Source organism: Allofrancisella heilbronnii, from assembly GCF_000710735.2.
Taxonomy (GTDB): Bacteria; Pseudomonadota; Gammaproteobacteria; order Francisellales; family Francisellaceae; genus Francisella; species Francisella frigidaquae.
In genome coordinates this window covers 57672-115342 of the sequence record NZ_CP144673.1, presented here as the reverse complement: position 1 = coordinate 115342, position 57671 = coordinate 57672, and the positions used below count along the sequence as shown (strand labels likewise).

The window sequence follows — 57671 nt, the reverse complement described above, 5'->3', positions numbered from 1 at the left end:
AAGTCAGAACGATAGAAAAAGTGTTATATTAATAAATGGAGGTTTTTTTGACAGTCCCGCAATTAATAACGATGGCTTGCCCAATTACGGGGAAAACCAACCTATTGGATACACCAAATCAAATGCTCCACATATTAATTTCGTAAACCCAAGTCCCACCTACTGCCATAATGTAAATAAAAAATATACAAACTACTATGGTTTAATAACTGCTTCAAATAATGGATATGATATATTTGAATATAAATCCATACTAGATCCTGATAATTTTCTTAGTCAATTTGATAGTTATTTAACAAGCGCGCCCATTTTAATAAAAGATGATAACATTGTTTTTACACAGGCAACTATGAATTTACCTATTTTTAGATGGGATGACCCAAGTAGAAAAAATGCTCCTGGATTCTTACATCATGCTGACCAACCCAACCCTAGATCATGTTTTGGATTTAACGATCATTACTACTTCTTTGTCACCATTCTTGGAAGAGCCGGTCAAATTAAAGGTTTAAATCTGGCAGAATGTGCTATTTTAATGAAAGCCCTAGGATCTAGCCAAGCAATAAATTTAGATGGTGGAGGATCTTCACAATTATTATATGCTAACCGTGTAAGTAGTCTTGAAACCAACTTTGGAGGCAACAGAAAAGTTGCTGATGTGCTGTTTGTAAAAAGAAAACACAACGACCCTTGGCTCCAAAATTTAGCAAATACAGAGGGTCAAATAAGCCTCATTCAAAGAAGATTCCGCAATTATCGCAAAAACATGGAAGTAATGAGACAGGTATACTTTCTCATCAAGAATACCAAGGATGCTACTTCTAATGCCTATTCATTCATAGGCAGGTCAGACCGGAAGAATATAGCTTTTCAAAAGATTATAGATTTTTGCAACACCAAGCTAGAAAAAGGTGTAGATATAGGTATCCCGGGTTTAATTTATATACTAAAACTCACTATTGCTATTGCATTAATACCTAGAGGAGAGACAAACAATATAAGTATAATATCAAAGAAGACCTCCTTGAAACAAACTAAGAGTGCTAAATATATATTGGATTCTTTTAACAAAAACACTTTCCCAGAAATAAAAAAAATGATCGGTCCAAATACTATAAATGAGTATAATGATTTACTAGAGTTTTCTGATTTAAAAGCTATATTTAAAAACATAAAGGGTAATACTGCTATTAATAACGACTTTCACGACCTATATAAAGAACAGGTTAAAATTTATCTCTATAATAAAACAAATACCCTAGCTAACGCCTACCCTTAGAACATATGTATCGCTGCGTTATAATAATTATAATCAGTCTTGCTTTCATAATAAATTTCTAAATCGACTATGACTACAGTTAGTAGTACATTCAATTGAACTTTATTATCGAAGGCTCCTTTCATACATTTTAGTCATATATCTCACATAAGCGCGAGCAGCTGGCGAAGCATGTACATATTTCTTAAGACTCCAATTAATAGATTTAATTAAAGAAGTTTTATCTGACTTAAATGGTGTTTTTTTACTACTAAAATCAGATGAAGAGAAAAAAGGATAACTTGACAAGGAATAAACTTCTGATGCTGAAACTTCAAAGTTCGAAACTTCAAAGCTACCAATAGACTCTACACTAGAAATATCTAATGGCTTATTAAATTTATTTCCCCTATCACTTGACTTAAGAGAATTAGACGGTCTATTTATTTCTAGATTACCATCTTTTACAAATTTAAAAGCTTTATTCCATAAACATAACAGCTCTGGTGATACATAAGAAGAAGTTTTCTTAAATGAAAACCTTAATGTCATATAAATATCCAATTCAGGAATTAAATTTTGTAGTTTATCTATTAGGTCATATTTTTCTTTTATCTCACCTAATTCACCAACACCAACTTCATAGATAATACAAAAGTTTATGTTTGCTAAACACATGTTTTTAAATTTAAAAACAAATTTATGAATTGTATCCAAATCTAGATCAGATAAATCTAAAAAGAAAATATATTTCTCAGATTTTACAATTTCTAACTTACCTATCTCATTTACAGATAATGTATAACTGTAAAACACATCTTTAGAGCCAGGAAGTTCACCAATTAGGGTAAAATCATCCCCATTATTTTTAATGTAAATTAGTTCTGTTTGCATTAAATTTAGAAGCTTCATAAAATTCATCATTATAAAATTGTAACATAAATAATAAGCATAGAATTAGCTATATTTTAATAAAAAAGCTATTCTTTGATATGGACTTCTTGGAGTATAAGAACAACAAAAACTTTTAAAAACGTCCATCCCTTTTATTTATGCTTCTATTTAAATCAAAGAAATTTGTATACCCAATATAATTCTACTTACTCGTATCCAAGAAAAACTCTTTTCTTTGGAAGGTCTGGGTATTTTTATCCAAATATAGACGATCCCCTTTTAACCAAATAGCTATATCTCTACCGTCACCAAACCTAGCACCATCGGCCGACACTACTTGAGGTAAGGTATATTCTTTACCTTGGTAAATTAACTTAATAAAACTAAGACTCTTATCCGATAATGAGTAAAACGTTAAAATTATTTCTTCTTTTTTATTATCCACAAAGATACTTTGTGCATCTTTTTCTACATCTAAAGCATAACTATAACATTCTAAACACGCATAAATAAATAATAAGAAGTATATCGATAAACATTTAATTTTTCTCATAATATAGACCTTTTCTTATGGATGCAAGTTAGTAGTACTATTGTAATAACAGATGTAATAATCATGGTTATAGCAATAGGAAGAGAACTAGTTGCTGGAAATATCATCGCAACACTTCCTATCAATCCACTAATAGCAAACTCCATAGTACCAAACAACGCAGCTGCTACTCCTACAATTTCATAAAATGGCTCTAAACTACCACTAGCTCCCGTTCCTGAGGTAAAAGCTGAGCCAAAAGTAGCAAAGAAACAAGGAACAAAAAACCCCCATAAAGATAAACCATAAATAAGATATATTGCCAAAGATAAGACGCCAGCTGTAAATACACAACTGACTCCTAAAATAGCTGTTTTATAAACTCCTATTTTATTTACCACAACACCAGCAAATAATGAACCTACAAGATAAGCAACACCAGCTAAACCAAACATCACATATATCTTAGATAAAGGGTACCCTAAATAAGTAATGATATATGGTGTCATTGAAAATAATACAAAAAATGCTGACATACCTGAGACTGCTGTCAGAGAATAAGCCCAAAATTGTAATGATTTTGAAACCTGCAAATATCTTGCAAAAACATTTAAAGACATTTTTTTACGTCTTTCTATTGGCAAGCTCTCCTTAACAAAAAAAACTATTATTAAAAAAGTTAAAAATGCTAAAAACGTCAGTAAAACAAATGCTGCTTGCCACTCAAAATATATAGCTAACTCTACACCAATAAGAGGGCCTACAATAGGTGAAATGGATATTATCGCATTTATAAAACTATATATCATTGAGCTAGTTTTACCAGAAAAAGCATCTCTTACTATAGCGAAAGCGACTACAGATAAACCACAACACCCTAAAGCTTGAACGACCCTTGAAAAAATTAATAGGCCTATAGTATCTGATAGTGCACATAAAGCTGAACCTAACAGAAATAACAATGATGATAGTAGTATAATTCTAAATCTACCAAACTGATCCGATAACGGTCCAAGAAAAAGCTGACCCACTCCTGTTACTACTAAAAATAACGACAATGTTATTTGTACCATTGACTGAGTTGTTTGTAGAGACTCTTTCATAGCAGGTAGAACAGGCATGTAAACATCCATAGCTAATGCAAAAGCAAAGACCATAGGTCCTAAAATAAGAATAGTTTTAAGCGGAGAATAGTTCCACATAGTAGAGCCCCTTTTTTTTCATTTATCAAGTAACGGATTATACCAGAATAACTTTAGTTTAGAAGGTACTTAAACTAGCTAATCACTTTTTATTAATGTTATAATAGCTTCAAAACACAGTAAACATTAATTTAAAATGTTAAAAAAATTCAACCTAATAATAGCAATCCTTCTTCTGCCCTTACTTAGTTTTGCAAGTGATGGATCATCTTTAAAAGCCATTAGCGTAAATGCTATAAACCAACCACTAGCTATAGCCGCTATTGTGGTTTTTGTTTTAGCTTATCTATTCGTAATGACAGAAGACTATACAAAGCTTAATAAATCCAAACCAGTTATACTTGCAGCTGGTGTTATCTGGATACTTGTTGCTATTGTAGGCGAATCTTTTGGAGCTAACAATATCGTTCAAAGTAATTTTGACCATATAATGACTGAATATGGTGAACTGCTTTTGTTCTTGTTGGTTGCTATGGCTTATATAAACTTAATGGAAGATAGAAATATATTTGAGAAACTCAAAAGCACTCTTCTAAGGTCAGGTTTTGGATATTTAGCAATATTTTGGCTTACAGGAATAATTGCATTCTTTTTATCTGCAGTGGCTGATAACTTAACCACAGCTTTAGTAATGAGTACCGTAGTAATCTCTATAGGTAAGGACAATAAAAAATTTATAACTATGGCCTGTGTCAATATCGTAGTAGCAGCTAATGCCGGTGGTGCATTCTCACCTTTTGGAGATATCACTACACTTATGGTGTGGCAAACTGGTGCTGTTAGTTTCAATGGATTTTTTGCTATTTTTATTCCTTCATTAGTTAACTTTTTAATTCCTGCTGTTATTATGAGTTTCTTTTTACCAAAGATGCAGGTTAAATCTATTATAGAAGAGAAAGTACAACTAAAAAGAGGCGCTGTACCAGTTATCATATTATTCATTTTAACGATTATAACAGCTGTTTCTTTTGAGCATGTTTTACACTTACCTCCATCTCTTGGTATGATGACCGGACTTGGATACGTCATGATATATAACTATTTCTATGGGTTGAAAATAAATAGAGAAATTAGACAAGGTCACAAAATGCCTCCTCAAGCTTTTGATATTTTCGACAAAATAAAAGAAGCTGAATGGGATACTTTACTTTTTTTCTATGGAATACTAATTTCTGTACAAGGTTTAGCTGCACTTGGATACTTAGGTGTTGCCTCTCAGTATATATACAAAGACATGCAATCGATCGCTCCAAACTTATTCTCAGCACATACTCAAGCAAATACAATAATTGGGATACTTTCTGCTATTGTTGATAATATACCTGTTATGTTTGCGGTATTAAGCATGCACCCAACTATGGAGCATACCCAATGGTTACTAGTTACTCTTACAGCTGGAGTTGGAGGTAGTTTATTATCAATAGGCTCAGCTGCTGGTGTAGCTGTTATGGGCAAATCAAAAGGCAAATATACCTTTATTGGTCATCTTAAATGGACATGGGTCATTGCAGTAGGATATTTTGCTAGTATTATAGTGCATTTGCTCATTAATTAACCTCTTTTTTGAAATTAGTTGGAAGAGATTTCCAGATGTGTTTCTGATTTTATTACTGTTATCAAAAACCCATATGCCTTTCGCGTTTATATACTTTCTTATAGAACACAAGGCTTCTGGAGAAAGAAATTTATGCTCTATCACAGCAAATTCCAATTTATATTAAATTCTATTCGTTTGGAAAGCCCCAACAATGTAGACCAAGATAGATCTTTAGCTAATCTATTTTTAAAAACCATAAATCCACTATACGGATGGGCTAATAAGGCTTATGATGGTCATTGCTCCAATTGTGCTTTCAATGTATACATGTTTTTATCAGGATTTAAACTAAATAGGTCATTTATGGATAATGATAATGAATTTATGCCAATTAGCACATTTATATATAATGGTCTTTACAGTGGCGCTACATCAGAATTACAACTAGAAAAAGATGGGCCTATTAATAAATATAAAATGGACCAAGGAGAAGGTTATCGTAAAATTCTGGGGTATCATCGACTACAAGCAGACTATGCTGTATATTTACATTGTATAAAATATGAAACTAATTGTGTGATTGTTTCCATCGCGGAAGGAACTCACTGGTACGCAGCATTTTACGATGGATGCCGTACTTGGTTCATAGATGCTCAAACTGGAAAAGGTTTCAATCTTTATGACGAACACGATGATCTTCAACGCATGCCTACAATAGATACTAACAGATTCAAAAAAGGAAAAGATAACGAATATAGTAGATTCGGATCAACACTTACGTTTATTAGTTTCTCTAATGAGCAACTCGTCGAGTTTCTAAGTAAAAACCCTAGATTAGCTCAGCTATACTCACCACAAGTTCAACCAATTAAACCAGGTGTAAATAGTACTACTAGACCTCTATCATTTCCAGAATACGTTAATAGACAAAATAAACAAAACCCTAGAAATGCAGACTATAGCTATAGGTATCAATACGGGAAGCCAAAAGATGATTTTGCTATTTTTAATAAACCAATAAGTGCAACATTTAAAAGTGACTGTGCCCCTATCATGAGAAAAAGTAAAGATGATTACTTCGACTATTAATACCTATAACAAAATAATCATTAAAACAAGCTTACCAAGCTTTGCTGCATAGCGTAAATTTTGTAGAAAAATTTAGATATGTTTATCTTATTTAATACACTTAAAGTTATCAATTTGATACTTTAAGGCCTTATTCTTTTGCTTGGATTTTGATATCATTTTATTAGAACTTTCTTACTAAATTATATAAATGTCATATCAAGCACTAGCACGCAAATATAGGCCCAAATCTTTTTCAGAAGTAGCTGGACAACAGCATGCTCTTAATAGCTTAATACATGCTCTTAAAACTCAAAAAGTGCATCATGCCTACCTGTTTACAGGCACCAGGGGAGTTGGTAAGACTACTCTTGGTAGGCTACTTGCCAAATGCCTAAACTGCAAAACAGGTGTAACAGCTGAACCATGTAATGATTGTGAAAACTGCTTAGCGATAAATAATAATAGCTTTATCGATTTAATCGAAATTGACGCTGCCTCACGTACTGGGGTAGAGGAAACAAAAGAGATTTTAGATAATATTCAGTATATACCTTCACAAGGTAGATACAAAGTATATTTAATCGATGAGATCCATATGTTGTCTAAACAAAGTTTTAACGCTCTATTAAAAACTCTCGAAGAGCCTCCTGAATATGTAAAATTTATCTTAGCAACAACTGATTATCATAAAATACCAGTAACCATACTTTCTAGATGTATACAATTACATCTTAAACACATATCTCAGCTAGATATCAAATCCCAGCTTAAAGAGGTTTTATCTAAAGAAAATATCTGCTCAGATGAGCAATCTTTAGACTACATAGCATACCATGCTAAAGGCAGCCTTAGAGATGCTTTAAGTCTACTTGATCAAGCAATTAGCTTTTGTAACGGTAAGATAGAACAATTCAAAGTAAAGCAAATGCTTGGTATTGTCGATAATGAAGAAATATATAATATAATAAACGCTATCATAGACGACAGTCCAAATGCTATATTACCTGCTATTAAAAACCTTTCTCTTTCTGAGAATAATGCTGAAACTATACTAGATAAAATAGCTGAAATCTGGTTTAGCTGCTGTGTATATAGTCTAACGAAAAGCCTTGATGCAACCAATAATATTAGTACAGATATAATTAATAGAGTACTTAATAAAATATCTACTGAGCAAGCTCATTTTTTATATCAACTAACAATTTCTGCAAAAAAAGATATTTCTCTAGCGCCTAGCTTTGAAACTGGTGTAACCATGGCTATACTTAGATTAATAGCGTTTCAAAAAAAAAACTTAAATAATTCTAGCTTTGACTATTCAGAAACAACTACAAATACTACTAAAAAAAACTTCTCTGAATTAAAGCAACAACTTTCAAACCCTGTCTTTAAAAGTAGTGACCCAAAACCTATTAATAAAGAATATACTAAAGACTCTCTTGATAAGCTATGGTTTGAATTATTAAATAAAATGTACCTTAAAGGTTTTACAAAAACACTGGCTTTCAACAGCAACTTACTAAAAATTAATGGAGATTCTTATGATATCCAACTTAATGAAGATGCTAAAAAAATCTTAGAACTTGATCCTCAAAGTATAGCGAAACTACAAGCAAATATTAGTAAGCACTTGAACAACTCCAGCTTTGAACTAAATATTAAAAATATACCTAATAGTAATATTGTAACAAGTCAGAAATCACCAGCTGAGATAAAAAAAGATAATGCTATAGAAAAAATTCATAGTAACCAAAATGTAAAACTTATAAAAGAAAAGTTACAAATCAATATAAAAGATGAAAATATAATTTTGACCGATTAAGGGGCTGTTGCAAACTAAAATTATATGTTCCGAACTTTGTTAAAAATATTCCCATGCATCTTTATCAGCAAATATAGCATGTAAAAGTTTATTATTAAGAGTATGCCCAGACTTATAGCAATTAAAATGCCCTAGTATATAACCTCCAACATAAAAATCACCAATTGCATCCAGTAGCTTATGTCTTACAAATTCATCTGCGTATCGTAAACCACCTTCATTCAAAACACCTTCATTTGTAATACCAACCGCATTATCTAAAGAAGCACCTTTTGCAAGGTTGTTTTGGTGTAAATAAGCAAGCTGTTCATAAAAACCAAAAGTTCTAGCTCTTGAAATCATTTTAATATATTCATCAAGGTTATATTCAAAAACTACATGATCACTAGTTGCTGCAATTACAGGATGGTCCCATTTAATCTTAAACTCATACTTAAGACTATCGCTTGGTAATACCTCTGCGAATTTATCCTCATCCTCGACTCTTACTGGCTTTAAAATTTTGATACCTTTTCTAGCTGTATTTTGCTCAACTACACCGACTTGCTTTAATAAATTAACAAAATCATGAGAACTACCGTCCATAACTGGTAACTCTGGAGCATTGACCTCTATCAAAGCGTTATCTATTTCAAACATCGCAAAAGCAGACATCAAATGCTCAATTGTAGAGATAGATATACTTTGATCACCATCTTTAGTTAAAAGAGTACACATAATAGCTTCTTTGATATTAAATGGAGTAACCTTAATATCTACGACTGGCTGTAAGTCAGCTCTACGAAAAATTATACCAGTATCAACAGTCGCAGGTTTAACTATCATAGAAACGTTAACTCCAGAATGCAAGCCTATTCCTGATACAGAAAACTCACTTGCTAAGGTTTTTTGTTTCATAAGCAACTTCTCTTTATAGCTTTATTTAACTAATCTTGTGGCTACTTTCTTCTTAGAAAACTAGGTATATCTGACTTATTAGCATCATCAGATCCAGAACCAGGAGTGATACTAGTAGTAGCAACTTCTGCTTCCCTTCTTAGGAAAGAAGCAGCTGGTGCTGCTCTTTCAGAAGAAATTTCTCTTTGAGAGTGGTGAGCACCTTTTTCTAATCCAAAACCTTTCTTCATAGATACTTTTTCTATACCAGTAACAACAACTGTCACTTTCATAGAATCAGTTATATCAGGATCAATAACTGTACCTGCTATAACAATAGCATCATCAGAAATGAAAGATCTAATAACCTCTCCAACTTCCTCAAACTCCCCTATAGACATATCCATACCGGCTGTAATATTCACTATTACACCTTTAGCACCATCTAGATTAATATCTTCTAAAAGAGGGCTTGAAATCGCAGCTTCTGCTGCCTCTCTTGCTCTATTTTCACCAGATGCCTCACCCATACCCATCATAGCTAGACCCATATTAGTCATAACAGCCCTAACATCAGCAAAGTCAACGTTTATCAAACCTGGTCTAGTTATTAACTCAGAAACTCCTTTAACAGCATTTCCTAAAACATCATTAGCCGCATTAAAAGCATCTATCAAACTAGCTTCTTTTCCTAAAACACTAAGTAGCTTTTCATTTGGGACGGTGATTATTGAATCAACATGTTTAGTTAATTCTTCAATTCCTAACTCAGCTGCTTTCATTCTTCTAGGTCCTTCAAACGGGAAAGGCTTAGTAACTACAGCAACTGTAAGTACACCCATATCTTTTGCAACCTCTGCAACAACTGGGGCCCCACCTGTACCTGTACCACCACCCATACCAGCAGTGATAAAAACCATATCAGCACCTTCTAATAGTTGCTCTATCTTAGCTCTATCTTCTGTAGCTGCTCTCTTACCGATTTCTGGATTTGCACCAGCTCCCAGTCCCTTCGTCAAATTTGTACCTATTTGTAGTACATTTTGAACTTTTGACTTTGATAAAGCTTGACCATCAGTGTTTAAAGCAAAAAATTCAACATCTGTAACCTCATCACACATATGCTGAACAGCGTTACCGCCACCGCCACCAACGCCGATTACTTTAATTACAGCATTTGAAATCATTGAATCGTTAAAGTCAAACATATTTACACTCCTTTATTTATATATTTACCTATATCACTATCTTAAAAATTATTAGAAAACCACCCCTTTACTGAAGAAACAATTTTTTTCTTAGGCTTATTTTCTTTTGTTGTATCTTCTTCTACTTTTGACTCAACTAATTTATAGTGGTCATGCTCACTAGCGTATTTAAGCAAACCTACAACTGTAGCATATGACGGGTTATGGACAACTTCATTTGCTCCAGAAACCTCTATAGGCCCCCCAACTCTTGCAGCAGGTAACTTAAACATATCTAAAGCAAGCCTAGCCAACCCTTTTAGTTTAGCGCCACCACCTGTGAAAACTATCCCTGATGGCATAAGTTCAAGCAAACCATTAACCTCTAATTCATCATACAAAGATCTAAATATTTCTTCTACCCGGGCTTCTATAACTAATGATAAATCTTGTAAAGATATTCTTTTTTTAGCATTTCCCAAAGAGTTTGGAATATCTATCTTCTCATCTGGATTTTTTAAATACTTACTTGCTGCATATCCGTATTGTAGTTTTAAACTTTCTGCTGCTTCTATTGGAAGTTTAAAAACTTTTGATACATCGGATGAAATATTATTCCCACCAGCAGGAATAGTTGATGTGTAGCAAATACCGTTGTCTGAAAAAACTGAAAAACTTGTTGTATCAGCGCCCATGTTTACTAAACAAACACCCATTTCTTTTTCACTATCTGTAAGAATAGCCTCACTTGAAGCCAGCTGCTCTACAACTATATTGTTTATCTTATAACCACAGTTTGAAATACATTTTCTAACATTTTGTAATAAACGAGATGAGATAACTACTATATGTACATTTGATTCTAACCTTACAGCAAACATGCCGATTGGTTCTGTGACCCCTGACTGGCCGTCTACTACGTAATCCCTTTGCAAAACATGAAGCATTTCTGTATCTGCTGACATAGGCACAGCCTTAGCAGTCTTAATTGCCATGGCTAAATCTTCCATAGCAACCTCTCCATTTTCTACTGCTGCCAAACCATAAGAGTTAAAGCCCTTGATACTAGGCGCACTCAGACCCAAGGTGATATCTTTAGTATCAACACCAGCTATGCTTTTTGCTTCATCTAAAGCTTCGCTAAGAGTTTCCATAGCCATTTCAAGGTTTATTACTGAGCCTTGTTTTATACCCTTTGATTTTTTTTGGCTGACCCCTAGTATTTTAATAGTATCATTTTCAACCATCTGACCTATAGCTACTGTGATCTTGTGAGAACCTAAATCAACTGCACAAAAATTACTACTTCCGAAGCCCATTATACTTACCTTAGTTATTAAAATAGATTTGTATTTCTAGTTTTTTAATGCGTACCTAGACTACATTATAAGCTTATTTATTATAGAAAACCAACAAAATGGGAATTTTATTTTTATTTATACTTTATGGCAAAACCATTGGCATATCGCATATCAAAATATTCTACAGATTCATAATCTTTAACTCTTTTGTAGTTCCTAAAATACTCCTTTAGACGAAGATTAAGGTTCCTTGATCCAAGGATTACAACCTGATCATTTAAAAGTTGTAATTTAAACTGGTTACCTTGGTAAAAAATTTCAATAATCTCTGAAGAATTTGTTTTTGCAATATCATTTAACTTTTGATAAGTTTCATAAATATAGTGTCTATTATTTTCATCATTACTTTGTATATACGGAAGCTCTTGATCATAATTAAATATGGCAGGTTTGACGATATCCATATTATCAAGCAAAATCTTATTGTTACCCCAGTAGGCTATAGGTTTTCTATTATATAAATATATAACTAATGTTGAAGGCCACACTTTTTTGACCAAAATATAATCTACACCCTGTATTCTATACAAGTGTTTCTCTATATCTTCAATATTAAGGTCAAACCATTGCTTGTTATTCAAATTTGTTATCTTGTTTATTAATTCCTGCCTAGAAACGTATACTAAACCATCATTAGAAACGACATCTACCTTTGAAATACTTCTGTCTGTTTGTAGCATTAAATAAACTACTATCCCAAATAACGTAACAAGTATTGACAAAGGTATTATCAATCGTCTAAAAGCTTTCATCACCGTGCTTGTTCTATAATTATTTTTACAAAATTATCAAAATCAATACCTTCTGCTGCTGCAGATTTTGGAGATAAACTATGTTCTGTCATACCTGGAGAGGAGTTAATTTCCATTAGGTAAAACGTATCTTGGTCATATATAAGGTCAACCCTAGCATGCCCCTTACATTCCAAAATATCATAAGCTTTTTTTGCTAGCTGCCTTGCCTCAAGTTCTTTTTGTTTACACAGCCCACTAGGACTATGATAAATTGATTTACCGCTATATTTTGACTCATAATCATAAAAATCATTTAATGGCTCAATCCACACAGACGAATACACTTCATTATTAACAATAGCTACTGTTATCTCCTTGCCAGTTATCCACTGCTCAACCATTACATCACCATATTTAGAAGCTTCACTATAAGCTGCTTTTAACTCTGAAACTGAATTAACCTTAAATGTAGCGATACTTGAACCACCACTACATGGCTTAACAGCAACTGGAAAACTAATTTCATCTTCGTTAATCAGCCTAGCTGTAAGAATCTTAGCCATAGGAGTAGGCATTTTGTGATGCATCCATATTTCTTTAGAAAGCATCTTATCCATAGTTATTACACTAGACTTCATATCAGAAGAAGTATGTTTTATCTTCAACATTTCCAATAATGCTGATACTTTACCATTTTCTCCATCTTCACCATGTAACGCGACAAAGCACTTATCAGGATTTAACTTAAGTAATCCTTTTACAAGTTCTTTTGAGCTAGCATCCAATCCCACAGCATCATAGCCCTGTTTTTGCAAAGATTCTAGTACAGCTTTACCAGACTTTAATGAAACTTCCCTTTCAGGCGAATCTCCACCGTACAAAACCACTATTTTTTCTTTTTTCATCTTTTTCCCAAAAAAAATTCTTTTAGAAGGCTGCCGCACTTATCTGCCATCACGCCTTCTGTTACTTTTAGATTATGGTTTAAGTTCTTGTTAAGGTGGTACTTTTCTTGAGAAAAAGCTCCGACCCGTTTATCTTTACATGCATATATTACTTCTGTCACTCTAGCTTGGACTAAAGCGCCCAAACACATTATACATGGCTCAAGGGTTACATACAATTTTGTATTGACTAATCGATGATTTGTTAATAAGTTAGCTGCCATTTGAATAGTTAATATTTCTGCATGGGCAGTCGGGTTAATATCTACTATAGTTCTATTATAACTCTTAGCAAGAATTTGCCCCTCTTTGACTAAAATAGCTCCTATAGGGACCTCTCCCAAATTATATGCTATTAAAGCTTGCTCATAAGCTTGTTGCATAAAAAAAATATGCTCTTGTAACTGTTTTGACACCTGAAAATACTTTTTAACTTGAAGTATTAGATTCTCTTATATAATATTATACATTAACAAAATTGTTTGCTACGTGTTTTTTTGTACTTCCAGTGGGACACAAGCAAACTATGTTTAACTAACCACACTGGAATGGAAATAATAAAATGTCAGAAAATTTCAAAGAACTATTTGAACAATCTCTGAAACAAACAGAGATGAGAGTCGGTAAAATCATAGAAGCAACGGTTGTAAGCATTGATAAAGAATATGCTATGATTGATGCTGGTCTTAAGTCAGAGTCATTCATACCTGTTTCTTCACTAAAAAATAGCTGTGGTGAAATAGAAGTTGCTCCAGGAGACAAGATAAATGTTGTACTTGAAGCACTAGATAATAGCTGTGGTGAAACTAGATTATCACGTGACAAAGCTAAGAAAATCGAGCTTTGGGACAGAATTGAAAAAGCTTTTGAAAGCAATGAAACCGTTCTAGGTAGAATAACTAACCACGTACGTGGTGGTTATACGATGGATGTAGAAGGTTTAAGAGCTTTCTTACCAGGGTCATTAGTAGATACAAGACCCATCAAAGATGTCGCTCACTTAGAAGATAAAGATATCGAGCTTAAAGTAGTAAAGATTGATACAAAGAGAAACAATATTGTTGTTTCTAGAAAAGCTGTTATTGAAGAGAGCAACTCTGGTGATAGAGATGCAATGCTTGAAAAAATCTCTGAAGGTAGTGTTCTTAAAGGTATTGTTAAAAACATTACTGACTTTGGTGCATTTATCGATCTTGGTGGCGTTGATGGATTACTACACATCACAGATATCTCTTGGAGCAGAATTAGTCATCCAACAGATGTACTATCTATCGGCCAAGAAATAGATGTTAAGGTAATTAAATTTGACAAAGAAAAACAAAGAATCTCTCTAGGTATTAAACAGCTTGGTGAAGATCCTTGGTTGAATATCGCAAAAGAGCTACCTGTAGGTGCTAAACTGGCAGGAAGCGTTACTAATATTACAGATTACGGCTGTTTTGTTAAGCTTAAAGAAGGAATCGAAGGTTTAGTACATACTTCTGAAATGGATTGGACAAACAAAAATATTAACCCACATAAAGCTGTATCTATTGGTCAAGAAGTTGAGGTTATAGTACTAGAGCTAGATGCTGATAACCATAGAATCTCTCTAGGTATCAAACAGTGCAAACCAAATCCTTGGAGTGAATTTGAAAAAAATTACAAGCCTGGTGATAAGGTAACTGGCAAGATCAGATCTATAACAGAATTTGGTGTATTTATTGGTCTAGATGGTGGGATTGATGGACTTGTGCATATCTCTGATGTTGCATGGGATAATCCAGCAAAAGCTATTAAAGAACTTAAAAAAGGTGACGAAGTAGAAGCTGTATTAGTTTCTGTAAATACTGATCTTGAAAGAATAGCTCTTAGCATGAAGCAACTTTCCGAAGATCCTTTCAAAAACTTTGTTAACTTACATCCTAAAGGCTCTTTAGTTAAAGGTAAAGTTACTAAAGTACAAGAAAATGGTGCTGTAGTAATGCTTGATGAAGATAATAACATAGATGGTTTCATCAGAATTGCTGAAGTTTCTGTAGACCATACTAAAGATGTTCGTGATGAGTTAAGCGAAGGTCAAGAAGTTGAAGCTAGGATTATCAACATCGACACTAAGAAAAGAGGTATTGCTCTTTCTATTAAAGCTGTTGAGGAAGAAGCTTCTTCTACTAATAAGACTAACTACAAAGTTGAACAAATGACTCCAACAACTTTAGGTGATTTAATAAAAGAGCAATTAAATAAAAAATAATTGCCTTTTATATCATTTATCTATTTAATTTAAATACAGCCTACAAGCTAAATTTTAGTTTGTAGGTTTTTTTATTTACAATACAAGTATAAAATATCATCTAGTACAAATAATGTAATATGAAATATGCTAACTAAAGATATAGATAAGATTATAGCTTGCTTAATGGCTCAAGAAATAGTTAGTATCCCTACAGATACTGTATATGGTCTAAGCTGTATTATAGAGCCTAAAGTTGTTAACAAACTAATTAAGCTAAAACAACGTAGCTCTAGTAAGGGCTTTATTATAATTTCTCATAGTTTTGAACATCTCTTACAATATATAGATAAAGATTCACTATCAGAAGAACAATTTAAAAAAATATCTACTATCCAAGAAACTCCTACCACATGGCTTGTTCCAGCGAAACAAAGTATAAGCTGGCTTACTGGAGGAAAACCGACAATTGCTATTCGCTTAGTAAGGATAAAAACAATTAAAGACATCTGTAGTAAGCTTGAGCGAGCTATTATTTCAACTAGTGCAAACATATCCGGTGAGCATCCTATTGATGATGTCAATTTAATTGATAAAACCTTTGAAGATATAACCGTACTTATAACACCAAATAAAAGCTCTACAGCTCCATCTAAGATAATAGATATTATAAATAACGAACAAATTAGGTAGCCTAGAGTGATAAAAATTTGATAAATAATATAAAATATAATAGCATTAGATTTGCACCTTCGATTTATAAATATAAAGACATAGGAAAAAAATGGAAAAGATTAGCCAAAAAGATATACAAAATAAGCTATGGAGTAATGAGGATGAAAGTAATTTCTCCAATGAGCAATATAATGCGTTACTAATTGAACAATACCGCATCTATGTTGAATTAACTGATAGGACAAGTTATAGAAGAATTGTAATAAATCTTTTTTTCCTAGTTATAAACTTACTTTTAGTAGGTATCGTAGCACTAGCTATTAGTAATAACATAAATATAGATAATCCTCCTTCACCTGTTTTAGTTATTATTCCATATTTTGCTGGACTAGTTTTTTGCTACGCTTGGTGGAAAATTATTAGATTCTTCAGGCATCATATTCAAATTAAAAGTAGTATCGTACCATCCTTAGAAAGACGTCTGCCATCAAGAGTGTGGCTTACTGAAGAGCACATAGCAGAAGAAAAAGGTTCATTTAAACCTATTAGAGTGCTTGAAATATACATGCCTTTCATTTTTATGGGGATATATTCAGCTTTATTTTTATTTGTTGAGCTTTCTTGGATACCTAAAGTTCTATAAAAAATTATTCAAACCTCTAATAGATTATGGAACTGTTGGAACTTATCTACTAATCTCTTGTTGCTTAGCGATATATTTATCATTCTGAAACCATAAATTATTTAACCAATCTTGAAAAGCCTGCTTGTCCTCATTATTGTTAAAATAGTCTCCTATAGGAATATCTGATAACGGTATAAAATCTACTTTTACTGTAATTTTCTTGGTTTTACGGATCATAAAATCCCATAAAGTTTGGTTAGGGTCATCATATACAATTGTAGTATTTAGAATCCCCTTGACTCTATCAGACAAACTCCTAAGAATCACCGCTGCCCCACCTGCTTTAGGATTTAGAAGATGTTTATAATTACTACTTAACGCCTTTTCAACAGTAAACCTTGTACCCTCGACAAAATTTACTATTGTTGTTGGTCTGTGAGATATTTTTTTACAATACTCTTTTGTTTTAGCAATATCTTGACCCTTTTTCTCTGGATGCTTTTCAAGATACTGTTTTGAATATCTTCTCATAGCAGGAAACTCCAAAGCCCAGCATACCAGACCTATTACAGGGACAAAAAACATTTGAAATTTCATAAAAAATTTTGGAAAAGCTATTTTTTTATGAAAAGCTAACATTAAAACAAAAGTGTCTAACCAACTCCTATGGTTACTAATTATCAGATAAGAATCTTTGCTATTTAACCCCTTACTTTGTTCTAGCTCAATCTCCGTTGGAGAAAAAAGTTTTGTAACAATGATAGCAAAACTTACCCAAAAACTTGCTAAAGACTGTATTATAGTTGTACAGTAGTATTTTACCTTTTTGATTGGTGTTACCAGCTTTAGTAAAGAAAAGAAAATCAAAGGCAAAAAGACTATACCTGTATTGATTAATAAACAAAAAATTGAAAATAAGGCATAGTAACTATATTTTATAGCTTTAAACATCATGTAATATAAAAACTTATTTGACTATTACCATATTATCATTTATTTAGTTTTTTTTTAACCAAGCTGTGAAAATATACTTAGTACATGGTAAAAAATTACAAACTAAAACCCAATTTGTAGTGAAAACATCTATTAAATGACGAGAGTGCTTGAATTGTAATATTCAAATTGGTTGTAATTGACCATAGACCATAACCTACTATAAAAACTATCATAAGATGTTAATTATAGACTGTGGCTATCAAAATTTATTGCTTTAATATATATACAGATGTTATAAATTTATAAGTACATTAACAAACTGTAGAACAATAAAGATGTATAAAAAAATATTAATCGCACTATGCTTGTGTATATTAAACTGTAATTTATTTGCAGTAAACCTTCCCTTTTATGTAGGCACCTATAATGCTTCTTGGGGAGTACCGAATAATGATGGAATTTTTTATGGGGAATTCTCTACTGAGAGTAAAACTGTATCTGAACTGACACTAGCTGCTGAGGCAGCAAATCCATCTTATATACTAATTGATGGTAATATGGTATTTGCAGTAAATGAAATAGAGCCAGGAAAAGTTACCTCATTTGAAAAAGATGGTAAAACACTTAAAGAAGTTTCTAATATATCGTCTAATGGTAATAATGCTGTACATATTACAAAATCTGGTAATGAAATATTTATAGCAAACTATGGTGACTCCAATGGGGTAAGTAGTGGTATATCAATATTTAGTAATAACAACGGGATATTTACTTATGAAGACTCCAAGATATATGGACAAATGCAAGCAAGATCACATGCTCATTCAATTTATCCAATCACTATTAATGACAAAAAATACGTCTACTCTACTGATTTAGGTACTGATCTAATACATGTATATGAAAACAACAATGGCATTTTGAACGAAATACAGTCTTTGCAATTACAAAAAGGGGCTGGGCCTAGACACATGATTATATCAACAAAAAATAATAAAATATATGTTGCTAATGAATTAGATTCAACAATTTCCATATTAGAAATAAATCCATATAATGGTGAATTGAGCATTATTAAATCTATCCCAAGCTATGCAGGTAAATTAAATGTAGAAAGAAATTACCCTTCTGAGATTATGCTAACTAAGCAAGGTAAAAACTTATACGTAACCAATAGAGGTATGAATGATATAACGTTGTTTGATGTAAACCAGGATGGATTACTTAAATATAATAGCTCATATTCTACTCATGGTAATTGGCCAAGAGACATGGATATAAACGAAGATGAAGATTATATGGCAGTTGCAAACCAAAACAGTAATAACGTTACTTTCTTTAATATAAACGATAATGGTGAGCTAAGATACCTTACTAGTGTTAAGGTAAATAATCCTGTTAGCATTAAGTTTGATGGTAAGAAATTACCTTAATAGCATGTATTTATTTAGGTTAGACAAAGCTATCTTGGAAATAGCGTAAATTATTACCAATACCTAATTTTGATTCAAACAAATTAATTTATTCTAGACCATAGGAGTTAAGAATATGAGTGTTACAAAATGTCAAAGTTGTGGATTTATGTGGGATTCACTTTCTCAGTTTGGTAACTCTAAAAAAGACCAATGCTATAGATGTGGATCAACTCACTTATCTATCCAGGAAATGCCTTTCCAATACAACATTATGCAAAAACAGCAACAAAAAGAATATAATAATAGGAACATCATTTCTAATAAACCAATACAAAGAGCTATAGGAGCATACAAAGGTATAGAAATGTATGGCGATAAGCACTATATTGAGATGGATAAAACATATAAAACCCACTTAATTGTAGGACCAGGCTCTGAAAAAACATCGGGCTGCGCGGTCTTTATATCTAATATTGAATTTTCTCATATAACCACTATATCCACCCATGATTTGACTGGCTGCCAATGTATAGCTATTTATGGTAGATCTCAACATGGAACTTTTGATATTTTTTTCGCTCATTCCCGCCTTTATGATAAGTATGATGATGAAATCATTAAAAAGGCCAGAGAATTTATAAAGACACATAATCAAAACCAATTATATTGGGGTACTGAGTCTAGGTTGGATACTAATCCAAGAGATGCTCAAATAAAATTAAGTAAAAATCTGGGTTGCTGGGTTAGAGATTCTCATTATATAGGAACAAAAGAAATCACTTTTTTTCCAACATTAGGTTTCGCTACACAAGGAGATCGCGAAAAAGCGGTGAGATACCTAAGGAATGGGTGGTTAGACAGCGGTATTATAGAGTCGAAGCAGCACACTATTGAAGCATTTGAACCAGCCCCAGAAATAAGCGAGGAAATCCAAGAGTATTTAAAAGGATTAGAAAAGAAAAACGGTAAATTTTTCCGGCGGGTATGGCACGATAGCCGCAGGAAAGATAAAATTGATAAAATGAATAGACTCTTACCTTCATATCGCTGTGGAAACTTAAATGTGTTAATTGACATGCAAAAAAATACAGAAGACATTAGCGTTCAAGGTTGGAAAGGCATAGAAGCTAAACAATTAACAATTAAAGCTGCAAGAGATGCTGTTGCTCGTACACGGGCTTTTGATCCAAATTATAATTGCGGAATAAAAAAGGATGGCACCGAGATTTTTTGTGATCCTTTTAACTCACCTAAATTAGATACCAATCTCCAAAAAAAAGTGGATATGATATTGCAGAGCGATTAAAAATAAAAAATTATTTCCTAAGAATGACTCTGCATAAAAAAACGCCATATTTGACTTTAGGTAATTTGGCTAAAAAATGGTCTATGCCTGTAAGATATTGGAATGAAACTATGCCTTATTTCGCTATCGAGTTTGAGCATAGAATTCAGAGATTCATATAAGTGAATTTACATAATTAGATCGAAAAGTTCTAAAGTTTAAACATTTACGTATAAATGAAAGACCTCAAAAAATTTTATGCTTCCTCTTCAACCGCATCTGTCTCTTGAACTTCATCGCTAGCTGAATTATCATTATTATTTTTTAATTTCTCAGATTTTGGGATTATTTTTTTATCTAGAAATATTTCGAAATCTTTAATCAGAATCTCTCTAATTTCCTCTATATTGATTTCCCCTCCATCAACTTCGCCGGATTTAACAAAACCTACAAGCTCATCAAAAATTTCTAGTGTTGAATTAGATATTTTCTCTTCCATTTTTGGGAGAATGACTCCTAGCTGTATTTTAAAAGCAATATTATCCATATTTTTCCTCGCTCTATTGTTCCAATTATTTTATTTAAATCTCTCATAATTTAATGATATTGTAAACCCTTTTTTCTTTTTTAGAAACCTAAATATTTTAAGTTTTTCAAGAAAGGAATGTTTTTTAGTGCATGTCTTTTCTAATTAATCTACTTGCGTAAATATCATTTGGTCTAAATATGAAACAATATATTTATCATTTGTACTATGTGCAATGTTTTTGAATAAAAGAAAATTATTTTTTTGTTGCGAATTTAATATAGTCGTTAAATATTTAAAACAATCTAACACCAGCTCTTGGTAAAATCTACTTAAATTAAGTTGTTTAAAAATATAAATAAGTGAGTTAAAAAAATTATTTCCTTCGCTAACAGTAAGCTTTGATATTGTTTTCAAATGATTTATATCAATTTCGTCTACTTTTGACAAGACATCAATTATATTGAGCTTAAATTCCAGTAATGATTTAATTAAAATATCTCCTTCACGCGGAGGGAAGTTTTGATTTTTTAGATAGTGTTTTTTATATATTTCATAAGGCACCGATTCTATTAACCCTCCAAAATGCTCATTAAAATAAGCGGTTTTGTTATCAAACTCATTGTAAGAACCATCACATTCACCGTATTCGATATTAAACGTAAATTCTTTGTTTTGCGTGGCAGATATACTATTACTGTCTATTATTGTTTTTGACAAAAATCCAACTGTGTATATTTTTCTAAAACCAGCATTATCCAACTCATTTATTAATTCACTGGCAAATCTAACTGAATGACAGGCAACCACATATATACCCAACCCTGACCTAACCTGTGTCGATTTGGACAAAACTTCTGTAATATCTTTGGCTGAAATTTTATTGTTTTCATAATAAGGAATTTGTTTACTATTTATAGCCAATATTCTTTGTGTTAAAAAATCGTCTTCTAAAGACCCATGGGCCTCGATATAAATCCTAGATTTTTCATTAATTTCTGTTTTTCTGAGTTGATTAATTAGTAATTCTTTATTTTTTTCACTCATTCCACCAGTAGGATTAAATTTGATAAATGGACCAGTAAATGAAGCTGAAGAATGATTTTGTATTTTAAATTCACTTACAAATATATTATCTGTTACATTCATTTCCTTATTAATAAAAGGAAACGTGTGTGTAGAAGTATTAACAGTTATAGTAGGTTTAAAGTCGCCATTAAAACTTATAAATATATCGCTCATTTCGTTACACCTCGTTTATTAAGCAATATATAGGCAATATTTCTCTGTATAAGAACACGTAAAAGTACACTCCCTAAACTGCCCTATGAATCATAAGCCTAGGAGGATACCTCCTAAAACCATATTATAATAACCAAGTAGATTTTAACCTAATATACCCTAAACTACCAAATGAATTCTCTCATCTGAAACATATCTGCTAAACTTTTACTAATAGTTACCAGGATGAGTATGTAGCGCTATTATACTTGAAAAATATCTTTAAGTTCATTTGTGCTATATACAATATTTTTTATTAAGGTATATAATAAAAACATTCAAGTTAACTGTGACTTCACGTAAGTACGAGTATGACACTTACTGCAAAAAACAACTTTTTTGTTTTGATGCAAAGAAATGTATTGGTTACAGTTTTTATTGCTACATTCAACTGAAGTTGTTAAGTAATATTGAACTTTTTTAAAGTCTTCTACCTTTACACGCCAACTTTTAAAGTAATTTTTTAATATTTTGTATTTTTGATCTTCTAAATATTTATTAAGTGATGGTTGACTTTGAAAACCAAATTTATTAAAAGACTGTGGGCTAGTAATATAAGTCTCGTTATGTTTTTTCACAAGGTTTATATAATATTTAGTATCCATGTAATGTTCAACAATATGTAACCTAGGGTTACTGTTAACTAGTTTAGTTACTTTTTTATCATAATAGTCTTGTGGAGGGATAGTTTTACCTTTTGGGATAATAAAATTGTTAGTATCATTAACCCTTATAAGCCCGTAAGGAATAAACTGATCATAATAATTATGAGAGCCATCTATAAAGTGTATATCCTTATCTAGATATGAAGAATATAACGATATCGCAGTAAGCATACAACTCCCTATTAGATGAAATTTATTTCTTAAAAGATGCGACTCTTTTATATATTTAACGGAATTTGTAGTAGCCAAATTTTTTAACTTTACAGTACCTGCTTCATAAAGAATTTGTGCAAAACCAATAACAATAGTCGGATCTTGATTTAAAATAGCATAAATGCATACCGCTTCTTTATCTTTATCTTTATCTTTATCTTTAAAACTAGATTTTTCTTCATAACTTTCTAACAAGCCTGCATACAATTCTTTGGTAACGTCTATTTTATGACTAAAGCATGAAAAGGTTAGGAACATTAGTTTATCATTACTAGTAACGTTTTTAGAATTAGTAATGAAAATCTGTATATTCTTATTCATTAAAAAATTACTATACCATTCTGGAACAGTAATTTTTTTCATTTCTAGAAAGGAGATATACTCCATATTAAAAAACATAAAACTATTTTATAAAAAAATAAATTTATTGTATTATTTTATTAATTTAAAGTAAACAATAAGTAGAGTTATTTATGGTATTATTTTTATTGGAAATAGATATTCTGAGTATAAGTGGCTCACCTCATAAATGAAAAAGGCTCTTTATTCGGCAAAAGATGACTAGGTTCTGATTATTATTTACTAAAAATAAGATTATCAGCCTCTACACTAACTATTATCTTCTCACCTGCTTTAAACTCACTATTTAGTAATTTAAGAGCTAGAGGGTTTTCTAAATTATTTTGGATAGCTCTTTTAAGTGGCCTTGCTCCAAATACAGGATCAAACCCAGCTTCCGCAAGTTTATCCATAGCCTCAGGTGTAACTTCTAAACCAATCTCTAGATCTACCAAACGTTTTTCCAAACGCTTAATTTGTATCTTAGCTATTTCTTCTATCATTCCTTTATCTAAAGGCTCAAAGACGATAGCATCATCAACTCTATTCACAAATTCTGGTCTAAAGTAAGTTAAAACCATCTCCATAACAGCTGATTTTACAGTTTCATAGTCTTGCCCTTGCATTTCTTGGATTTTATGAGAACCAAGATTAGAAGTCATAACTATCACAGTGTTTTTAAAATCTACTGTTCTGCCCTGACCATCTGTTAAACGACCATCATCTAGAACCTGCAGCAGTATATTAAAAACGTCTGCATGAGCTTTTTCTACTTCATCCAACAGGACTACAGAATAAGGTCTTCTTCTAACGTGTTCTGTTAAGTAACCACCTTGCTCATATCCAACATATCCAGGAGGCGCACCTATTAGTCTTGCAACAGTATGTTTTTCCATAAATTCAGACATATCTACTCTAAGCATTGCATCCTGGTCATCAAACAAGAATTCAGCTAAAGCTTTCGTTAATTCTGTTTTACCTACCCCAGTTGGGCCTAAAAACATAAATGAACCTATAGGTTTATTTGGATCAGACAAGCCAGATCTGGATCTTCTAACAGCATTAGACACCGCTATTATTGCTTGATCTTGGCCTATAACCCTTTTATGTAAGAATTCTTCCATATTTAGAAGTTTCTCTTTTTCTCCTTCCATCATCTTAGATACAGGTATACCAGTAGCTTTAGAAATCACATCTGCTATCTCATTTTCTGTTACAGAAGTTCTAACAAGCTTATTCTCTGTAGATCCTGCTTCTGTTTGCTCTATTTGCTTAATCTGAGCTTCTAATTCAGGTATTTTTCCATATTGAAGCTCTGCCATTTTACTCAAATCACCGGCTCTTTGACATTTTTCTAGCTCAAACTTAGCTTTTTCAAGTTTTTCTTTAAGTTGACTAGCTCCTTGCATTTTAAGCTTTTCAGATTTCCAGATTTCCTCTAACCCTTTATACTCAAATTCCAAGCCCTTTATTTCTTCCTTAAGAGCCTCTAATCTTTTCTTAGTAGCTTCATCTTTTTCTTTTTTAAGTTGCTCACGTTGCATCTTTAATTGAATAATTCTTCTATAAAGTTGCTCCATCTTTTCTGGTTTAGAATCAATCTCCATACGGATTTGGCTTGCTGCCTCATCTACTAAATCTATAGCCTTATCAGGTAGTTGCCTGTCTGTTATGTATCTATGAGATAAAGTGGCTGCAGCAACTATAGCTGAATCTGTGATATTAACACGATGATGCAGCTCATATCTTTCTTTCAAGCCACGAAGTATAGCTATAGTATCCTCGACTGTAGGTTCATCTACTAAAACTTTTTGGAATCTTCTTTCTAGAGCTGGATCTTTTTCAACATACTCACGGTATTCATCTAAAGTCGTTGCACCAACACACTTTAACTCACCACGAGCTAAAGCAGGTTTAAGCATATTACCAGCATCCATAGAGCCTTCAGCTTTACCAGCTCCAACCATAGTATGTAACTCGTCTATAAATAAAATTATATTACCTTCTTGCTTGGATAAATCTTTTAAAACAGCTTTTAGACGCTCTTCAAAATCTCCCCTAAATTTTGCTCCAGCTAGCAAAGCACCCATATCTAAAGATAAAACTTTTTTACCCTTAACTCCTTCTGGAACTTCATTATTTACTATACGCTGAGCTAAACCTTCTACAATAGCCGTTTTACCCACCCCAGGCTCACCTATAAGTACTGGATTATTTTTTGTACGGCGTTGTAATACTTGTATAGCCCTACGAATTTCACTATCTCTACCAATGATAGGGTCTATCTTGCCTTTTTTTGCAAGTTCCGTTAAATCCACAGTATATTTGTCTAACGCGCTTTTCATGTCTTCTTGGTTTTGACTACTCACTTTTTCTCCTCCACGATATTCACTTATCGCCTTAGTAATTTTATTTTTTGTTATCCCAAATTTATTGTATAAACTTGTTAAACCTCTATCTTCTAGAGACGCTAACAAAAATAATTCACTTGAGATAAACTCGTCTTTATATTCATTTGCCAATGTTTGCATCTTGTGCAATGTAGTAATTAAATCTCTCGATGGTTTTACTTGTGGATTACCATCCCCTTTTAATATAGCTACCGCGTCTACCATTTCATTTACAGCTTTTTTAAAAGCTTGTATATCCAACTCACACACACTCAAAATAGCTGCTATTACACTATCATTTTGCTCTAAAAATGCTTTTAACAAATGTACTGACGCAAATTCAGTAGCTTTTTGTTGAGTGGCATAAGATTGAGCTTCCGCTATAGCTTCCTGAAGCTTTATGGTGAACTTATTTATATCCATAATCCTCCTTACAATATAATTTTTTGTTTATGCATCTTATTTATATAAGGTCATACGACCATTTTTCAATATATAAAGCGTATATGAAAAATTTATAAACGCTCTCTACATGTAGTTAAATATGAGTTCCTAAAGCTAAATAATTACATATAGTATAAAAGAAATACTATATATCCGGATCACGTTGGTCAACTCTTTTATGTTTTTTACATAAACAAAAAAACTTACGTAAAAAGCTCTTATAAAATGCTTAGGTAGACTATAGAGACTATTTCTATACGTTAAAAATAGAAATTCGAGGATCACAAGACTATTGGGAAAAACTTTTAGTAACTATACCTTGTTTAGCGCGTTTTATTGTATATATTATTTTGTCTTGATAAAATGTAACCATAATATAACATCTGATTGGAGGTCATATGTCTATCATAAAGGGTAAAGAAAAGAGAGTCGAAAAAGAAAATAAAGTAACTCTAAACTTCGAAATTGACGAATGTGTGGCTACTGAAATTTTAGAGTATTTAAAATGGGCAAATATAAAAGATAAAAATTATTTTATCGAACAAGCCTGCAAGCATCTATTTCAAGCTGATAAAGACTGGAATAGCTTTAAAAAGGAACATTTTGAAGCTACAGGAGCAGAGCTCATTGAGAAAAAAGAAACAGATGTCGATATAAAAAACCTAATGGTTGGCGAAGATGAAGGTATGCTTAATTTAGAAGAAGAGAAAAACTTAGGAAGAAAACTCCAGAAAAAGAAAACGTAGTTGGTAATTTGACCTACACCTTACCATAGTTTGATTTTACCTCTTGGATCCTCTTGCTTTAACGGCTCTTCTGCTGGCTTATGAACTGAAAAAAATAATTTATAAAATCCTAAATGTTTTTTCTGTTTGCAACACATACACGTCGAAAGCATACGGTCTTTAAGAATATTGTTAACAATTTTTATTACATTATCATTAACTTGCTCACCTTCAGATAAAATTAGAACTGGATGTCTTAAAATATTCCCTTTAACATCAAAATGGCCACAAACAATATCCCCGCTTTTAAAGTGTGTTAAAAATAAAGGGTCTCTTTCTTCAAAGAAGAGTAAACATTGGCTAAGACCTAAGTACAGAATCTTATACTGAATAGACTGGACATTTTGTGAAAGATTTAAAACACCATCTTTTCGTAAACTTAAGGTTTCTTCACCTATAACTTTGCAACCGATATCATCTTCACTAATCGAGTATCCATCATAATAACTTTTCTGAATTAGTTTTTGCTTACAAGATTTAAAATCATGATCAATGTATTTCGGTAATTTTACCTTACAGTAAGGGCATTTCATCTTAAAGGTGCTTTTGTTCAACTAATTAATTATATTTTACTTAAATTTTTTTAAAAAATAAACCTTCAACTTTACAATTTATTAAATTATTATGTTAATTTACCTATATTTTTATTTAAATATATATTTTTCATTAATATAAAAACTGAACCTCACGTTAATAGACTTTTTTTGTAGCTTCTTTCATTTGCTTTACAAAACTTCCTAATTTAGAAAGCATATCCTTTTTATTACCCAAATTTTCTTGAATTATTTTAACGGTAGCAGAGCCAGATATTGCACCAGCTGCACCAGCTTGTATAGCTTGAGAAACTTGTTCTGGCTTAGAAATACCAAAACCTAATATTGGCTTAGGGGCATTAAATTGCTTTAACTTAGCAAGGACTTTTTCTACAGGCATATTGGCTGCTGTTTCTGCGCCTGTTACACCCACTCTGGATAATAAATAGGTATAGCTACTACCTATTCCAGATATTTGCTGGAGTAAATCATCATCAGCATCGGGGGGTGCTATAAATATTTGAGAAATACCTACTTTTTTAGCAATATCTAAAAACTCTTTAGATTCATGAGCTGGTACATCGGCAACTAGTATAGAATCAACTCCAGAATCTAGACATTTTTTGTAAAAATTCTCTATACCCTTTGCATAAACGAGATTGGCATATAAAAGCAATCCGATAGGTATATCGGGATACTTTTGTCTAATTTCAGCTAAAATATCAAAACAATCAGCTGGTGTCATACCACTGTCTAAGGCTCTAATATTTGCCTCTTGGATAGTTGGACCATCTGCTAAAGGATCTGAAAATGGTATCCCTAACTCTAAAGCATCTGCTCCAGCGTTAACTAATGTATCTATAATTTCTAAAGATAACTCTTTATTAGGGTCTCCTATAGTTACAAAAGGGATAAAAGCACCTTGTTTTTTAGCTTCTAAAGCTTGGAATAACTGTGTGTATCTATCCATAACTATATTTCTCCTTTTTGCTTTAATACATCATGCACTGTAAAAATATCTTTATCTCCACGACCAGACAAATTCACTACTAGTACTTGCTCTTTTTCTGGATTCTCAGAAGCAAGCTTAAGTGCATAAGCCAAAGCATGAGATGACTCTAAAGCAGGAATAATACCTTCTTTTCTAGATAATAACTTAAAAGCTTCTAAAGCCTCATCATCTGTAATAGATACATATTCAGCCCTACCTATAGACTGTAAATATGCATGTTGTGGCCCAACAGAAGGAAAATCTAAACCTGCTGAAATAGAGTAAGATTCTTGTATCTGGCCATTTTCATCTTGCATGAGTGGTGCTTTCATTCCAAAGAAAATTCCCAGCTTACCATGCTTTAATGGTGCTCCATGCTCACCTGTATCAATACCTTTGCCCGCTGGCTCAACGCCTATGAGTTTGACTTCTTTTTCATCTATAAAATCAGCAAACATACCTATTGCATTTGAACCGCCTCCCACACAAGCAATTACAGCATCGGGAAGCTTATTCTCCTTTTCTAAGATTTGCTGTTTAGTTTCTTGACCAATCATTTTTTGAAACTCTCTTACAATAGTTGGGAAAGGGTGAGGACCTGCCGCAGTGCCTAATAAATAATGTGCTTTTTGATAATTAGCTGACCAATCTCTTAAAGCTTCATTACAAGCGTCTTTTAAAGTAGCCGAACCACTATGTACAGGTATAACCTCTGCACCCATTAGTTTCATCCTAAAAACATTAGGGCTTTGACGCTCTACATCTTTTGCTCCCATATAGACACGACACTTTAGATCAAGCAAAGCACAAGCTAAAGCTGTTGCAACGCCGTGTTGACCTGCTCCTGTTTCAGCAATTATTTCCTTTTTACCCATTCGCTTTGCTAATAAAGCTTGACCTAAAACCTGATTAGTTTTATGAGCTCCACCATGTAATAAATCTTCTCTTTTTAAATATAGTTTTGTCTTTGTTTGTTTAACTATATTCCTTGTTAAGGTTAAAGCTGTTGGACGGCCAGCATATTCTTTTAATAATTCCTTAAATTGTTGTTGGAAAATTTCATCGTTTTGGGCCTTTATAAACTGTTGTTCTAATTGGTTTAAGGCTGGTACTAATACCTGGGGTACAAATTGCCCCCCAAACTCACCAAAATAAGGATTTAGTTTTGACATTTAGATCTTTGTTTGCTCTTACATTAAAGTACATTATCGCTAATATTCACAGTAAAGACTAGACTAAGTTATGTTATTTAAAGTTAACCTTCATGCTTACTCGATATTTTATCTTGGTAATTTTTTCAACTCTTGCTCTATTTGTAAGTCATATCCTGGTTGAGATTGATGAGTTAGGTACCACTCTAACGCATTCTTTCCACTGAATCTTACAGTGTCTCTGATTGAACCTTTATAGCTCTCTAAAAGCCACGATATGCTCCTATTATCCATAAAATTGCAAGCGTAGATTAAAGGAGTTAAAGTTAATTTCCCACCTGAATCCATATTCCATGTAGTATTAATATTAAACCATGGGAATACATTCTTTAAACTTGTTAATATCATATTGTTTGAATCTCTATCACACCCCCCGCTAAAGTATTGGCTAACCATTTGTGGCGAAGTATTTAGGTTTTCACATGTTAATAATAATCCTACTATATCTGTATGACCTTTTTGACAAGCTACATATAAAGGAGTTTTGCCACTATTGCTAGCAATATTTGGACTAGCCCCACGGGCTAATAATAACTGTACTATGTCTACATGATCATTTTGGCAAGCTATAGATAAAGGAGTAAGCCCATCTTTATCGGCAAAGCCTATGTTAGCACCATGACCTACTAATAACTCAGCTATGTCCTTATGGCCATTTTGACAAACAAGCCAGAATAAATAATCATTCCTCCAGGATTCTTGCTTTATAATTCCGTTAACAAGATTCTCTCTATAACATCTAAGATCCAAGCCCTTTCTGAATCCTTCTTCAATATATTCTGTAATTTGCTGAATTATGTCATAATAGCTATATCCTTCAGCTAATTTGTGTGCTTTACTATTACAACCATCTTCATAATTTCCGCTTGTTATTGATAAGTTTTTAACACCTCTTATTGACTCTTGTTCTTTAGTTAAGAAAAAGAATATTTCCGTTACACTTTTAGAGCTATTTACCTCTTTCAATACCTTAAAAATCCTATCATTACCATATCCAATAGCCATACTGCTACTTATATGTCTTTTAAGTAGCTTAACAATATGTTCTTTTATCTGAGTGAAATTTAATGCTTCAGCCTTATCACCATAAATAAAAAATTTGGATTTATAATGACTCGAATTTATATAAATTGAAACATTTAAAGCCAATCTATTTGAATCTCTTACATTAAATTCAAAACTATTAAATACTCCACAAGAGAGTTTTTCATAACTACGCGATGTGGTAACCAACAGACTTTTAGCTCTAATCTCTGTACGATGCATATTATTAGCATCATAAACTAGTAAATAACCATTTTCATAACTTAATGCTATAGCATGATTTATGCTTCCTAAAAGGATATAGAAATGGTGTCTAGACTCTATGCATTTAGAAATTAAATTTTCGAAAAAGTTAGCATATTCTGGAATGCCCCCATAGAATGGTTCATTATACACTTGTAATAATGGGAAATTTTCTGGACTATATGGTTTAATAATATTATATGTTAATTTATTATTTGCTACATAGACAGATGATTTTAATATGCTAAGACTTGTTATTCCATTATATTCAGAGCTTTTTAAAAACGTATTAAAAGGGCAATGATACGCTAATAAGCCATCTAAAAAAGCTCTTATAGAAACTACCAAATCATCTATCTTGGTTTCTATGTAATAGTTAGCTTGAGCTACAGATTTACTATTAGAAGGCATTTTTCGCTGGTACTTAACGTGCTCATTTATTATAGCACTTAGTTTTCTAGATGTTGGAGAACTGTAATCTTTGGTTAATAACTCTAAACGCTTATAAAAAGTTTCTGCCTCTCCTATTAAACAAGCTTGCCCCCACATAGCACTAAGTCCAAAACATAGCCCCTGTGGTAACTCTAGGAGACTATAATAGCTACCCCAATCACAGTTAGTTGATATATCTTTTATATTTTCTTTTAAGTTATTATAACCACTCATGTTAAATTATTTTCAAAAAAGTTTTCAATAAGTAAAATACAGTAAATAATTATATAACAAAGTTTAATTTTTTGTTTATTTTTTAGTAAAATTAAATATAGAAGTTACGATTCCCTGCCTATGTTCGCCAAAATAATTAGGCAGCAGTTTCACCAAATTAATTCTTCACATTTTAAGCAACGACGAGACTGGCTCGGATCAGCTAATGGATCAAACTCATGCTCATACATTATTATTGAATGCTTATATTTTTCTAATACAGGGTTAAATGTTTTCCTAGCTAGCTTGTAATAACGATCTCTCTTTCAACTATTTAGTAAATTTTGAGAATACGACCTAAGCATAATAATTATTAAATATGTAAAACTCCATATTTGCCATAAAGCCTTAGAAAATTCATACCAACAAGCTCAAGTTGTAAAAAAATGCCCTATCCAGAAAAATAATCTTTTGATTTTTATTGACAAAAAAAAATAATATATGCAAAATACTTTAGCTATTAGATTATACATTGATGTTTCTTCGCATATCCCCTTTAGGAGAAACCAAAATTATATAAAGTTTAAAATTTAAAAATTAATTGGAGAAATAAAGTTGGCTAACTCAAAACAAGCAAAAAAGAGAATTGTACAAGCTGAAAACAACCGCAAACACAACGTTGCTCGTCGTTCAGTAATGAGAACTTTTTTAAAGAAAACTGCTTATGCTATAGAAAAAGGTGATGTTGAAGCTGCAAAAGAAAACTTTGCAAAAGCTATCCCTCTTCTAGATAAATATGCTACAAAGGGCTTAATTCACAAAAATAAGGCTGCTAGACATAAATCTCGTCTAAGTGCTAAAATTAAAGCTCTCGCTACAGCTGCTTAACTACCAATAACCATAAAATCAAATCTTATTCTTTAATAATTTCATTTGCTATGTAACATACACAAGCTAGATTAAAATATGGATTTTTGGTTTTACTAAAGCTCTCACTAAAAACCAGGTGACGTAGCTATTAGCTTTTTAGCTGCCCCGTTTTTGCTTTATTGATAATAAATAAACAACGGTCTTTAGAACACAGGATCCTTAGTTGGTGGAGCATAGTTCCCAGATATTCCTACTAGTTTATCCTGATTATCAAAAGTTAGTATAAGTCTAGATTCATCAAAGTTTTCGTCTTGCATATGTGCCTTATACGTATTAACGTATATAAACTGATTTGGGTTAAAAGTATCTATAATATCTGGAGAACCCAATATGTATTTGACTTCAGCTTTGGTCATATTTGGTTTGATTTCAAAAAGCTTTTTATCTTTAATCACTTTTCCTTGCGGTACTGGCGCTGTATACGGTGTGATTATGCCACATCCTCCTAGCATAGTAGATAGCAACAAAATAACTAATACATATATTCTACAATACATCTTCTAATCTTCTAAACCAGCAAAAAGTCTTTGGTCAATAATATCACATAAGCAATGTATTATAAGAAGGTGGCTTTCATGAATGTTTGCAATATTTTCAGAAGGAACTCTCAGTTCAATATCATGCAAGTCATAAACACCTTGTAGTATTCCACCGTTTGAACCTGTTAATGCTATTACTTGCATATCTAAATCATGTGCTTCTTCTATAGCCTTTAAAATATTTGCTGAACTACCACCTACCGAAATAGTCAGCAAAATATCTCCCTCATCACCTAAAGCAGCAATTTGTTTCGAGAAAATTTCGTCAAAACCATAAGTACTTCCAATAGCTGTAATAGTTGAGCTATCTGCAGTCAAAGCAATCACTGGTAAAGGTGGTCTTTCCAGCTCAAAATGGCTTAATAATTTAGATGAAAAATGTTGAGCTATAGAGGCTGAGCCACCATTACCACAAACAAGTATCTTGCCACCGTTTTCCAAACATGAAACCATAGCTTTTGCTGCTTGAGCAATTGCTGGTGGCAAAATATTAGCTGTTTCTATTTTTGCTTGAATACTATTTTCAAAATAATTATTTATTTTTTCTAAAGAAGTCATAAATAGGTAAAAAAGCAACTTAACTATGGGGAAAATTCTACTATATAAAGTTTTTGATAGCTAGGGTATATAAAACAATAATTATTTATCTAAAATAAAAAACCACATGTAATTAGTCTTTCAGTTTTACCAATGAAAGTAAAAATAAACATATTATTGGCAAAACTATGCATGTTAATACAAATTTCCAGATATAGTCAAAAGGTAAATAACCCATTACAGATACAGCTATTACAGCTGCCCCCATATTAATAAAATTCATAGCACCCTGATGCATTTGCTTTATCTTTAATAGCATTTGACGCTATATGCGATGCTGTAGGATAAATAAAACTACAGGTAAAATACATAAGCGTTGCTATCATAAAAAATATAACTGGTGTTAGTAAATCTTCTAAATACATAAAACTTAAAAATCCTAGAAAACCTGCCATAACAAGCAAAGCCACACCTAATATAGCCAAATCACTGTATTTATTAATAACCCTTGCCACAGCTATAGATCCACCTATAATACCCACCATAGTTAATGAATTCCAAACTCCATATTCAGCACTACTAAATCCAAATAGATCATACGTAATAAAAGGACCGGCGGCTGAGTAACAATAGCTAAATACAGACATCACTCCTATAACCAACGAAAACACTATTAGTTTGAAATTACATAAAGCATTTATATATCCACTAAGAATATTGTTTATATTTAAAGTTTTTCTCTGAATTTCACTATCTGTATACATAAAGCTTAACCCAAACATAATCAATCCATGTACCAGTAAGACAAAAAAGCAATCTCTCCAATGTAGGTAACTATCGACCAAACCGCCTATCAATATAGCCAAACTCAAAGCCAGAGCAAATGATATAGTTGCATATGACAGTGCCAATCTTGCTTTTGCTGGCTCAACTGAGTTGTTTAATATGATAAAAGTACATACTAAACCAGCTGATGAACCAAGAGCCGTTATAAATCGGCCAATTAGTAATACTTTCATTGAAAAGACATAACCTCCTGCCAAGCAAAGTAATACCCCTAGCAAATTCAAAACTAAGCCGAACCTTAGAGCTTTGACTTCGCCATATCTATTTGCTATTGGCCCATAAATAATTTGTCCTATAACATACCCAACTAGAAATATACTAACTAACCACTCAACTTGTCCAGTAGCTAATCCAAGCTCTTTAGAAATATGAGGTAAAGCTGGATTTATGATAACTGCAGAAGCACTAGCTATACTTATATAACTCAGCAAAACTATAATTTTATACTGTTTCATTAGTTTCCATTTTTTTATTTCACAATATTATTTTGCTATAATAAACCAAAAAATATTTATGTACTATCAAAAAGAAAAGTTTGTTCAGCTTAAAAAGAATTCGTTGCCATTGCACTAGCTAACTTTAAAAAATTTGATTCAACTCTTGACTCTATCTCCAAATAAAGAGCTTCCAATTCTAACCTCTGTGCTACCATATGCTAAAGCTATATCGTAGTCAGCGCTCATTCCCATTGATAGTTCAGATAATTTAACCCCAGTGGGTAAGTGTGAGTTTATCTTATCAAAGAACAGTTGCATCTTAGCAAAGCTTTGTTTGGAATCTGTATGTTTAGCTGGCATACACATTAAGCCTACTACCTCAATATTTTTTAGGTTTTTAGAATAATTTATACAATCTAAAACCTCTTCACCTTGATTGGAGTTAAAGCCAGCTTTGTTTGGATCACTATCGATATTTATTTGTAAAAATATTTTTATTTGCTTATTTTGTTCAACCGCGTTAAAACTTATCTTATCAAGATGCTCTATTTTCTCAACACTTTGAATAACGTTTGCATACTTTACTATCTTTTTTATCTTCTTTGACTGTAGCGATCCTATAAAATGCCAAATCAAATTTGGTAGCTCCAAAGCTTTTTGTTCTAGCTCTTGAAGGTAATTTTCACCAAAATCAGCTTGTCCAAGAGAGTTTAAAAACTTTATTTTTTCAATAGATTGATATTTACTTACTGCTAAAAGTTTAGCTTTGCCATTAAGTTGAGATAGAATTTTTTCATAAGATTTTTTTATAAATTCTTTATCAAACATCGTTTATTTTCTCATAATAATTAAATTTCTTTTCGCATCTAGAAAAGGTACTTTTATTTCATGTTTTGACACTTTTAGTGGTAGTTTAAGCAAGTTTTGCTCCTCACAATCAGCTCCTTTCATAGCTAACATTTGGTTATCATTAGTTAAAAAATGCTTACATAGTTCATAAAAGGTCTCAACATCGCTAAAAGCTCTAGAGATAATATTATCAAACGAACCAGTTAAAGCTTCAATTCTAATATTCATTGGCTCTATGTTTACCAGCCCTAAAGTTTTTTTGACGTTTTTTAAAAACATGATTTTTTTACCAACACTGTCTACTAAGGTAAATTTATGCTCTGGATACAAAATTGCCAAAACTACTCCTGGCAAACCACCTCCTGTACCGACATCTACGGTTGTCGAGCCTTTTATATATTTAGCTACGGACAAACTATCAAATAAATGTTTTTCGAGCATGTCATCAAAATTTTTTATAGCGGTCATATTGTATACTTTATTCCACTTTTCAAGCAGCTTAAGATATTCAATCCAGAGATTAATTTGTTTGTTATTAGCACTAAGGTTTAACTCTATTAGAGCTTGTTGAATTTTATCGTCTACCGTCATTTTTATGAAAATAAAGCTTTTAGATACGTTATAATGATTATATTATAAGCTTTTTTAACGGATATAGTTAGCGAGTGTAAGGTATTGCAAGCAAAACATAGGCTTACTGTGAATTTTGTAAGCTAAAGCGATGCCCTAAATAACCTTATGACCACTAATAACTAATTAAGATTTGAATATGATTTTATCTAGAAAATTTGGTGCTGCCATGATTATCTCTGGTACATCTATAGGTGCTGGTATGCTAGCAATTCCAACGACTGTAGCAAGCTGTGGATTTTTTATAGGCTCTATACTAATCATCTCAATCTGGGCTTTGATGACTTTTACCGCTATAGTTTTAGCAGAAGTTAACTTAAAGATGAAAGAAGGTGCAAACTTTATAGAAATGACTCAGCAAACTCTTGGACCCATAGGGGTCTGTATAGTATGGATTTGCTATATACTTTTATTATATTCATTAGTTGCTGCCTACACTGTTGGTGGAGGTCTATTAATAACTGCTTCACTATCAAGTATAGGCGTTATATTACCAGAAAAAATTACCAGCATAATATTTATTTTAATTCTTGGACTATTTATTTATAAAAGCACTAGAATAGTAGATCATGTAAACAAAATAATGTTTACCGGCAAACTTTTAGCTTTTTTCCTACTAGTGATAGTTTTATTACCACATGTTTCTACAGAACAGTTAGGATACTCAATAAAAAACCCTAACTTTATATGGGCTTGTTTTCCTATCTTACTAACTTCTTTTGGTTTCCACCATATAATTCCAACGCTTAGAACATATGTGAAATCTGACAAAAAAGCTTTACGTCAAGCTATTATATTAGGAAGCACAGTCCCTTTAGTAGTCTATCTACTATGGATATTTGCTACTCTTGGCTCTATACCTGTTGAGACAGCGGATGGTATATTAGGAAAACAGTCTGGAGAAATAACCTCTATAATAATAAGTCATTTTAGCTATCATTCAGGCTATATAGCATCAATCTCTTTTTTGTTCGGTTTTTTTGCTTTAGCCACTTCTTTTCTTGGCGTTGCCCTTGGACTTTTTGACTTTAGTCGTAGTACTTATAAACTTTCTGCAAACTCACATAACCATAAGATATTGGCTTTTATTATTACTTTTTTACCAGCTTATGTATATGCTATTGCCTACCCTGAAGGTTTCAAAGCAGCTTTAGGTTACGCTAGTATTTTTGTAGCCATACTCCAAGTAGCTCTACCTGTAGCAATGTTATGGGTCATTAACTATAAAAAACGTAAGACTATGTTTTATACCTCGATAATAACTAGTATAATTATCGCAATTGCTATTTTGATAATAACTCTACAAATTCTAAGCTCTTTAGATTTATTACCCACCTTACCAACTACATAAACTTAGTAATTGACTAAACCTGTCTTTTTCTATACAATGTCGAAACTATTTCTATGATATGTCAAGAATAAATTTTAAAATTATAAAGAGGATATTAAAATGAAAAGAACGTTCCAACCTTCAAACCTAAAAAGAAAAAGAACTCATGGCTTTCGTGCTCGTATGAAAACTCTAAGTGGTAGAAAAGCTATTAATAACAGAAGAGCTAAAGGTAGAGCTAAGCTTGCAGCATAAGTTTTGTTTATCAAAGCAAAATATACTTAATAAAAATGAGATCAAGCAAGCTTTTGATAGAGTACAAACAAAGCTACACTCTTTACACTTTACGTTTTTAATAAGTGAACGTAATTCTAATGAGCCTGGCTTATGTGTGATACTGGCTAAAAAAAATATCAAAAAAGCCACTAAAAGAAACTTCTGTAGGCGGCTTATTAAAGAGTACTTTCGTCAACACAAGGGACTTCTTGATAACAAAAGCTTGATTGTGTTAGGCAAAAAACAAGCATCAGAAGCTACTAAGGAAGAGTTGTGGCGGTCTATAGAAAAATTTCATCAATTTTTAGAAAAATAGCTAAAGCTCCCTTTATAACTTTTATAAAGTTGTATCGCTATTTTATTAGCCCATTGATTCCTGCTAGATGTCGATACTATCCTACCTGCTCACAATATGCTCTAGAAGCTTTAGAAACTCATGGTATACTAAAAGGATTGTATTTAAGTATTTGTAGACTCGCTAGATGTCATCCGCTATCTAAAAGAGAGTACTTCGATCCAGTTCCTAGCAAAATAGAAGGTTTAAAATCAAAATGAAATCTAATCATATAAGAATACTGTTATTAGTTACGATAGCAATAATGTTTGTTTCACTGATGGGTAAATGGGAGCAAACTTTCCCACCAAAAGATGATAGCTCACAAACAAGTGCTGTTGAAACAAAAACTAATCACTATGCTGAAACCACTGCTGAGTCAATAAATAGCAACACTTCTCAAGCTAGCATAAAAAATACCTTATCTACAAAAACTAATTTTTCAGAATACGATGATGCTAAGAGCATTACTATAAACACAAAAGTCTTTAAAGACTTAAGAGTTAGTCTACTTAATGGCGCAATAATGTCAGCTTCATTTAAAAACTACTCTATAAGCTTAGAAGATAAAACTCCAATGAGTTTACTTACTGAGCAAAAAGGCTCTGAGTATATAGCTAAAAGTACAATTGTAGTTGATAAAAACCCGTTATCAATAAACTTCGAAAGCAAGGGAGTTAAAAAGGAAGGTGATAAACAAGTTCTTACCCTTTTTGCTAAAGTTGATGGTTTAGAGATAACTAGAACCTATACTTTTGATGATGATAAATACAATATTTCTATTGACCAAAGTATCATAAATACGTCATCTAAAACAATTAATGTAATAGCAGATAACTCCTTAGTTAGAGATTTTGACCCTTCTGGGGATAGCTTTAGTTTACTAAATGCTCATAGCTATACTTTTACAGGGGTAGCTTACTCAACTTCTCAAGATAAGTTTAAAAAAGAAACTTTTAAAGATATTGCAAAATCTAATGGTAAACCAACTTTAGTAAATAACGTCGGACAAGGCTGGGTTGCTCTATTACAACATTACTTTGTAAGTGCATGGATTCCACAATCTCAAAATTCGATAATATACTACAAAAACATTAATCAAAATGTATTTGAAGCTGGCGAATATACTACTGTAACAATGCAGCCAAACCAAACGCAGAATATATCATCTATCCTCTATACTGGTCCTATCATAAAGGATAACTTAGTAAATTTAGCTCCCAACTTAGAGAAAACTCTTGATTATGGAATGCTATCCTTTTTCTCAGAAATAATATTTTGGGTAATGTTTCATATCCATTCTTTTGTAGGCAATTGGGGATTAGCAATTATCTTAGTTACCATACTTATTAAGGCTATATTTTATCCTCTTTCTGCAAAAAGCTATCGTTCTATGGCAAAAATGAGGATGCTTCAACCTAGAGTTAAGCGTCTTCAAGAAATGTACAAAGACGACCGCCAAAAGCTAGGCAAAAAAATGATGGAACTATACAAAGAGGAAAAAGTAAACCCTTTAAGTGGTTGCTTACCTATGCTTATACAGGTTCCTATCTTTATTGCTTTATACTGGGTATTATTAGAGTCCGTAGAATTAAGGCAAGCTCCTTTTATATTATGGATACATGATTTATCAATGAAAGATCCTTATTTTGTGTTGCCAATTTTAATGGGTCTGTCAATGTTTTTGCAACAAAAACTATCTCCTGCACCAGCAGACCCTATGCAAGCTAAAATAATGATGTTTTTACCAGTGATATTTACTTTTTTATTTGCATCATTCCCATCTGGATTAGTACTATACTGGTTAACAAACAATTTAATCAGTATTTTGCAACAATGGGTTATCACAAGACGTTATCAAGCAACGCATAAAAGATAAAAAATGAATAAATCTTTACTTACCCCTAAATACTGGGGGCTATGGATTATAATAGGGTTTTCTAAAGTTATTGTAAATATCTTACCTTACAAAGCTTTAATGCATCTAGCTGTTGGCGTAGGTTTTTTGGCAAAACCCCTAGCTAAAAAAAGACAACAAATAGCTATTATAAACCTTAAAATAGCATTTCCAGAAAAATCAGATAAAGAAATAAAAAAGCTTGCTAATGATAGTTATAAATCAGCTTGCATGGCCGGGTTTGAAAGCATAATAGCTTGGTTTATGTCTGATAAAAAGTTTAAGAAAATAAAATTTGAAACTATTGATGCTTCTTTATTTGAAAAAACACATTTTGATAAGAATAAGGTCGTGATTGTCCTTGGTTTTCATTTCCATTGTTTAGAGATAATCGGCAGATATATTGGCCAAACTTACAAGCCTTTTACAGTGATGTATCAAACACATAAAAACCCCTTAATGGAATATGTTATTACATCAGCAAGGAAAAAGTATGTTCAAGAATGTTTCCAAAGAAAAAATATCGTCTCTGTGATTAAAAGTTTAAAAAGAAAAGTCTCCCTATGGTACGCTCCAGACCAAGATTTTAGGGAACATATAGTGTTTGCACCGTTTTTTGGTAAACTATGCGCTACTCTTACAATTACTCCTTGGCTAGCTGAGAAAACAGGAGCCATTGTAATTCCTGCATACTACATAAGAAAAAATGACTTATCAGGATATACGATATTTGCGGGCGAGCCTCTTAATTTCACAGGAGATGCTTACAAAGACGCCAAAATGACGAACAAGTTTTTAGAAGAAGCTATAAGAAAGCATCCAGAGCAATACTTGTGGCAACATAGACGTTATAAAACCAGACCAAATGGCGAAGAAAAAATTTATTAAGACTTACTATTTTTTTTAAGCTCTATGTTAAAATCTACAATAAAAACTTTTAAGTATAAGAGATAAATGTATAAAAACCTTATAAAGCCTAAAAACTGGAGAATATTTATTATACTAGGTATAATGAATATTGGTTCGAAACTCCCTTTATGGAGCCATAAATTTATAGTTTTAGCTATAGGTTTTATCATTAAACCTTTCCTACACAGCAGAAATATTATTGCGCAAGAAAACCTCAAAATAGCTTTCCCAGAAAAATCTCTAAAAGAAATTAACAAGCTTGTTAATAAGAGTTACTATTCTATGATACTATCTGGGGCTGAGACTACAGCTGCTTGGTTTTTGTCTAAAAAAAGATTCAAGAAAATAAAGTTTGAGTGGGATGAAGGATCTCTAGAAAGGTTCCAGAAATATCATGATGATCCTAACCAAAAACTTATTGTTCTTGGTTTTCACTTTCACTGTATAGAAATAATTGGTAGGCATGTGGGAGAACAATTTCCTCCTTTTACTGTTATGTATCAGAAAAACAACAACGATATAATAGAGGATTTGATAAAAGATTTCCGTGAAAAAAATCTTTATAAATGTCTTGATAGCAAGAACTTTATAGCCGTTATCAGAAGTTTAAAAAAAGGTTATTCTATGTGGTATGCTCCAGATCAAGACTTTGGTTTAGAAAGCTCTGGTATGCAAAACTCAGTGTTTGCACCATTTTTTGGTAAACCATGCTCAACTCTCATAGTTACACCATGGTTAGCAGAAAAAACTGGAGCCGTAGTTTTACCAGCATATTATATACGTGAAAAGTGCTTAAAGAGGTATAAAATCCACATAGGTGAACCTTTAAAATTTACTGGCGATGCTTACAAAGACGCCGAAATGACAAATAAGTTTTTAGAAGATGCTATAAGAAAATATCCTGAACAATATTTATGGCAACATAGACGCTATAGAACTAGACCAAATGGTGAACCACAAATTTATTAGAGGATAAAGATGTTAAAAAGACAAGGTTTTTCACTAGTAGAACTAATGGTGGTAATAGCTATAATAGCTATCTTAGCAGCTGTTGGCATACCTGCATATAATAACTATGTTCTAAAGAATCATCGTAGTGAGGCAACATCTGAGCTTCTATCAGCAGCTAATGCTGCTGATAACTTTGAAATTCGTAATGGAACTTTTCCTTCAGGTAGTGAGATAAACAGTTTTTGGCATACAAATACTCAAAATGGTTATTATTCTTTATCATATTGCTCCGGGGAGCAAGAATGTTCTAATGTAAGTTATGTTATTATAGCTAAAGCATCTGGTAGTCAAATGGGGGATACTCCCTGCACTACTATAGAACTTGAAGTTAATGGTGGCATTGTAAACAAAACTCCAATTGAATGTTGGAATTAGTAAATTAATAAGATTTTTGAGGATTAAAGTAATGGCAAGTTATAGCACAAACGAGTTTAAAGGCGGATTAAAAGTTCTTATAGATGGTAACCCGATGGTGATTATTGAAAATGAATTTGTGAAACCTGGTAAGGGTCAAGCCTTTAACCGAGTTAAGTTAAAAAATTTACTTAACGATAGAGTAATCGAAAAAACCTTTAAATCAGGGGAGTCTGTAGAAGCAGCTGACGTTGAAGAACTAACTGCTATATACTCATACTTTGACGGTGATAGCTATGTATTTATGCATCCTGAAACTTTTGAACAATATATAGTTTCTGAGGAAAGTTTAGGAGATACAAAAAAATGGCTAAAAGATCAAGATGTATACCAAATTGTGCTTTTTAATGGTCAACCAATATCTGTCGTTGCCCCTAATTTTGTTAATCTTGAGATAGTAGAAACTGATCCGGGCTTAAAGGGCGACACAGCTGGTACTGGTGGTAAACCAGCAACTTTATCTACTGGTGCTGTAGTTAGAGTACCGTTATTTGTCCAAACTGGTGAAATTATCAAAGTTGATACTAGAACTTCAACTTATGTATCTAGAGTTAAAGAGTAAATAAACATGCAATCAACAGATAACCTAATTTGGTTAGATCTAGAAATGACAGGGCTTGATGTTGAGCAATGCCAAATTATAGAAATTGCGGCCATTATTACAAATAAAAATCTAGACATAGTTGCTGAAGCAGAGCCTATAGCTATATATCAGCCAGATAATATTTTGGCAAGTATGAATGAATGGTGTATTAAAACTCATACTCAAACAGGTCTTACTCAACGTGTTAAAGAAAGTAAAGTAAGTTTAGAACAAGCAGAAGAAAAAATTTTAGAATTCATAAAAATGTATGTTCCTTACCAAAGCTCACCTTTATGTGGTAACTCTATTTGGCAAGACCGAAGATTTTTAGCTAAATACATGCCAAAGATTGATGATTACTGTCACTATCGTGTCTTAGATGTAACAAGTATAAAATTACTAAATGAGTATTGGGGTAAACCCAAATGCTTTGTGAAAAAAAATACTCATAAGGCTCTAGATGATATCCAAGAGTCGATAGCTGAACTTAAGTTTTATAAAGAGGAATTATTTAATTGATAAGCTATACTAATTTAGTATAGTTTTGATATAATCTGCACATATCCCTATAATTTACCAGAGAATAAACCTATGAAATATGCTTTAGTTGGTAATCCTAACTGTGGGAAAACAACGATTTTTAATGCTCTTACGGGTCTTAATCAAAAAGTTGGTAACTGGTCTGGCGTAACTGTTGATAAAAAAACTGGTTTTTATGAAATAGCTAATAAAAAAGTTGAAATTGTCGATATACCTGGAATTTACTCACTCGCGGTATCAGATGGAAGCTCTATCGATGAACAAATAGCATATTCTTTCATAGTCAATGAAAAACCTAATGCCATTATAAATGTAGTTGATGCTTCTAACTTAAATAGAAGCCTTTATTTAACTACTCAACTTATTGAACTAGGGTTACCTGTTATACTAGCTGTTAATATGGCAGATATCGCTAGTAAAAAAGGGCTTGTAATCCACTATGATAAACTAGAAAAGATCTTAGGTTGTAAAGTTTTACCTGTAGTTGGTTCAAAAAATATTGGTATAAAAGATTTAAAAGAATTACTTGCTAAAGAACAGCAACCACCACATTTTGATTTAAAAAAGTATTACCCTCAACAAGTCTTTGAACTTGAGCAAAAAATCAGCTCACTAAGAGAAAATAAGCTTGGAAATCTATGGTTAGCAACTGAGTTATTTGACAACAGGTCAGTTCAGCTTTCTCAAGAAATTAATGAGGAACAAGTCAAACTTCTAGAAGATTTTGTAGAAGATAACTTACTTATAGATAGTGACCTAGCTAAAGCTAGATATAAAGCTGTAGCTGATATTATTGAGACAGCAGTAGAAACTAAAAAAATCTCTCGATTTAATGCCACTAAAGCCCTAGATGCTCTCTGTATGAATAAGTATCTTGGTGTGCCAATCTTTCTTTTTATGATGTATTTGATGTTTTTATTTTCAATCACACTAGGTGGCGCAATCCAACCGATGTTCGATGATCTATCACATGCTGTTTTCGTTGATGGATTAGCATATTATGCAAATATGATTGGTTTACCGTTACCTTTGACAGGAATTTTAGCCAATGGTTTAGGAACTGGTATAAATACTGTGCTTGGATTTATCCCTCAAATAGGTTTCTTATTTATATTCTTATCTATATTAGAAGATTCTGGATACATGTCTCGAGCAGCTTTTGTAATGGATAGATTTATGCAGTCTATTGGTTTATCTGGTAAAGCTTTTGTTCCATTAATAGTAGGTTTTGGTTGTAATGTTGCCTCTATTATGGCTGCTAGAACCCTTGAGACTCGTAAAGATCGTTTAATGACTATTATGATGTCTCCATTTATGTCTTGTGGTGCAAGATTAGCAATATTTTCTGTATTTGCTACAGCATTTTTCCCCAATAATGGCGCTACTATTATATTTTTACTGTATTTAGCCGGTATAATCGGGGCTATCATTACAGGATATATTATCAAGTTTACATTTTTAAAAGGAGATACAGCTCCATTTATTCTAGATATACCTAATTACCATACTCCTTCTTTTAAAACTGTAATGCTATATAGCTGGAGTAGACTAAAATCTTTTCTAATTCGCGCTGGTAAAGTGATTGTCCCTGTAGCAATTATTGTTGGGAGCTTAAATAGTATTACTATAAATAATAAAACTACAGCTTTAGAGTATGTTAGTAAAAAAATTACGCCTATTTTAAACCCAATGGGTATTAATGATGATAACTGGCCCGCTACAGTGGGTTTGATAACAGGAACCTTAGCTAAAGAAGTTGTAGTAGGAACATTAAACACTATTTACACACAAGATAACAGCTCAGGGATCCCAGAAAAATTTAGCTTTATGGAAAGTTTAAAAGAGTCATGGGATGCAACTATAGATAATATCAAAAATATAGATCTAGCTACTTTGCTAAACCCAATTGAGGCAAGTAAAGCTGATACAAGTATGGATAAAGGTGCTATAGGAAATATGGTCGCCAAGTTTGGTTCTTTGTCGGCTGCATTTGCCTATTTACTATTTGTACTACTATATATCCCTTGTATATCTGTAGTTGGTGCTATGGTTAGAGAATCCACACGTGGGTGGGCCATTTTATCTGTATTTTGGAGTGCATCAATCGCTTACGTTGCAGCAGTTATAGTTTATCAACTTATGAACATAACTATACACCCTATTAGCTCTACAATATATATTGGACTAGCTACACTTTACACTTTAATAGTGGTCTTTCTAATGAAACACCTCTCTACCAAAATAAAATTTGTAGCAAATTTAACAGGTTGTTCTAGTTGTAACACTAAATGCTCTTAACTGTATTTTTCATAAAAATTTCTTTTCTAAATTGTATTTAAATATGTTACGATGACAATTAAGCGTACATGAGTGTACGTCTTTAACATATATTCAAATAAAAACTTGAGAGGAGTTTTATGTCAAAATTTGTCTATGCCTTTAGTGAAGGTAATAAGTCTATGCGTGATTTGCTAGGTGGAAAAGGTGCAAATCTTAGCGAAATGCTAAACAGTGGTTTACCAGTGCCAGATGGCTTTACAGTAACAACAGAGGCTTGCCTTAAGTATTACGATGACCGTCAGAAGTTAAGCGATATAGTAAAAAAACAAATATTTCAACACATCGCCGACTTGGAGAAAAGAACAGGTAAAACTTTTGGAAGTGGTAAAAACCCACTGCTGGTTTCTGTACGTTCTGGTGCAAGGGTTTCAATGCCAGGTATGATGGATACGGTGTTAAACTTAGGTTTAAATGATGATGTTGCTAAAGCTATGGTAGCTAAGACAAATAATGAGCAATTTGTTTATGATAGTTATAGAAGATTTATCATGATGTTTGCAGATGTTGTAATGGACTGCGAGAAAAAACATTTTGACAAAATTTTAGAAGAAAAAAAAGAAAAAAGAAAAGTTAAAAATGATTGCGATTTAAGTGCTGCAGACTATAAAGAAATAGTTTTAGAATATAAAAATATATATAAATCCCTAGTTGGGAAAGATTTTCCTTGTGAACCTATGGAGCAACTATTAGCTGCTGTTGAGGCTGTATTTAAATCTTGGAACGCTGAAAGAGCTATTATTTATAGAGAAATCAACAATATCTCCAACAACTGGGGAACAGCTGTTAATGTTCAAGAAATGGTATATGGCAACTCTGGTAATAATTCTGGTACTGGTGTTGCTTTCACAAGAAACCCTTCTACAGGTGAAAATGAGTTATTTGGGGAGTATCTAATTAATGCTCAAGGTGAAGATGTCGTGGCTGGCGTAAGAACTCCTTCTCATATCTCTACTTTAAAAGATACAATGCCTGAAGTTTTTAATGACTTTGTAAAAATCGCAAAGAACTTAGAGACTGTATACAAAGATATGCAAGATATGGAGTTCACTATAGAAGACGGTAAGCTCTTCATGCTGCAAACAAGAAATGGTAAAAGAACTGCAAAAGCAGCTATCAAAATTGCTGTAGATATGGCTAAAGAAGGTCTAATAACTAACCAAGAAGCTGTAATGATGGTTGAACCACACCTATTAGAGCAACTTCTACATCCTAAATTTGATGAAAAAGCTTTAGCTTCAAAGCGCCCTTTAGGTTCAGCTTTAGGTGCTTCACCAGGGGCCGCTAGTGGTAGAATTTACTTTGACGTTGAATCTTTACTTGCAGCAAAAGCTCGTGGTGAGGAAAAAACTATCCTTGTGAGAATAGAAACCTCACCTGAAGATATTGCTGGTATGAATGCTTGTAACGGTATTTTAACCCTTCGAGGAGGTATGACATCTCATGCTGCTGTAGTTGCTCGTGGCATGGGTAAATGTTGTATATCTGGTTTAGAGTCAGCAAAGATAAATGAAGAGCAACGTACTATCACTTTTGAGAGAGGTCAAGTTTTTGGTGAAGGGGACTACCTATCTTTAGATGGTACAAAAGGTGATGTATATAGAGGTATTATAAAGACTGTAAACCCTGAAGTTACACCTGATTTTGAAGAGTTTATGAAATTTGTGGATAGTGTGCGTAAACTTCGTGTTAGATGCAACGCTGATACAAGACATGATGCCGAAGTTGCCAGGATGTATGGTGCCGAGGGTATAGGACTTTGTCGTACTGAACATATGTTTTTTGAAGAAGATCGTATCTCTTATGTAAGGCAGATGATTTTAGCTAAAGATAAAAAAGAAAGACAAAAAGCTCTAGATAAACTACTTCCTGTACAACAACAAGATTTTGAAGAATTATTTGAAGCTATGGATGGGTTAGCTGTAACTATTAGGTTTATAGATCCTCCTTTGCATGAGTTTTTACCAAGAGAGATAGAGGAAATAGAAGCCTTAGCTAGAGAATTTAAAATTAGCTATGACGAACTAGAAGCACGTATAGAGGCTCTTAGTGAAATGAATCCGATGATGGGTCATCGTGGCTGTAGACTAGCAGTTACATACCCAGAAATTATAGAAATGCAAACTAAAGCTATTATTTACGCTGCTATATCTGCCAAACGTATGGGAGTAGAAGTCAAACCAGAGTTGATGATTCCATTAATAAGTACGCTTGGCGAGTTTAAGCTTTTAAGTGGTATTATTCACGAAGTAGCTAATACAATATTAAAACGTGAAAAAATAGATGTAGATTATAAAGTAGGTGTAATGCTTGAAACCCCACGTGGTGCAATAGGAGCTGGCATGCTTGCCCAAGCTGGTAGTGAGTTCTTCTCGTTTGGGACAAATGATTTAACTCAGATGACTTTTGGCTTTAGTAGAGATGATGCTAATAAGTTTATTAGAGAATATCTTGAAAGAGGTATCCTAAGCTTTGATCCTTTTGCAAGATTGGATCCAAAAGGTGTTGGTAAGCTAATGGAAATAGCTAAAGAAGGAGTAAAAGCTGTTAATCCAAATGCTAAAATGGGAATTTGTGGTGAGCATGGTGGAGAGCCTTATTCTGTTGCATTTTGTCATGACTTAGGTCTTGACTATGTATCTTGTTCTCCATTTAGAGTACCTGTAGCTAGACTATCAGCAGCTCAAGCTAAAATATATGCTGATAGAAAGTCTTTTTTATAACTATAGAAATATTTTCAATATATAGATAAACTCAGCCCACATTGGAAAAATATTGAAAATAAAAGTATTTTTGAATCTAGTACAGATAAGTAACCCTTACTTATCCTCTTTTTTAATAGAAATCCCAAGCTCATTAAGCTGCTCTAAAGTTACTACTGAAGGTGCTTCTGTCATCAGACAGCTTGCTGTTTGAGTTTTAGGAAATGCTATTACATCGCGGATATTTGAAGTATTTGTAAGTAGCATAATAAGTCTGTCAACACCAAAAGCTATACCACCATGAATCGGGGTACCGTAAGAAAGTGCATCAAGCATAAAACCAAACTTCTCACGAGCTTCTTCATTAGATATTCCAAGTAAATTAAATACTTTAGCTTGGATATCTTGCTTATGGATACGAATTGATCCACCCCCAACTTCATAGCCATTTATGACCATATCATATGCTCTTGAAAGAAGGTTTTCAGGATTTTTATCTAGTTGATCAATACTATCTATTTGCGGAGCTGTAAATGGATGGTGCATCGCATATAGTCTATTATCATCTTTCTCAAACATTGGAAAATCAATAACCCATAGCGGTGCCCAATCTTTTGTGAATATTTCAAAATCTTCACCGATTTTAGCTCTTAAAGCACCCATTGAATCGTTAACAACTTTTGCTTTACCAGCACCAAAGAATAGTAAATCGCCTTCTTTAGCACCTGTTTTTTCAATTATGTTAAATAATGTTTCTTCAGAAATATTTTTAACTATAGGCGACTGTAGGCCGTCTTTACCTTGAGATAAAGAGTTAATTTTAATATACGCAAGACCTCTAGCGCCATATATACCCACAAATTTAGTGTATTCTTCGATATTTTTACGCGTTAGCTTTTCATTGCCTTCTGGAATTTTCATAGCAATTACTCTAGCTTCCGGATCATTAGCAGGACCTGAGAATACTTTAAACTCTTCATTTTTCATATCTTCTTTGATATTTACAAACTCAAGAGGGATTCTTAGATCTGGTTTGTCAGAACCATATTTATCTATGGCCTCAGCAAAACTCATAACCTGAAATGGCGTTTCAAACTTAACACCAATAGTAGTCTCAAATAATCCTGCTATCATTTTCTCCATAGTAGACATAATAAAAGCTTCATCAATAAATGAAGCTTCTATATCTATTTGAGTAAATTCTGGCTGTCTATCTGCTCTTAGATCTTCATCACGAAAGCATTTAACTATTTGATAATATCTATCAAAGCCAGAAACCATCAAAAGCTGCTTGAAGAGCTGAGGTGACTGCGGAAGAGCATAAAACTTACCATTAAAATTACGACTTGGTACTAAGTAATCTCTTGCACCTTCTGGTGTTGCCTTCGTTAAAAATGGAGTTTCAATATCTAAAAAGCCATTGTCATCTAGAAATTTTCTAACATAACGAATTGCTTTTGAACGAGTCATTAGTTTTTGCTGCATTTCTGGTCTACGCAAATCTATATAGCGATACTTAAGCTTTACATCTTCACCAGTTGACTGATAATCATCTAACTGAAAAGGTATGGTTTTAGATTTATTTATAATTTCTAATTTTTCACCGATAATTTCAACTTTACCACTAACTAAATTAGGATTTTCCTGTCCTGCTGGTCTTAAGCTGACTAAACCTTGTGCTTTTATTACAAACTCAGATCTCAAACTATCTGCAACCTTGAAATTTTCATTATCAGGATTAAAAACTAACTGGACTAAGCCCGTTCTATCTCTTATATCCAAAAAGATAACTCCACCATGGTCTCTACGACGATGAACCCATCCGCATACTGTAACTTCTTGGTTTTCTAATTTTTCATTTATATCTGAACTATAGTGTGTTCTCATATCGAAAATAATCCTTTAAAAGTTTTATAAAATAAATAGATAAATTTAACTATAATATTATAACAAGAAAAAATAATAAGACTAAAAGAAATTAGATATTAAAAACTACAGGTTAAATGCGCTAAACAAGAGTTAGTATTTAGAACTAAAAAACAAGCTTACCTGTTTGAGTTAAAAAAATTTCCAAATAGCCAGATTACTCATATTCTTAATAATTGACCATGAAACTTTTGAAGCTTTCTATTATGACTAGTAGAAATAAAAGTTGTCTCTTTTATCTTTAAAAAGTAATATACTCTCTCTAGTGATTTTTCATCTAAATTTGATGTCGCTTCATCCAATAAAACTAAATCGTATTTTTTAGTAAAAAGTCTGCAAAAAGCTAATTTTTGCTGCTCTCCTTCTGAAAGTACATTGTTCCAGTTATAACACTGACCAATAAATTTTTGCAAATAAAGCAAATCTAACTCTTTAAGTATATGTATAAAGTCTTTATCACTAGGTATATTCGTCATTAATGGTGAAAATATTGCTCGTTTAAAATCATCTTTAGGAAAATATACTCTAGATGTTAGAAATAAAATCTGAGGTTTAGTGTTATAACAAACTTTTCCTTCAAAATTCTTATACGCTCCTTTAATTACCTTAAGTAACATAGTTTTTCCTACCCCTGTTTTGCCTTGTACCAACAAGCTTTGTCTATTTTTTAGCGAAAAGTTTAAATCTGTAAATAAAACCTTTTGAGGATTAGATACAGTTAAATTTTCTATTTTTAAAAGTTCTTTTTGGGAAGTATCTATGGTGTATAGTTTTTTATCATTAGAATTATCTATTTGCTTTTTTAACTCTATTAATCTTTTGACATTTGTTTTTAATTCTGTGACTTGCTCATAACTATATACAAAAAATAATAATGGAGAAACTACCTTTAAAAAGGCAGCGTTAATCTGCATAATTTGTCCGAAACTTAAAGCTCTTGCAAAATATCTAGGCAACGATAAAAATATTCCTATTATTCCATAAATTTGGGAAAACAGGCTTGTTACTAGACTTATTTTGATCTCTCTAAAAGTTAAAGTGTAAAAGTTATCTACTACGTATTTAAAATTAGTCTTTGATTTTAGAAATTTAACCTTTTCAAGACTATTATCATGTATATGATAACTATTATTTCTAATTGTAGCTAACCCAAACCTAAATTCTGCTTCGTATTTTTGCCTATCATATACAAGTTTTCTAAGTGGCTTGCCAACTTTTATCACCATTAGTATATTTACAGCAGCTAGTAACACCGCAAACCAAAATAGATACCCATGTATGGTTAATTGATATCCATAAAAGTTAAATGTAAAACTTCCTGAAAGATGCCATAAAATCCAAGAGAATAAAACAAACGTTAAAACACTACCAACAAAACCCAAGAATAAATATTTAAGAAGATTTACTAACTCTTTTATATCATAACTTATACGCTCATCAGGGTTATCATACTCTCCCAAATCTGATACATAAGTCTTAGAATATAGCCAATATTTTGTATAAAAATTTGTCAGATACTCTCGCATTTTTATAACAAAAATCTGACTAATAACATATAGTACAAAACTATTAGCTAACATAAAAAAGATTATGAAAATAAATTTCATTAATTGATACACCAGCAACTGATAGTTATATTGTTGCAAAGAGTTATAAAAATCAACGTTCCAATAGTTTAAATAAACACTTAAACTAACGCTTATAAATTCTAGTAGGATACAACACAATAAAGCTAGAAGGGTTCTAAAATTTAAATTATTTACCCAAAAAGGCTTGGTTACTAACCAAATACCTTTAACTAAAACCATTTATTCTGCCTTATAAGGGACAGATATTACAACTCTAGTTGCAGTTTTTTCTTCTTTTTTATCCATTGCTGCTATAGCTAATTTTAGCATTCTAGAGTTTTGGTTATGTAATAAAAAATGCCACCATTTAATGTTAACAACCTCTGGGATAACCACTATTGAGTAGCCTCTATCAGGATCTCTAAGGTCATTTTTGCGTAATATTTGTAATATTGGTGTAATAAATGAATTGTAAACGGGTCTTAATATTAAAAGCCGTTCTTCAAAAGCTAAACTTTTCCATTGCGCTTTTATTTTATTAATTTTGTCCTCATCAGCTGATACAAATACAGGTGTGATGTCATCAGACAAATTTCTTGCTAATTGAAGTGCTTCTATTGTACCGCGATGGATACGAGAAACTAAAAGCACAATTTTTGGCTTTAATTTTTCATGCACACAAGCGTTCACTATCGCCTCATCTACACTAAGTGTAAGGTTTTCTTCCCGCCTATTATAATGATTTTTTATTCTAAATAAGCCATACATTATGACCGCGATTGCTATTATAACGATCCAAACACCTTCAAAAAATTTACTTTCAACTGTAGTTATTAACACTATAAAAGTTGCCACACAGCCAAAAGCGTTTATAAAAGCTCTTATACTCCAGCTCTTGTATAAACGTTTATTCTTGTACCAAAACTTAACTAAACCTGCTTGACAAAGAGTAAATGCTATAAATACTCCAAAAGCATATAGTGGTATAAGTTTACTAACTTTCGCCTCAAAAATGATAACTAAAGTAGCTGAAAGTAATGTCAGCATTACTATACCATTCCTAAAAGCTAATCTATCTCCTACACGCTGAAGCTGCTCGGGTAAGTAACCATCTTTACTCATAATAGAAGCTAAAGTTGGAAAGCCTGTAAAACATGTATTTGCTGCCATCAATAGAATTAAACAAGTTGATGCTTGTAAAAAGTAATAACTAACCCCATTTCCTAAAACTTGGTGAGCTATTTGGGATAATACGCTCTCCGAAAAACCTGGTAGAATCTTAGTTTGAGTAGCTATGAAAGTTACACCAGCAAACATCACCATAGAAAATAACGTCATAAAAATAAGCCCAACTAGAGCTCTAGTAAGCATTGGTGATTTGTAGGTAGAGACTCCATTGGCATAAGATTCAATACCCGTCAAAGCTGTACTACCTGATGAAAAAGCTCTTAATATAAGGGTTATAGTCAGTAATCCTGTTGAGTTTTGTATATTTTTTACATAAGAATCACTGTAAACGAACTCTGTCAAAGTACCAGCATGATATTTGTATAAACCAACCACTATCAAAAACATTATTGAAATAACAAACATATAAGTTGGCCATGCGAATATTCTTGCTGTAGAACGAACCCCTCGAAGGTTTATTATCATAAGCAATATAAGCAAAGCTAAAGAGATTTCTACAGTATACTTGCCAACTACTGGAAACGCTGATCCAATAGCTACAGATGCAGTAGAAACAGATACTGCTACTGTAAGAATATAGTCTATAATCAAAGATGCTGCTGTCAGTAAAAGTAGCTTTTCATTAAAATTATTTTTAACAATTGAGTAAGAGCCTCCTCCTTCGGGGTGCGCTTTAATAACTTGGGCATATGAAAAACCCATTAGAAGTATCAACAACACTATCATTATTGATACCAACATAGAGTATTGTGTTACTGCTATTGTCCCTGCTACTGCCAGAATTATAAAAACCTCACCAGTAGCATATGACACTGAAGATAAAGCATTTGAGGATAAAATTGCAAACCCAGAGAGTATTCCTATTTTTTGCTCTTGTTGTTTAGCTGTAGGAATAGGTGAACCAAATATCAAATTTTTTAGTTTCATTGATTATTAACCCTGCTTTCTTAGAAACTCATTTAAGCTTTTTATTAACTCTTCTGTTTTTTCTCTCATTACAGCTGATATCTTATAATACTTCCCGCTATATCCTATTTGCTTAACAAACTCTTCACATTTAAAATCAACTTCATCCGCTAAAAGATCTATTTTATTGATTACCAAAAACCTTGGTTTATCATAAAGTTCTTTGCTGTATTTTTTGAGCTCTTTTTCAACCGCAAAATAGTTCTCTACTGGATTAGAATTATCAAACGGATAAATGTCCACCACATGTAATACACACCTAGCACGTGTAAGATGCTTTAAAAATCTCAAACCTAAACCAGCACCTTCAGCAGCACCTTCAATCACACCTGGGATATCTGCCATTACAAAGCTGTCTATGCCTACTTGAACAACTCCCAAATGTGGATACATCGTTGTAAAAGGATAATCAGCCACTTTTGGAGTTGCTTGAGATACAGAACGAATTAAAGTAGATTTACCTGCATTTGGTAAACCCAAAAGTGCAACATCTGCTAACAAATTTAATTCCAATCGGACTTCTTTATACTCTCCTTCCTCTCCCAAAGTGAATTTTCTTGGAGCTTGGTTTGTGCTACTTTTAAAATGGGTATTTCCTATACCTCTTTTGCCACCTGATGCTAATTTTAGAGTTTCCCCATGGCTTAGTACTTCACCGATCTTTTCATCTGTTTCAACATCAAATACGCTTGTACCAACAGGAACGACCAAGTATAAATCTTCCCCAGCCTTTCCATAACAATTTCTGCCCTCTCCAGGCCTACCATTTTCTGCTTGATGCTCACGTCTATAGCGATAGTCAATTAAAGTATTTGCATTTTCATCAGCCTTTAGATAAATGCTACCTCCATGACCTCCATCACCACCATCAGGGCCACCCCTAGGTACATATTTTTCTCTACGGAAGCTTACACAACCGTTCCCACCTTTACCAGCTTGAACCTTAATGGTTACTTCATCTACAAATCTCATATTTCCAAAATTATAATTAAAAATCCTAGCCTTATATTATATACCTTAAGCAGCAAATTATCATTTCTAATTTAGAAACTTTAAAAAGGGTTAATATCAAAGTATAAATTAACTATTTGACATATAATTACAGCACTACCTAGCGCTATAGCGTAAAAATTTAAAGACATCGTTTTTGAATCTATGCTTCTACTAAGGAATATCGGCGTATAAACAAATATTATTACTGCAAATATAGCTGCATACTGCAAAGCTAGTATAAAACCTTTAGGATAAAAAACTGTAAATATAAGGGGTGGCACAAAACAAATTAAACTTAAACCCAAGTTACTTATGTTTTTTCCGTTTTTTATAAATAAATCTTTCATATAGTGTATTAGTGAAATACCAACTCCAATAAAAGAGGTAATAATTGCAATATGAATAAATATATTTAAACCTAGCTCTAACAAGTTTGAGTTTGAAATTGTTTTAATTTGTTCTACAAAGCCGCTTGGTGTATTGTTTCCTGATAAAAACAATGTTTGATAGCTATGCAAACCTTGTTGAGGAATCAATGCCAAAGCTAAAAGCAACCAGACTATATAAATCGCTAATACACTTATACTCCCAATAAATATACTTTTACGGATACTCTTTATATCTGCCTGCTGATATTCATAAAGTACTGGTATAACATTATGAAATCCAAATGATGGTAGCAATGTGGGCCATGCAAAAACTATTGCTAATAAAGATAAAGGCATACTATTTAAATAAACTGGATTTATATATAGCAACATAATAGCTATAGCCAAAATAAAGAAGATAAATTTTAGAAAAACAAAAAATCTATTTGTATAATCTGAGATCCTATAACTATACATAAATGAACTAAAAATCAGAATAAAAATTAAAGCAGGTAAAAATACATTATTTTTTGTAGGTGCTATAGCAGTATAAGCATAATTAACCAACTCAGCACCTTGCGTGGTATAGGCTGACATCAAAGAATACAATAAAAGCAAATATATTACACTGAAAGATATCTGATATACTTTAGGCACTTTTGATTGCATCATAGTTGTAAAATTTACACCTAACGGATATTTTGCACAAACATTCAATAATCTTATAGCTGTGATATACATCACACTCCATGACATAACTAGCAAAATAATAGCTACCATAAACCCACATGATGCTACAACTAAAGGCAAAGAAAGCATGCCTGCACCAATAGTTGTGCCTATTATCAATAAAGCGCTACCGAAAGATCTAGAAAACATTAATAACCAGGTTTTAAATTAAATTAGTAAAAATAATATAGTATAAATAGAATTGAAGCAAAACTTTACCGATAAAACCTAATAAACTACACTCAGGGCTCCATTTCAATTATTTAGTAAACTCTCAGACTACAATCTAACGACCATTAAATATAGATGTAATATTATTGTAAGCAAAACACAAAAGTTTAAATTTTTTAGTGAAATATAATTTTTTATTATGTTATGATTTAATGATAATTAATAAACATAGAGTTTTAACATATATGAAAAATTTTTTTGTTTTGTATTTTGGTTTATTTTCTGTAGTCTTTGCCGCTCAAAAACTTAAATCAGGTAGTGATAATAACTTATCTTTTCCTGCAACGAACAATACTCAAATAATGAGCTATCAACCAGAAACTGGTGATTTTACTAAAGAAATACCTATAATTAGCACTTCTTTAGATGATGGCTTAAATTTTAATTATAGTGCGTATATTAGTAATAATGGTCAACTCTCTGTTCCTTTAATTATTACAATTGGGTTAGGAAATAAAAATTTAATTGGTTTTGTCAGAGATGTAAATGGAGGTGTTAATACTTTATCTTCAGGGGCAAATGGAGGTAGTGCTGTCTCAAACACTCATTTTCATGGGACTGTAAATGGCAGTGGAGTATCTTCTATTTACTCAAGCGATGGAGTTTTATATACAGGTGATGCTTTCCATGGATATGAAGGCTATATTTATAGTCCACATAAAAAATCTAAAGTAACGTTTTCATATAGTAATGCTAAATACATGATTGAACCTCATACAAGTGAA

Annotated in this window: 51 protein-coding genes and 2 pseudogenes (2 of these 53 cut by a window edge); 25 read left to right on the top strand and 28 right to left on the bottom strand. The window is 32.3% G+C overall.

Features of this window, described 5'->3' with window-relative positions; all coding sequences use genetic code 11:
* Positions 1 to 1279, top strand: partial view of a phosphodiester glycosidase family protein gene (locus FRA_RS00520; RefSeq protein WP_035720711.1) — the 3' portion only. 233 nt of this gene lie to the left of the window's left edge; 1279 of the gene's 1512 nt are visible here — the last part of the coding sequence; its start codon lies beyond the left edge, outside the window; it ends in the stop codon at positions 1277 to 1279.
* 105 nt (positions 1280 to 1384) lie between these two features.
* On the opposite strand, the gene FRA_RS00515 is transcribed toward FRA_RS00520, so the two are convergent.
* The 3 genes from FRA_RS00515 to FRA_RS00505 form a co-directional block, all read right to left on the bottom strand.
* On the bottom strand, positions 1385 to 2170 hold the full coding sequence (locus FRA_RS00515) for a hypothetical protein (protein WP_155960894.1): 786 nt from the start codon (positions 2168 to 2170) through the stop codon (positions 1385 to 1387).
* Positions 2171 to 2354: 184 nt separating this feature from the next.
* Positions 2355 to 2705, bottom strand: coding sequence for an MliC family protein (locus tag FRA_RS00510; RefSeq protein ID WP_051686788.1), 351 nt, complete (start codon positions 2703 to 2705; stop codon positions 2355 to 2357).
* Positions 2702 to 3886, bottom strand: coding sequence for a multidrug effflux MFS transporter (locus tag FRA_RS00505; protein WP_035720706.1), 1185 nt, complete (start codon positions 3884 to 3886; stop codon positions 2702 to 2704). Before FRA_RS00505 ends, FRA_RS00510 begins: the two co-directional genes overlap by 4 nt.
* A 136-nt stretch (positions 3887 to 4022) precedes the next feature.
* Between FRA_RS00505 and nhaD the strand changes: the two genes are divergently transcribed.
* The 3 genes from nhaD to dnaX all read left to right on the top strand — a co-directional run bounded on the left by nhaD (position 4023) and on the right by dnaX (position 8316).
* Positions 4023 to 5441: a sodium:proton antiporter NhaD gene (nhaD, locus tag FRA_RS00500; protein ID WP_035720702.1), complete on the top strand. Its 1419-nt coding sequence runs from the start codon at positions 4023 to 4025 to the stop codon at positions 5439 to 5441.
* Positions 5442 to 5573: 132 nt separating this feature from the next.
* On the top strand, positions 5574 to 6512 hold the full coding sequence (locus tag FRA_RS00495; protein WP_035720700.1) for a hypothetical protein: 939 nt from the start codon (positions 5574 to 5576) through the stop codon (positions 6510 to 6512).
* A gap of 190 nt (positions 6513 to 6702) precedes the next feature.
* Positions 6703 to 8316, top strand: a complete 1614-nt coding sequence (gene dnaX / locus FRA_RS00490; RefSeq protein ID WP_035720698.1) for a DNA polymerase III subunit gamma/tau — start codon at positions 6703 to 6705, stop codon at positions 8314 to 8316.
* A 39-nt stretch (positions 8317 to 8355) separates the two neighbouring features.
* On the opposite strand, the gene lpxC is transcribed toward dnaX, so the two are convergent.
* The 6 genes from lpxC to FRA_RS00460 all read right to left on the bottom strand — a co-directional run bounded on the left by lpxC (position 8356) and on the right by FRA_RS00460 (position 13834).
* The gene (gene lpxC / locus FRA_RS00485) at positions 8356 to 9213 is read right to left on the bottom strand and encodes a UDP-3-O-acyl-N-acetylglucosamine deacetylase (protein WP_035720695.1); all 858 of its coding nucleotides are present in this window, start codon (positions 9211 to 9213) and stop codon (positions 8356 to 8358) included.
* A gap of 41 nt (positions 9214 to 9254) precedes the next feature.
* The gene (gene ftsZ / locus FRA_RS00480) at positions 9255 to 10400 is read right to left on the bottom strand and encodes a cell division protein FtsZ (protein ID WP_035720692.1); all 1146 of its coding nucleotides are present in this window, start codon (positions 10398 to 10400) and stop codon (positions 9255 to 9257) included.
* Between the two features lie 41 nt (positions 10401 to 10441).
* Positions 10442 to 11698, bottom strand: coding sequence for a cell division protein FtsA (gene ftsA / locus FRA_RS00475; protein WP_035720689.1), 1257 nt, complete (start codon positions 11696 to 11698; stop codon positions 10442 to 10444).
* Positions 11699 to 11811: 113 nt separating this feature from the next.
* Positions 11812 to 12420, bottom strand: a complete 609-nt coding sequence (locus tag FRA_RS00470) for a cell division protein FtsQ/DivIB (RefSeq protein ID WP_321174127.1) — start codon at positions 12418 to 12420, stop codon at positions 11812 to 11814.
* Between the two features lie 71 nt (positions 12421 to 12491).
* Positions 12492 to 13379: a D-alanine--D-alanine ligase gene (locus FRA_RS00465; protein WP_035720685.1), complete on the bottom strand. Its 888-nt coding sequence runs from the start codon at positions 13377 to 13379 to the stop codon at positions 12492 to 12494.
* Entirely contained in the window at positions 13376 to 13834 is a 459-nt protein-coding gene (locus tag FRA_RS00460; RefSeq protein ID WP_321174126.1) for a nucleoside deaminase, read from the bottom strand. The genes FRA_RS00465 and FRA_RS00460 overlap by 4 nt, the downstream gene beginning before the upstream one ends.
* 146 nt (positions 13835 to 13980) lie before the next feature.
* Here FRA_RS00460 and rpsA point away from each other — a divergent pair, with 146 nt between their 5' ends.
* The 3 genes from rpsA (at position 13981) to FRA_RS00445 (ending at position 16948) form a co-directional block, all read left to right on the top strand.
* On the top strand, positions 13981 to 15651 hold the full coding sequence (gene rpsA, locus FRA_RS00455; RefSeq protein ID WP_035720681.1) for a 30S ribosomal protein S1: 1671 nt from the start codon (positions 13981 to 13983) through the stop codon (positions 15649 to 15651).
* A gap of 126 nt (positions 15652 to 15777) precedes the next feature.
* Complete coding sequence (locus FRA_RS00450; protein WP_035720680.1) at positions 15778 to 16323, top strand: L-threonylcarbamoyladenylate synthase; 546 nt, start codon at positions 15778 to 15780, stop codon at positions 16321 to 16323.
* A gap of 91 nt (positions 16324 to 16414) precedes the next feature.
* Positions 16415 to 16948 (top strand): intracellular proliferation membrane protein RipA, encoded by a 534-nt coding sequence (locus FRA_RS00445; protein ID WP_035720678.1) that lies wholly within the window; start codon positions 16415 to 16417, stop codon positions 16946 to 16948.
* A 42-nt stretch (positions 16949 to 16990) separates the two neighbouring features.
* Here FRA_RS00445 and FRA_RS00440 read toward each other — a convergent pair whose 3' ends face one another.
* The gene (locus FRA_RS00440) at positions 16991 to 17881 is read right to left on the bottom strand and encodes an acetyltransferase (protein ID WP_035720676.1); all 891 of its coding nucleotides are present in this window, start codon (positions 17879 to 17881) and stop codon (positions 16991 to 16993) included.
* A 320-nt stretch (positions 17882 to 18201) separates the two neighbouring features.
* Between FRA_RS00440 and FRA_RS00435 the strand changes: the two genes are divergently transcribed.
* The 3 genes and pseudogenes from FRA_RS00435 to FRA_RS00425 form a co-directional block, all read left to right on the top strand.
* Positions 18202 to 19299, top strand: coding sequence for a lactonase family protein (locus tag FRA_RS00435; RefSeq protein WP_035720675.1), 1098 nt, complete (start codon positions 18202 to 18204; stop codon positions 19297 to 19299).
* 115 nt (positions 19300 to 19414) lie between these two features.
* A complete protein-coding gene (locus FRA_RS00430; RefSeq protein WP_035720673.1) occupies positions 19415 to 20587 on the top strand; it encodes a hypothetical protein in 1173 nt (390 codons plus the stop codon).
* Positions 20577 to 20748 (top strand): annotated as a pseudogene (locus FRA_RS00425) (IS256 family transposase); the annotation flags it as partial. The gene FRA_RS00430 and the pseudogene FRA_RS00425, both read left to right, overlap by 11 nt.
* 74 nt (positions 20749 to 20822) lie before the next feature.
* Here the strand turns inward: FRA_RS00425 and FRA_RS00420 are convergent.
* The 4 genes from FRA_RS00420 to clpB all read right to left on the bottom strand — a co-directional run bounded on the left by FRA_RS00420 (position 20823) and on the right by clpB (position 26403).
* The gene (locus FRA_RS00420) at positions 20823 to 21113 is read right to left on the bottom strand and encodes a hypothetical protein (protein WP_035720671.1); all 291 of its coding nucleotides are present in this window, start codon (positions 21111 to 21113) and stop codon (positions 20823 to 20825) included.
* Positions 21114 to 21257: 144 nt separating this feature from the next.
* On the bottom strand, positions 21258 to 22334 hold the full coding sequence (locus FRA_RS00415) for a hypothetical protein (RefSeq protein WP_035720670.1): 1077 nt from the start codon (positions 22332 to 22334) through the stop codon (positions 21258 to 21260).
* A 317-nt stretch (positions 22335 to 22651) separates the two neighbouring features.
* Positions 22652 to 23572 (bottom strand): hypothetical protein, encoded by a 921-nt coding sequence (locus FRA_RS00410; RefSeq protein ID WP_155960893.1) that lies wholly within the window; start codon positions 23570 to 23572, stop codon positions 22652 to 22654.
* Positions 23573 to 23826: 254 nt separating this feature from the next.
* Positions 23827 to 26403 (bottom strand): ATP-dependent chaperone ClpB, encoded by a 2577-nt coding sequence (gene clpB, locus FRA_RS00405; protein ID WP_035720666.1) that lies wholly within the window; start codon positions 26401 to 26403, stop codon positions 23827 to 23829.
* Positions 26404 to 26822: 419 nt separating this feature from the next.
* Between clpB and FRA_RS00400 the strand changes: the two genes are divergently transcribed.
* On the top strand, positions 26823 to 27170 hold the full coding sequence (locus FRA_RS00400) for a hypothetical protein (protein ID WP_035720665.1): 348 nt from the start codon (positions 26823 to 26825) through the stop codon (positions 27168 to 27170).
* A 20-nt stretch (positions 27171 to 27190) separates the two neighbouring features.
* On the opposite strand, the gene FRA_RS00395 is transcribed toward FRA_RS00400, so the two are convergent.
* The 4 genes from FRA_RS00395 to FRA_RS00380 all read right to left on the bottom strand — a co-directional run bounded on the left by FRA_RS00395 (position 27191) and on the right by FRA_RS00380 (position 31897).
* Entirely contained in the window at positions 27191 to 27742 is a 552-nt protein-coding gene (locus FRA_RS00395) for a hypothetical protein (protein WP_035720663.1), read from the bottom strand.
* Between the two features lie 157 nt (positions 27743 to 27899).
* Positions 27900 to 28712: a tryptophan synthase subunit alpha gene (gene trpA, locus FRA_RS00390; RefSeq protein ID WP_035720661.1), complete on the bottom strand. Its 813-nt coding sequence runs from the start codon at positions 28710 to 28712 to the stop codon at positions 27900 to 27902.
* A gap of 2 nt (positions 28713 to 28714) precedes the next feature.
* A complete protein-coding gene (gene trpB, locus FRA_RS00385) occupies positions 28715 to 29905 on the bottom strand; it encodes a tryptophan synthase subunit beta (RefSeq protein ID WP_035720658.1) in 1191 nt (396 codons plus the stop codon).
* Positions 29906 to 30013: 108 nt separating this feature from the next.
* Positions 30014 to 31897, bottom strand: a complete 1884-nt coding sequence (locus FRA_RS00380) for an ankyrin repeat domain-containing protein (protein ID WP_051686787.1) — start codon at positions 31895 to 31897, stop codon at positions 30014 to 30016.
* A 594-nt stretch (positions 31898 to 32491) separates the two neighbouring features.
* On the opposite strand from FRA_RS00380, the gene rpsT reads away from it, so the two are divergent.
* A complete protein-coding gene (rpsT, locus tag FRA_RS00375; protein WP_035720657.1) occupies positions 32492 to 32764 on the top strand; it encodes a 30S ribosomal protein S20 in 273 nt (90 codons plus the stop codon).
* A 185-nt stretch (positions 32765 to 32949) separates the two neighbouring features.
* Here rpsT and FRA_RS00370 read toward each other — a convergent pair whose 3' ends face one another.
* The 5 genes and pseudogenes from FRA_RS00370 to rsmG form a co-directional block, all read right to left on the bottom strand.
* On the bottom strand, positions 32950 to 33303 hold the full coding sequence (locus tag FRA_RS00370) for an outer membrane protein assembly factor BamE (RefSeq protein WP_155960892.1): 354 nt from the start codon (positions 33301 to 33303) through the stop codon (positions 32950 to 32952).
* Between the two features lie 3 nt (positions 33304 to 33306).
* Positions 33307 to 33903 (bottom strand): D-sedoheptulose-7-phosphate isomerase, encoded by a 597-nt coding sequence (locus tag FRA_RS00365; RefSeq protein WP_035720656.1) that lies wholly within the window; start codon positions 33901 to 33903, stop codon positions 33307 to 33309.
* 112 nt (positions 33904 to 34015) lie between these two features.
* Positions 34016 to 35183, bottom strand: a pseudogene (locus FRA_RS00360) (MFS transporter).
* Positions 35184 to 35321: 138 nt separating this feature from the next.
* A complete protein-coding gene (locus tag FRA_RS00355) occupies positions 35322 to 35993 on the bottom strand; it encodes a YggS family pyridoxal phosphate-dependent enzyme (protein ID WP_035720655.1) in 672 nt (223 codons plus the stop codon).
* A gap of 3 nt (positions 35994 to 35996) precedes the next feature.
* Positions 35997 to 36605: a 16S rRNA (guanine(527)-N(7))-methyltransferase RsmG gene (gene rsmG, locus FRA_RS00350; RefSeq protein WP_035720654.1), complete on the bottom strand. Its 609-nt coding sequence runs from the start codon at positions 36603 to 36605 to the stop codon at positions 35997 to 35999.
* 178 nt (positions 36606 to 36783) lie between these two features.
* Between rsmG and FRA_RS00345 the strand changes: the two genes are divergently transcribed.
* The 12 genes from FRA_RS00345 to ppdK all read left to right on the top strand — a co-directional run bounded on the left by FRA_RS00345 (position 36784) and on the right by ppdK (position 48998).
* Complete coding sequence (locus FRA_RS00345; protein ID WP_035720653.1) at positions 36784 to 37995, top strand: amino acid permease; 1212 nt, start codon at positions 36784 to 36786, stop codon at positions 37993 to 37995.
* A gap of 99 nt (positions 37996 to 38094) precedes the next feature.
* Positions 38095 to 38229 (top strand): 50S ribosomal protein L34, encoded by a 135-nt coding sequence (gene rpmH / locus FRA_RS00340; RefSeq protein ID WP_035720651.1) that lies wholly within the window; start codon positions 38095 to 38097, stop codon positions 38227 to 38229.
* On the top strand, positions 38219 to 38566 hold the full coding sequence (rnpA, locus tag FRA_RS00335; protein ID WP_035720650.1) for a ribonuclease P protein component: 348 nt from the start codon (positions 38219 to 38221) through the stop codon (positions 38564 to 38566). The genes rpmH and rnpA overlap by 11 nt, the downstream gene beginning before the upstream one ends.
* Positions 38524 to 38805 (top strand): membrane protein insertion efficiency factor YidD, encoded by a 282-nt coding sequence (yidD, locus tag FRA_RS00330; protein WP_035720648.1) that lies wholly within the window; start codon positions 38524 to 38526, stop codon positions 38803 to 38805. The genes rnpA and yidD overlap by 43 nt, the downstream gene beginning before the upstream one ends.
* The gene (yidC, locus tag FRA_RS00325) at positions 38802 to 40463 is read left to right on the top strand and encodes a membrane protein insertase YidC (RefSeq protein ID WP_035720647.1); all 1662 of its coding nucleotides are present in this window, start codon (positions 38802 to 38804) and stop codon (positions 40461 to 40463) included. Before yidD ends, yidC begins: the two co-directional genes overlap by 4 nt.
* Before the next feature lie 3 nt (positions 40464 to 40466).
* On the top strand, positions 40467 to 41369 hold the full coding sequence (locus FRA_RS00320) for a lysophospholipid acyltransferase family protein (protein ID WP_035720644.1): 903 nt from the start codon (positions 40467 to 40469) through the stop codon (positions 41367 to 41369).
* Between the two features lie 66 nt (positions 41370 to 41435).
* A complete protein-coding gene (locus FRA_RS00315; RefSeq protein ID WP_035720643.1) occupies positions 41436 to 42359 on the top strand; it encodes a lysophospholipid acyltransferase family protein in 924 nt (307 codons plus the stop codon).
* A gap of 9 nt (positions 42360 to 42368) precedes the next feature.
* A complete protein-coding gene (locus FRA_RS00310; protein ID WP_035720641.1) occupies positions 42369 to 42776 on the top strand; it encodes a type IV pilin protein in 408 nt (135 codons plus the stop codon).
* Positions 42777 to 42807: 31 nt separating this feature from the next.
* A complete protein-coding gene (gene efp / locus FRA_RS00305) occupies positions 42808 to 43377 on the top strand; it encodes an elongation factor P (protein WP_035720640.1) in 570 nt (189 codons plus the stop codon).
* Positions 43378 to 43383: 6 nt separating this feature from the next.
* Positions 43384 to 43917 carry an oligoribonuclease gene (gene orn / locus FRA_RS00300; RefSeq protein ID WP_035720639.1) on the top strand — a complete coding sequence of 178 codons (534 nt, stop codon included), beginning with the start codon at positions 43384 to 43386 and terminating at the stop codon, positions 43915 to 43917.
* Between the two features lie 72 nt (positions 43918 to 43989).
* Complete coding sequence (gene feoB / locus FRA_RS00295; protein ID WP_035720638.1) at positions 43990 to 46236, top strand: Fe(2+) transporter permease subunit FeoB; 2247 nt, start codon at positions 43990 to 43992, stop codon at positions 46234 to 46236.
* A gap of 119 nt (positions 46237 to 46355) precedes the next feature.
* Positions 46356 to 48998 carry a pyruvate, phosphate dikinase gene (ppdK, locus tag FRA_RS00290; RefSeq protein WP_035720637.1) on the top strand — a complete coding sequence of 881 codons (2643 nt, stop codon included), beginning with the start codon at positions 46356 to 46358 and terminating at the stop codon, positions 48996 to 48998.
* A gap of 96 nt (positions 48999 to 49094) precedes the next feature.
* Here ppdK and aspS read toward each other — a convergent pair whose 3' ends face one another.
* The 5 genes from aspS to FRA_RS00265 all read right to left on the bottom strand — a co-directional run bounded on the left by aspS (position 49095) and on the right by FRA_RS00265 (position 56865).
* Positions 49095 to 50864 (bottom strand): aspartate--tRNA ligase, encoded by a 1770-nt coding sequence (aspS, locus tag FRA_RS00285; RefSeq protein WP_035720636.1) that lies wholly within the window; start codon positions 50862 to 50864, stop codon positions 49095 to 49097.
* 200 nt (positions 50865 to 51064) lie between these two features.
* Positions 51065 to 52711 (bottom strand): ABC transporter ATP-binding protein/permease, encoded by a 1647-nt coding sequence (locus FRA_RS00280; RefSeq protein ID WP_035720634.1) that lies wholly within the window; start codon positions 52709 to 52711, stop codon positions 51065 to 51067.
* Positions 52712 to 54586 (bottom strand): APC family permease, encoded by a 1875-nt coding sequence (locus FRA_RS00275; protein ID WP_035720633.1) that lies wholly within the window; start codon positions 54584 to 54586, stop codon positions 52712 to 52714.
* A gap of 6 nt (positions 54587 to 54592) precedes the next feature.
* On the bottom strand, positions 54593 to 55597 hold the full coding sequence (gene cgtA, locus FRA_RS00270) for an Obg family GTPase CgtA (protein ID WP_035720632.1): 1005 nt from the start codon (positions 55595 to 55597) through the stop codon (positions 54593 to 54595).
* A gap of 80 nt (positions 55598 to 55677) precedes the next feature.
* Entirely contained in the window at positions 55678 to 56865 is a 1188-nt protein-coding gene (locus FRA_RS00265; RefSeq protein ID WP_035720631.1) for an amino acid permease, read from the bottom strand.
* 266 nt (positions 56866 to 57131) lie between these two features.
* Between FRA_RS00265 and FRA_RS00260 the strand changes: the two genes are divergently transcribed.
* A protein-coding gene (locus FRA_RS00260; protein WP_162173594.1) for an RHS repeat domain-containing protein crosses the window boundary here: on the top strand, positions 57132 to 57671 show its beginning. The gene runs 1413 nt beyond the window's last position; only the first 540 of its 1953 coding nucleotides appear in the window; its start codon is at positions 57132 to 57134; its stop codon lies beyond the right edge, outside the window.

Coding starts and splice junctions, on each gene's coding strand:
- FRA_RS00275 (WP_035720633.1), bottom strand. CDS start 54,586: ATGAAACTAAAAAATTTGATATTTGGTTCACCTATTCCTACAGCTAAA.
- FRA_RS00355 (WP_035720655.1), bottom strand. CDS start 35,993: ATGTTTGATAAAGAATTTATAAAAAAATCTTATGAAAAAATTCTATCT.
- FRA_RS00440 (WP_035720676.1), bottom strand. CDS start 17,881: ATGTTTAAAGCTATAAAATATAGTTACTATGCCTTATTTTCAATTTTT.
- ftsA (WP_035720689.1), bottom strand. CDS start 11,698: ATGGGCTTCGGAAGTAGTAATTTTTGTGCAGTTGATTTAGGTTCTCAC.
- FRA_RS00445 (WP_035720678.1), top strand. CDS start 16,415: ATGGAAAAGATTAGCCAAAAAGATATACAAAATAAGCTATGGAGTAAT.
- dnaX (WP_035720698.1), top strand. CDS start 6,703: ATGTCATATCAAGCACTAGCACGCAAATATAGGCCCAAATCTTTTTCA.
- FRA_RS00265 (WP_035720631.1), bottom strand. CDS start 56,865: ATGTTTTCTAGATCTTTCGGTAGCGCTTTATTGATAATAGGCACAACT.
- trpB (WP_035720658.1), bottom strand. CDS start 29,905: ATGTCAAAACTAAATCCTTATTTTGGTGAGTTTGGGGGGCAATTTGTA.
- FRA_RS00400 (WP_035720665.1), top strand. CDS start 26,823: ATGTCTATCATAAAGGGTAAAGAAAAGAGAGTCGAAAAAGAAAATAAA.
- FRA_RS00395 (WP_035720663.1), bottom strand. CDS start 27,742: ATGAAATGCCCTTACTGTAAGGTAAAATTACCGAAATACATTGATCAT.
- ppdK (WP_035720637.1), top strand. CDS start 46,356: ATGTCAAAATTTGTCTATGCCTTTAGTGAAGGTAATAAGTCTATGCGT.
- trpA (WP_035720661.1), bottom strand. CDS start 28,712: ATGGATAGATACACACAGTTATTCCAAGCTTTAGAAGCTAAAAAACAA.
- FRA_RS00320 (WP_035720644.1), top strand. CDS start 40,467: ATGAATAAATCTTTACTTACCCCTAAATACTGGGGGCTATGGATTATA.
- FRA_RS00315 (WP_035720643.1), top strand. CDS start 41,436: ATGTATAAAAACCTTATAAAGCCTAAAAACTGGAGAATATTTATTATA.
- rsmG (WP_035720654.1), bottom strand. CDS start 36,605: ATGACGGTAGACGATAAAATTCAACAAGCTCTAATAGAGTTAAACCTT.
- FRA_RS00420 (WP_035720671.1), bottom strand. CDS start 21,113: ATGGATAATATTGCTTTTAAAATACAGCTAGGAGTCATTCTCCCAAAA.
- FRA_RS00380 (WP_051686787.1), bottom strand. CDS start 31,897: ATGAGTGGTTATAATAACTTAAAAGAAAATATAAAAGATATATCAACT.
- cgtA (WP_035720632.1), bottom strand. CDS start 55,597: ATGAGATTTGTAGATGAAGTAACCATTAAGGTTCAAGCTGGTAAAGGT.
- feoB (WP_035720638.1), top strand. CDS start 43,990: ATGAAATATGCTTTAGTTGGTAATCCTAACTGTGGGAAAACAACGATT.
- rpsA (WP_035720681.1), top strand. CDS start 13,981: ATGTCAGAAAATTTCAAAGAACTATTTGAACAATCTCTGAAACAAACA.
- FRA_RS00410 (WP_155960893.1), bottom strand. CDS start 23,572: ATGAATAAGAATATACAGATTTTCATTACTAATTCTAAAAACGTTACT.
- orn (WP_035720639.1), top strand. CDS start 43,384: ATGCAATCAACAGATAACCTAATTTGGTTAGATCTAGAAATGACAGGG.
- ftsZ (WP_035720692.1), bottom strand. CDS start 10,400: ATGTTTGACTTTAACGATTCAATGATTTCAAATGCTGTAATTAAAGTA.
- FRA_RS00370 (WP_155960892.1), bottom strand. CDS start 33,303: ATGTATTGTAGAATATATGTATTAGTTATTTTGTTGCTATCTACTATG.
- FRA_RS00505 (WP_035720706.1), bottom strand. CDS start 3,886: ATGTGGAACTATTCTCCGCTTAAAACTATTCTTATTTTAGGACCTATG.
- FRA_RS00470 (WP_321174127.1), bottom strand. CDS start 12,420: ATGCTACAAACAGACAGAAGTATTTCAAAGGTAGATGTCGTTTCTAAT.
- FRA_RS00430 (WP_035720673.1), top strand. CDS start 19,415: ATGAGTGTTACAAAATGTCAAAGTTGTGGATTTATGTGGGATTCACTT.
- lpxC (WP_035720695.1), bottom strand. CDS start 9,213: ATGAAACAAAAAACCTTAGCAAGTGAGTTTTCTGTATCAGGAATAGGC.
- yidC (WP_035720647.1), top strand. CDS start 38,802: ATGAAATCTAATCATATAAGAATACTGTTATTAGTTACGATAGCAATA.
- nhaD (WP_035720702.1), top strand. CDS start 4,023: ATGTTAAAAAAATTCAACCTAATAATAGCAATCCTTCTTCTGCCCTTA.
- FRA_RS00450 (WP_035720680.1), top strand. CDS start 15,778: ATGCTAACTAAAGATATAGATAAGATTATAGCTTGCTTAATGGCTCAA.
- FRA_RS00515 (WP_155960894.1), bottom strand. CDS start 2,170: ATGAAGCTTCTAAATTTAATGCAAACAGAACTAATTTACATTAAAAAT.
- FRA_RS00510 (WP_051686788.1), bottom strand. CDS start 2,705: ATGAGAAAAATTAAATGTTTATCGATATACTTCTTATTATTTATTTAT.
- FRA_RS00495 (WP_035720700.1), top strand. CDS start 5,574: ATGCTCTATCACAGCAAATTCCAATTTATATTAAATTCTATTCGTTTG.
- FRA_RS00415 (WP_035720670.1), bottom strand. CDS start 22,334: ATGAGCGATATATTTATAAGTTTTAATGGCGACTTTAAACCTACTATA.
- rpmH (WP_035720651.1), top strand. CDS start 38,095: ATGAAAAGAACGTTCCAACCTTCAAACCTAAAAAGAAAAAGAACTCAT.
- FRA_RS00345 (WP_035720653.1), top strand. CDS start 36,784: ATGATTTTATCTAGAAAATTTGGTGCTGCCATGATTATCTCTGGTACA.
- FRA_RS00310 (WP_035720641.1), top strand. CDS start 42,369: ATGTTAAAAAGACAAGGTTTTTCACTAGTAGAACTAATGGTGGTAATA.
- clpB (WP_035720666.1), bottom strand. CDS start 26,403: ATGGATATAAATAAGTTCACCATAAAGCTTCAGGAAGCTATAGCGGAA.
- FRA_RS00465 (WP_035720685.1), bottom strand. CDS start 13,379: ATGAAAAAAGAAAAAATAGTGGTTTTGTACGGTGGAGATTCGCCTGAA.
- FRA_RS00365 (WP_035720656.1), bottom strand. CDS start 33,903: ATGACTTCTTTAGAAAAAATAAATAATTATTTTGAAAATAGTATTCAA.
- aspS (WP_035720636.1), bottom strand. CDS start 50,864: ATGAGAACACACTATAGTTCAGATATAAATGAAAAATTAGAAAACCAA.
- efp (WP_035720640.1), top strand. CDS start 42,808: ATGGCAAGTTATAGCACAAACGAGTTTAAAGGCGGATTAAAAGTTCTT.
- FRA_RS00435 (WP_035720675.1), top strand. CDS start 18,202: ATGTATAAAAAAATATTAATCGCACTATGCTTGTGTATATTAAACTGT.
- FRA_RS00280 (WP_035720634.1), bottom strand. CDS start 52,711: ATGGTTTTAGTTAAAGGTATTTGGTTAGTAACCAAGCCTTTTTGGGTA.